Genomic DNA, 57671 nt, shown 5'->3' with positions numbered 1-57671 from the left:
AATACGATAACAGCTGAGAGCATGATAGAATTAACATTGACCATTAATAGAATAAAGGGAATAAGAGCCTCTTCCCACCTGCCCGCTCCAAGGTTCATACCTAATACGACAGCTGGGGGTACTAATGCAACTGAAACCATAACACCAACAAGAGCTCCCTCATTTCTTTTTATAAAAGAAAGCGCCCCGGCAGCACCAGAAGCTAAGGCAGCAATGACATCAATGATTTGAATTATTGTTCTGGAAATAAACTCATCACTATTTACCGGAGCATTAAAGAGAAAACTGAACACACCAGCAACTAATATGGGAACGCCCAGCCCAAACAACGATGTCATTATAGACCGTCGCAGCAGCTTAAAATCGCCTAGTACAGAAGCAAACGATACAGCAGTAACGGGACCAATAATCGGAGCAATCACCATAGCACCGATCACAACAGCAGGACTGCTTTTTATAACACCCACCGTCGCAACAAATGCCGCAAAAACGATAAACCACATGTAGCTGACACTCATATGACTTGCTTCGGTAATAGTTGTGAATAACTCATGCCGGCTTGCTCGCTGTAAATCTTTTTCTTCTTCCTTAGGCTCCTTTTTCTCCCTGGGAAGGTATGTTTGAACAGGCAGCAACATTACTTGATAAGCATCGCCTTCGCTGGGTAGCTTTTCCAAGTAATTAAGTATTTCTTCAACATCATTTGTCTCCACAAGAATCCGAGTCAGTTTCTGTTCCTCGAATTTTTCAGAAACCCAATACGATACAACAGAGAAATTATCCTCAATATCTTCAATATCCAAAAAATCCTGTGGTGCATAAATTTCAAGTAATTGTAAACTCATCGTTAATTCGTCTCCCATTTTTTAGAAAACTTGGCATTCGTTAAAGGGGATTCTTATGAAAGCGTATTTTGCTTTCTTAGAACCCCTTATACTCTGGAGTTCAAGCCTTAGTTGCACTTATGCAGTAAGAAAGTAGGAAATGCTAAAGAAGAATACTACGCCTTATTGTTACCCTGTTCGTTCTTCTTCATGACGAAAACGGTCAAAAAAATAACCCTTCCTGTTAAGAAGGGTCTTGATTTAATACTCTCCAATTATCTTTAGTACATCCTCTACTAAGGACGGGTCTACAGCCTTATCAAAGTCTACTTCCCCTTTAATTGCTCCATTTTCTTTATACATATCGTATTGTTTTTTGATATCTTCAATGAACATACGGCCATCTGGATTCAAGCCTGTAACGGCAACTTTATTCCATATAGCCGGGTCCTTAAGCGCTGTATGGTTTGTCATGATGTTAATGATCTCTTCCTTTTCACCTTCACCTTTGACAAATACATCATTGTAATCACGAACACCCTCCAAATAGCCTGCCATAAATCGTAATGCTACATCACGGCGCTCATTAAGGAAGTTTGGCGACCCTAAGACCATTGCGATTTGAGCTTTTGGAGCAAAGTCAGTAACATCACCAAATTTCACATGTAAGTTCTCCTCAATCCCCTGCGTAATCAAGGGCTCTATTTGCAGGGCTGCAGCGATTTGGTCATTACCCATCGCAGACATCATGTTACCAAAGTCGGACATTAAAGTGAACTCCACATCATCCCTTGTTAAGCCGGCATGCTCCAGCATTTTCCCGTAAATGTAATCATCAACTGCATTTTTTGTAGAAACTGCAACTCGTTTTCCTTTTAAATCTTTATAATCCTTAATTTCATCTTGCAAGTCTTTTCGGAGAACAAAGGTGAAATAAGAATTACCCATCACATTATGACCTTTATCAGCAATCATGCGGACATCAATACCTTGTGCGATAGAGTTAAAAAATGATGCCGACGATATACCACCAGCCACATCAATCTTGCCTGCAGCCAGAGCCGGAAGCATTTCATCACTATTGCCAAATTTCACGAATTCAACATTAATATTGTATTGTTCAAAATATCCTCTTTCCTTTGCGATATAAAAACCTGCACCAGAGGCAGAACCATCCTCAGCAATTGTTACCGTGACAGGCTCCTCAAGTGGTTCAAGCTCACCTTCTGAACTAGTTTCCTCATTGGCATCTTCTTGCCCCTTCGTTTGGTCTGTTGAACTTTGGTCATCTTGCGTGTCTTCTTTCGGTTTCGTCTCTGAACTAGCACAACCTGCTAAGGCAAGCGTTATAATTAGGAAAAAGACACCCATTATCTTTAACCATTTTCCCCTCATGATTAATCAACCTTTCTGTTCTTTAGTTTTACGATCATTTTGTACTTCTGTTTGCAGATGCTTCCATATATCAACGAACTGCTCTGCCATTTCCGGATTCGACCGAACATCCTCAATTGTTCTTGGACGTGGTAAATCAATTTTCTTTTCACTCAAGATTTGCCCTGGCTGCGAACTCATCAACAATACTTTGTCACCTAGCAACAGCGCTTCATCAATGCTATGTGTAATGAATAATACAGTTTTCTTTGTTTCTGCCCAGATGGCAAGCAGCTCTTCCTGGAGTATAAATTTATTTTGTTCATCCAGTGCTGCAAACGGTTCATCCATTAATAATATTTCAGGATCGTTGGCAAAAGCCCGAGCTATGCTTACTCGTTGCTTCATACCACCGGATAATTCTTTTGGAAACAGCTTCGCAAACTGCTTTAATCCAACCTTTTCCAAATAGTAGTCTGTTTTCTCTTTCACTAGTTTCTTTGGAAGGTGGCGCATCTTTAATCCAAATGCTACATTTTCTTCAACTGTCTGCCATGGAATTACGCCACGTTCCTGAAATACCATTGATTGGAGAGGTTTCGCGTCATCTGACTGATGAATTTTAAATGTTCCTGTACTAGGTTTTTCCAATCCGGCTAAAATTCTTAGCAATGTTGTTTTCCCACATCCACTTGGTCCCAGCAGACAAACAAATTCACCATCCCCAATGGTAAGTGATATATCCTTTAATGCCGTTACACTTTCATTTCGTTTATAAAATACTTTTGTTAACTGGTTAATTGTAATTTTACTCGGCTGTGCCATTGTCAGATTTACCCTCCTTATGAGTTAGTTGGCTATCTCCACGGAATCAATTTACTTTGCAATCCCCTTAATAATAAGGAGAAGAAGTAGCCAAAGAAGGAAATAAGCACAAGACCTACATACATCTCGGTTAACAGAAAGGCCTTATAATTAACCCAAATCAGATAACCAATCCCGCTGTTTGCTGCAACCATTTCAGCAGCCACAATCGTTAATAAAGCAATCGCCTGCCCCATTTGAATTCCCTCCAGCATGACTGGTAAGGAGCCGGGCAATGCAATTTTAAAGAAAAAGTCTTTCGCACTTGCACCATAATTTCTGGCAACGTCGATATAAATCCGGTCAATATTCGTTACCCCTGCAGCTGTGTTGATCACAACAGGAAAGAAAACACTTATTGCAATGATCAACATTTTAGAAAACTCACCAATCCCAAAAATAATCAAAATAATTGGTAACATCGCCAGCGTTGGAATTGGCATTAATGCCATAACTAAAGGTGAGAAGAAATGTCGAATTGGTGAATACATTCCCATCAGCAGCCCAAGCGCAATAGCTGGGGCTACCCCAAGCACAAATCCCGAAAAGATACGATATAAACTGATTTTTACGTGCATGAATAACTCGCCACTTGATCCCATTGACACTAAAGTTGTCAATATTTCAGTAGGTGGAGGGAAAAAGCGCGGATCCATAACACTCGTTCGTGATAAAACTTCCCACAGAATTAAAATAAAAATAGGAGATGAGATTGTTAATAAACTCTTCAACCTTTGATTACGCTGCCTTTTTTGCCACTCAGCACGCTCAAGCGAAACAGCTGAATGATTGTTTCCCATATCCTCACCACCTCTCATGCACTATGCTATGCATCCGCCCAGAAAGTGGTGATGAATTAGACAGACCATTTTGCTTAGAACCCTTCCTATATCACATTCTTCTACATATATTGATAATGGAAAACAGAAATGCGAGGTGACAAATTCAAATGGCAAAATATAATATTACCCAAGATTATATCGATTTCGAGGATTCTAGATCAGGAGAAAAACTTCAAAACGTGGAATATATCGTCAGTCATGATACAGGAAACCCTGGTTCGACAGCCTATAATAACCGGAATTACTTTGACCGCGTTCAACCCTTAGCTTCCGCGCATACCTTTATTGATGATAACTATATTTTAGAAATAATCCCATTAGAAGAAAAAGCGTGGCATGTTAGATATAACACAACAAAAGATAATACACTTTACGGTGAGGATGCTAATGATGCTGCCATTGGTGTTGAGTTAGCTTATGGAGGTAACATTGATTTTCAGGAGGCATATGACCGCTATGTTTGGTATCATGCCTACTTAGTAAATAAGTATGGCCTTAACCCTGACAAAGATATTGTTGCCCATAGCACGCTAGATCCCCAGCGTCGCACAGATCCGCAAAATGCTTTGCACCAACACGGAATCTCATGGGGGGAATTTATCCAAGATGTAAAAGAAGTTTATCAAACAGAGTTTTCAGGCAATGGGGGTACAGATGAACCGGCAGAACCTGAGGTGAAAGGGGCATCCGTGGAATTACCATTAGATATTGGTGATGAGGGCCAATTTGTAAAGGAAATTCAACAGGATTTAATTCAAGCAGGGTTCTCTTTACCCGTCTTCGGGGCAGACGGAATCTATGGTGTGGAAACCCAGCGTGCCGTTATGCGGTTCCAAAGGGACTACGGACTACAAGTTGATGGATTAGTAGGACCGAATACACTTGCGAAATTAAAAGAAGTCCTTGGATCCAGTTCACCAGCCATTGACTTTCCACTACCAGATAAAGTATTGTCACAAGGAGCCGAGGGGGAAGCTGTTAAACAAGTCCAGCGTGCTTTAAAAGAGATCAACTTTAATCCCGGAGTAATCGATGGGATTTACGGGCCAAACACGCAGGATGCCGTTCGCCGATTCCAGTCGATGTACGCAGCTCTCGCTAATGACGGAATCTATGGACCTAATACAAGAAAATATATTCGAATGGAGCTCAACGATTGAGCTAACTAAAACAAGGTGGTTCACAACCCGCATCTATCGCCGGCATTTGAACCACCATTTCACTTATCCTAAGATTGCACGATCACTTTCAAATTGTTCTCCTCTAATTCGCTTAAATTCATGCAATAACTTTTCGATTGTCAGTTTCTGTTTTTCTTCCCCTTTGACATCTAAAATGATTTGTCCCTTATCCATCATAATCAGACGATTCCCTAAATCTAAGGCCTGTTGCATGTTATGAGTAACCATTAATGTCGTTAAATTAAATTTGTCCACTACATCTTTTGTTAGATTTTTAATTAACTCTGCACGAGATGGATCAAGTGCAGCCGTATGCTCATCTAACATAAGAATATTTGGTTCGGTAAATGTAGCCATTAACAGTGATAACGCTTGTCGTTCTCCCCCAGATAGTAAACCAACCTTTGCTGTTAGACGATCTTCCAGGCCGAGATTCAGTGTTTTTAAATAGTCACGAAACAATGCTTTTCGCTTTTTGGTTACCCCAATGCGAAGCGTGCGTTTTTTATCACGTGCAAAGGCCATGGCCAAGTTCTCTTCAATTGTCATGGTTGGGGCTGTACCTGCCATTGGATCCTGAAAAACCCTTCCAATAAATTTTGACCGTTTATATTCCGGTAAACCTGTCACTTTTTTATTACCAATCGTAACAAATCCTACATCTGGAATAAGTGTCCCGGAAATGACATTCATCAGGGTTGACTTTCCGGCTCCATTACTACCGATAACAGTCACAAATTCACCCTTACCCATTGTTAAGTTCACCTGCTGCAGTGCCTTTTTTTCATCAGGTGTATGTTCATTAAATGTTAACGAAATATCTTGAAGATCTAACATATTAAGCCCCCTCCGCAGTGGAACTGTTTAGTTCTTTTTGTTTTTGCCGACGCCGCTTTTTTTCTTTTTGTGCCTTCATTATTTTTGGTGTAATTAACGCAGCAACAACAAGTAGTGCGGTTATTAATTTCATATCACCCGTTTCTAAAAACTCAACACGTAAAGCAAGAGTTACCACAATACGATAAATAATCGCACCACCAATCACGGCAACCGTCGTAATAGCGATTGTTCGTTTTCCAAAAAGAGCTTCCCCAATAATTACTGAAGCAAGACCTGTTATAATCATTCCAATTCCAAGACCAACATCGGCAAACCCGCCATACTGAGCAACCAACGCTCCGGACAAAGCAACAAAGGCGTTGGAAACACCAAGACCCAGGATAATTAATGTATCCGTATTAGCCGATAAACTCCGTATCATTTTTTGATTATCTCCAGTAGCTCTAATCGCCAGTCCAACCTCTGTTTTAAGAAAATAATCAGTCAATAGCTTGATTAGGATACTGACGAAAATCATAAAAATAAGAATAGCCCATGTACTGGGAACTTGTGCTAACCCTATCGTTTTCATTAGGCCATTGAGTGCTTGATCCAAACCAGCACCTTTCCAAAATCCTTCAACCTGTGTAAAAAGGGTTGTTTCATTGAGGAGGGATAAATTCGGACGACCCATTATCCGTAGATTAATAGAATAAAGTGCAATCATCATGATAATACCTGATAATAATGGGTTTATTTTTCCCTTCGTATGAAGAACACCTGTTATACTGCCTGCTACAAATCCGGCTATTGTACCCAGAATCGTAGCTGTTACAGGGTCTGTTCCATTAATAATCGAAATGGCAGCTACAGCACCACCTGTTACAAAACTTCCATCTACTGTTAAATCTGGAAAATCCAATATACGAAAAGACAGGTATACACCAAGCGCCATTATCGCGTATATTATTCCTGATTCAACTGCTCCAAACATTGATATAAACACAAGATGTCCTCCCCTCTACTTCTACTGCAAAGGATACAATTGGCCCCTCTAAGAAAGGGGCCAAATTCCTATCTCTTTATTCAGGCTCAACGAACTGAGCTTTTTCATCCCACTCTTCGTTCCACTCGATGCCTTGTTCCTCTGCTGCTTCTTTATTAATAAACAGTTGCATTTTTGCTGGGTATTCTACCGGAATATCAGCAGTTGTCTTTTCGCCTGTTAACACTTCTACCGCCATTTCACCTGCACGAGTACCAATTGTATGATAATCGATTCCGTATGTGGCAAAACCACCTTTTTTAAGTGAGTTTGGTTCACCAACAATCAATGGAATATCCTGATCATTTGCAACACCAACGACACTATCTAATGCCGAAACTACGGTATTATCTGTAATAATATACATAACATCGACTTCACCTACAAGTGTTGTCGCTGCCTGTTGAACCTCAGCAGATGTTGAAACCGTACGCTCAGCTACACTTAAGCTTGTGCCTTCAACTTCTGCCTTCACCGCCTCTATCTGGGATACAGAGTTTTGTTCACCGGCGTTGTAAATAAGCCCAACCTTTGAACCCTCAAAGTACGTATCGATAAAGTTTACCGTGTTCTTAATCGCATCCGGGTGAAGATCAAGTACCCCCGTAATATTTTCGCCCGGTTGATCCATCTCATCTACTAGGCCTGCTCCAACTGCATCGGTAACAGATGTAAATATAATCGGAATGTCTTGTGTCGCCTGCAATGCACTCTGGGCACTCGGTGTTGAATTTGCAAAAATTAAATCAACATTATCTGCCACAAAGTTTTGCGCTATAAGACTCGCATTGTTTTGATCATTCTGTGCGTTCTGCAGATCAAACTCTGCATCCAGACCCGCTTCTTCGATAGCATGTTTAAACCCTTCGTACGCTGCATCCAACGATGGATGTTCAACAATTTGAGTAGCCCCTATTGTATAGGACTGTTTTTCCTCTCCTTGATTAGCTTCTTGATCAGTTCCATCCCCTGACCCTGAAGTTTGCTCTCCCTCAGCATCTTCACTGGTCCCACAAGCTGCCAATGTAAGTAAACTAATTAAAGCTATAATAAGAAAAGCTAGCCATTTTTTCTTCATTTCTTTACCCCCTGGACTATTCGTTTTTTAGAAATATTCAAAAGATTTATGCCATATTATATCACAGAACAAATCGGATAACACTGTTTTTATGCATAATCTTTCATAAATATAAATAATTAAGGTGTTAAACTTATTAAATCAGCATTATTATGAATATTTATTCGTCAGCGCTTGTTGGTTAATAAAAAAAAGAACCCTTTTTGTATTTAGAAAGGATTCATTATATATATACGACTTATCTTCTTATTTTGTTCTTCAAGTTCACCTATTTTTTATCTAATCTACATCGATGAGGAAGACTCTATCATTAAACCCACCACGTTGTTCCGCTTTTTTCTCGCGGATTTTTTCAACATCTTCTATCGTGCTGCCATGCACATTTGTCAATGCGTGCATTAATTCCAGTAGATCAGCTAACTCTTCCAACGCATCTCGGTCATTATCAGCAGCTAAGTATTCCTGCAGTTCCTCTTTAGTCTTCTTTCTAAGTTCATTTATATAATCTTCATCAGAAAGCGTTGCAGTATTTGCCTTCTTTCCCGTTATTTCGATGATTCCCGGTATTTTGTCTCGTATTAGCTTGTTGTAAGTTGGCATTTGACACGCTCATTTCGTTTGGTTTATTTAAAGCTATTCTATATTACAGTTACTATAATTACTTCAATTATAACAATATCGCTTTTTAGATTCATTAGAAATTTAATAGGTTCCTAAAATAAACATAAAAATGCTTAGTAACAAATGTTACTAAGCATTTTACAGATAGCTCTTATCTGTTTACAACAGGAATGGTAAGCAATCAATTTAGTTAAAATTGTACGCTCCACCTACCATCCAGCCTTCCACATTACTTATAATCTTCTTCATCCTTTAAAAAATCATCGTAATGTTCCATTTCCTTATAACGTTGCTGCTGGCGATAGCCGTACATAATATTTTGTACAACTTTATCACTTTCAAGTCCTGAGCCGATTGCTCCTACTACTGTTGCAACAGAGGTAACAAGCCACGTCAAATGAAAATAGTATTTAAAACTGACTTCTCCTTCCAGTCCTACTGTTTCGGTAAATACTTCGGGTGGAACAAAGAAGGCTACTGCAATCAGAAACAGTATATATAGCATTATATAGTAAACCAGCACAGCAATTCCCAGGGTTATTACGGTAGCTGTATTATATAGCATCCTTAATTTCCTTTGACTTTTCTTAGTTGGCTTCTCCCACAAATTATGTGCAATGATAATCCAAATAATCATACCAAGTATAGCTGCCAGCATCAAAACTATGAAACGTAAAGGTCCATAAGCTACACTGAGATTCCAGAGGGAGGGAAATACCAGACCGTAAGCACCGGTAGCAAATGCTATGGCGACTACACGTTTAAAGGCAGGAATAATTGTCCAGGGTCTGTTCGCATGAGCCATCCCAAAAAGTAGTCTTTGCCGCCCATTAAATCTCGGAATGACAATAAAGCGTACATCAGCTTTTTCTATCCTATCAGGAGGATTGACTTTGCGAATTGGAGAAAAAGCGGAATCACTTCTTAATAAACGCACATTATTTATGGCAGCACTATCTATCTCCTTATTTAAAACCTTGCCATGACCGTTCACTCGAAAATATAACTCACTGACCATTTGAATAATTGCTTTTTCCACTCGTTTACCTACAGGCAAAATACCAAACGCTGGAATAGAAATTTGCGCTACCCCTTCTTTATCATTAACATCACCTAATACGACATCTTTACCCGAAAAGATAGGAAGATCTGTCAGGCATACAGCGTAATCCCATTTATGTACCTGTTTTAAATCAGCTGCTCTATTAATGATCTCGTCCACTTTTTCTGCTGCACCTGTTAGTGGATCACGAACTATTTCAACATCCCACGAGAGGTCTTCATCAATGTTGCTGGAGAATGCATCTGGCAATTTGTCCACTAACTTATAAGCAATCGTTTCTGGTAATTCCGGGGCTGGAATTATTCCTATTGTCAATTTTTTCAAATTATAGAACCTCCCCTGCTGCTATGTACATACGTTAATTTCTACTATTTTCCTTATAATACCCTTTTTTCAGTGACACAAACATTGGAAACCCGGCTTGTCATTTGAATACCTCATTAGTTCTGTTAAGCCTTTTATAGCATTTAAAAAACCATCGTACATTCGCAATTTTTTACAAATCTATTTGTACCTTTGTATGAAAATACCTCTAAAACTTGATTTTAGCGGACACAGCAGACGCTATTTCTGCATGAAAATCACTTTCTCGAAGGTATCCGGACACAGAAGCCCTTATTACACATATATCATGGTTATTTGACTGTATTTGTGTGAAATAAGGTCCTTGGTGTCCGAAAACACCACCATTTACGTGGATTTTTGCCAAATAAGGTCCCTGGTGTCCGCTAACCTTAAATTTGCTATATGAATACTAATTTTCATGATAGATGGTGGCTGTGTATTAACAGCCATGGTGGATTCTTACGTTCAAAAATTCAACTGGTACTTGTGTACTAAATTCAGTGACAGATCCCTGCCAATCTTTACTTATAATGGCAATTAAAGTACTATTTATAGTAGAAAAATTTGTTAAATTTAAATTATTTCAACTAATATAAATAGAAAAAAGAAGGTGGCTTCATGAACCTTACCTATTTCCTGTTTTTCTTATGTATTATTGTTTGTACATTAATTATTACCTATTGGGCGGCAAAACAAAGTAAGACGACAAATCAATTTTATATTGCGGCTGGAAGTTTAACAGGCGTCCAGAACGGAATGGCAATTGCAGGTGATTACATTAGTGCTGCTTCCTTTTTAGGGATTGTGGGCACGATTGCAATTAATGGCTTTGATGGATTCCTTTATGCGATTGGTTTTTTGGTCTCTTATTTAATCGTGCTGTTTTTTATAGCAGAACCTGTTCATCATTTAGGGACTTATTCGCTTGGCGATGTGGTCTGCTCGCGCTTTCCAAGTTACAAGATGCGCTGGATGATGGCAATCGGGGCGTTTATCATTTCTATTTTGTATATGATCCCGCAACTGGTTGCTGCTGGTCTTCTGATCCGCTTACTTCTTGATATTAATTACTCCACTTCGGTTCTGATAATCGGAAGTTTAATGACGGTATACGTTGTGTTTGGCGGAATGTTTGCGACGTCATGGGTTCAAATTGTGAAAACAGTTGTGCTTTTGTCCGGGACTTTTCTTCTTTCATTAATTGTATTTTCTCGCTTTGATTGGAGCATTGCGGAGCTGATTTCGCAAGTTAAACTTGGTACTCCTTTAGGTGATCAGTTTTTCATGCCTGGTAATTTGTTCAACAACCCACTGGAAACACTATCGCTTCATTTGGCTTTAGTCCTTGGAACGGCAGGCCTGCCACATATTTTAATACGCTTTTTCACCGTCCGAAATACGCTGGAAGTGCGGAGGTCACTGTTAACTGCAAGCTGGATTATCGGGATATTTTACATCATTACACTTGTTCTTGGACTTGGTACCGTTGCACTTATCGGATACGAGGAATTGACTGCACATGATCCGACTGGGAATTTGGCTGCACCATTACTTGCAGGCGAGTTGGGCGGGGACTTCCTAATGGCTTTTATTGCGGCAATATCATTTACGACTATTGTCGCGGTAGTCGCTGGTCTGGTGATTTCCGCTACAACTGCTGTTTCCCATGATATCTATTACCACATTTTCAAAAAAAGACAAACTACCGAAAAAAAACAAATACGTGCTGCCCAGTGGACTGCATTTGTCGTCGGACTCATATCCACTTTATTTGCGCTTGGACTGCGGAATATTAATGTAACTTTTCTTGTCTCTTTAACATTCATTGTTGCAGCTTCGAGTAATTTGCCTGTCCTTTTATTTACGATCTATTGGAAACGCTTTACGCAATCAGGAGCAATTATCGGGATGGTATGTGGATTAACTGCTTCACTTATCCTTTTAATATTCGGTCCGCACATTATGAATCTGGATGGGGGCTGGATTCAGAGAGAGCCTCTTGTTCCTCTTCATAATCCTGGCATCTTTGCCATTCCGATTGGATTTTTAGGTGCGTATTTCGGTTCACTAGTTACACGTGAATCGCAGCATAGCAACCATGAATTCAGACGATTTTACATAAAAGCACAGACCGGGATTGATACGAAGGGGGATATCCAGTGAAGTACTTGACGATTATTTTGTTTGAGCGCCTGGGTCTATTGCTGGTATTTGCCTTCGTGCTAACGCGTATCCCTGGTTTCAAGTCATTACTTTATCGTGAATATTCGAAGCGTATGTCGTTTGTACATGCCTGTATGTTTGGCCTTTTTGGAATTGCCGGGACGATAACCGGGATTGTTATGGAGGGGGACGTTGTTGTTAACCGTGAGTTTATCTGGTCTGTCGGCGATGACCAAATGGCGGTCAGTTCCAGTTTGGTGGCTATCGTTATCGCTGGATTGTTAGGCGGACCAATCGTAGGCCTTGGGGCAGGAATGATTGCCGGCACGCATCTTTTTTATCTTGGGGGCATCGGCTTTTTAGCAAATAGTCTGGTCAATCCACTGACAGGTTTACTTGCGGGATTAACTGCCCAATTTTTTTCAAATGAACGGGTTATCTCCCCGTGGAAGGCTTTATTTATCGGTGTATTTCCACCAGTTCTGCAAATGCAGTTGCTGCTTATTTTTGAACCGCATTCAGATACAATGATCTCTATTGTGAATACAATTGGACTGCCGCTTGTTTTATCCAACAGTATTGCCATTGCAATATTCACGGCTATGATCAGCATTGTACTGCGTGAGCAGGAAAATGAGGCAGCACTGGCAACCAAACAAGCTTTAACAATCGCTGAAGAAGCGCTTCCTTTTTTAAAAAAAGATTCTTCACATGATATGGCGTCTGGAATAGCTAATTTACTATATGATCGTTTGAAATTAGCCGCAGTCTCCGTAACGAATGAAAAGGAAGTACTCGCACACAAAGGGCTTGGTGAAGATCATCACCAGGCAGGAGATCAGATAATTACCCGATTATCCCGCCAGGCAATTTATTCTAAACAGATGCAGATTGCCCAATCACGTACAGAAATTCAGTGTAAACATAGAAATTGCCCACTGGAAGCTGCCATCATCATTCCAATTATGGATGCAAATGAGGCAACAGGCCTTATCAAATTTTACTTTCGAAGAGCACAACACATTCGTCCGGTAGAACTAATGCTTGCACAAGGATTGGGACAGTTAATATCCAACCAGCTGAATACGATTGCAACGGAAAAGATGAAAACACATATACGTGATGCAGAACTGAGAAATCTCCAAGCACAGATTAATCCGCACTTTCTATTTAATACACTTCATTTGATTGCGGCATTGTTTCGGAAGGATCCAAAGAAGGCACGGCATATTACGGTAAACCTGGCACACTATATGCGGTTTAATATCGGACTTGTTTCGTCATCACTCATACATCTGGAAAAAGAATGCCAGCATGTAAAAGCATATATTGAAATTGTTCAAACCCGTTTCTCCAGTCAGCTCCAGATTATTTTTTCAGAAACGGATGGCATCTCAGAGGTGTTCATTCCACCATCAACGATTCAGCCACTTGTTGAGAACAGTGTCCAGCATGGATTAAAAAATGTTTCAAAAGACGGAATCATTAAGGTAACAATCGAAAAGTTAGACACCTGCATCCAAGTTACGGTCCGTGACAATGGCTGTGGCTTTCCTCAGGATACTTTAAACCTGGCGGGTGATGAGTCGTTATCAGCAAATGAGGACGGGGGCGCAGGGTTATACAATGTCAACCAGCGATTAATCCGTTTACTGGGGGAATCAGCACGTTTACATATCCGTAACTTACCTTCCAGTGGAAGTGAAGTTTACTTTAAAATTCCGTATGAAAATTAATGATAAAAGGAGGTACTTTTTATGAAAAATATCCACGCTTTGATTGCTGAGGATGAACAATTTACCCGGGAGGAACTTATCGACCTTCTAAAGAAAGAGCAGGATGTTATTACATATCCAAGTGCAGAGAACGGTCAGCAATTAATAGATTTGTACGTGGAGCATGAACCTGACGTAATTTTTCTGGATGTTCAGATGCCGGGGATAGATGGTGTTGAGGCTGCAAAGCGGATCAAAGAGCTCTCCTATATTAAACCGCCATTATTCATCTTTACAACCGCATACGACGAATATGCCATTGACGCGTTTGAAATTGAAGCTGTCGATTATTTGTTAAAGCCTTATGATGACACACGCTTTCAAAAGACGATGAAGCGGGTCCGGAAACAAATAGCGAAAATGGATATGAACGAAGACAAGCCATTCCAGCTTGAAGTGAATTCCCCCGCAACAAAATTACTTGTTGATGACGGGGAAAGAATGGTTGTTTTGTCACCGGATTCCATCTATTACGCAGTTCCCTTCAAACGGTTGCTGGAAATCCATACAAATGATGAAGTGATCGAAAGCCGGATGACATTACAGGAATTGGAGGAAAAATTACACGGACTATCATTCTTTCGGACTCATCGAAGCTATTTAGTGAACTTAAATTATGTCCGGGAGATTACACCATGGTTTAATGGATCGAGTAATGTAACGCTTAATGATAAAAACGGTACGACATTACCTGTTAGTCGCTCGGCAAGAAAAGTACTTCTTGATGTATTTAAACAATAACCACTGATGAATGATATTAGACTATTCAGACTTAAAAAGATGCAATTGACACAATTTTACTCTCTGAAATACTCCATTCATTTATACTGGTTAGTAAGCGCTTTCAGATAGATGCGGAGGTGATTAAAGCCAGTTCATCAGTTGGCACGCTGTTCGTTGGAACATAATAACCAAAATCAGGAGAGGTTTCCACATGGCTGCCGAAACCTCTTTATTTACAGATGAGGAGTGTGATTATGAGTAATGTAAGCGACTATAAGGCAGATGATCAGACAGATGGCAAAATCGATTTTGTGAAAGTAGAGCAGAGTGAGAAGTTTCAACGTCTCATGAACGACAGGAAAAAGTTCATCATTCCTTTAACTATCTTTTTTCTTGTCTTTTATTTTTTACTTCCCGTTCTAACGTCCTATACAACCTTCCTGAATACACCCGCTATTGGTGATATTTCATGGGTTTGGCTATTTGCTTTTGCACAATTTGTTATGACATGGGTTCTATGTACTTTATATGTTAAAAAGGCAGCATCCTTTGACAGGCAAACAGATGAAATCATTAACGAACAGATCAACAACAAAGGAGGTAATGGCTGATGAATGCAACTGTCGTAATTCTTTTTCTTGCTATTGTCATACTAACTCTCATTATTACGTATTATGCCGCTAAACAAACCCAGTCAACTACTGACTTCTACACAGCTGGTGGCGGACTCAAAGGATGGCAAAATGGGGTTGCAATAGCAGGAGACTATTTATCGGCTGCCTCCTTCCTTGGAATTGCCGGCGCAATTGCATTATATGGCTTTGATGGATTCTTTTATAGTATCGGATTCCTTATTGCCTATTTGGTTGTTCTGTTTTTAGTGGCAGAACCGCTTCGAAATCTTGGAAAATATACACTTGCTGATATGCTAAAAGCACGGTTCGATGAGAAGAAAGTCAGGGGAGCTGCTGCACTTAATACGATAACAATCTCTATCTTCTATATGATTGCACAACTTGTCGGAGCAGGAGCCCTTATTCAGCTTTTATTTGACATCCCCTATTGGATAGCTGTTTTGATCGTTGGTGTGATGATGACCATTTATGTATTGTTTGGCGGAATGATCGCCACCAGTTGGGTTCAAATCGTAAAAGCCGTTCTTCTTATGGCTGGGATGGTCATTATTTCGTTCCTTGTTTTATTAAAGTTTAACTTTAACATTGTCGATATGTTCAATGATGTTAAAACGGTTACAAGTCATGGAGCAGATTATTTAAAGCCTGGTCTAAAGTATACTAATCCATTGGGAACCATTTCCCTAATGATTGCATTAGTACTTGGAACGGCTGGATTACCACATATACTTATGCGCTTCTTTACGGTTAAAGATGCTAAAACTGCACGAAGTTCTGTTATTACTGCAACATGGGTGATCGGTATTTTTTATGTACTGACTTTATTCCTTGGGTTTGGAGCAGCTGCATTTGTTGGTGAATCAGATATTCTTGCAGCAAACCCTGGCGGAAACATGGCAGCACCATTACTGGCAGAAGCATTGGGCGGTGAAATCCTTTTCGCTTTCATATCTGCAGTTGCCTTTGCGACAATTCTTGCAGTAGTTGCTGGTCTGGTTCTATCAGGTGCATCAGCATTTGCCCATGATTTATATGGACAAATTATCAAAAAAGGAAAAGCATCTGACCTGCAGCAAATGCGAGCAGCACGTTATGCTTCTCTGGCAGTATCTGTACTTGCAATTATCCTAGCATTGTTTGCTCAATATTTAAATGTGGCATTCCTTGTTTCGCTAGCCTTCTGTATTGCAGCAAGTGCAAACCTTCCAGTCATTCTTTATACGGTATACTGGAAGAAATTCAATACAACGGGGGCCGTCACAGCAATGTTAACCGGTTTGTTCTCAGCGCTGATCCTTGTGTCCATGAGCCCAAGTGTGTTTTCACCGGTAGAAGGTGCAGCATTATTTGTCGGGGATCCTATCTTCCCTATTTCAAATCCTGCACTTGTTTCAGTTCCACTAGGATTCCTTGGAGGCTACCTTGGTACTGTATTTTCTAAAGACGCAAGCGCGAAACGATACGCTGAAGTAAAAGTGAAAGCAAATACTGGATATCGGGAAACAGGAAGCTAAAAAGGGGTTATGAGCGACTGCCATTACGGTGGTCGCTCATTTTGTTTTATTGCGTTCCTTTTGACTTGCACTCTCATTCAAGCCAAAATTGTTAAGTTTATCGAAACAGAGAAAAGACTGAACAGTGCTCTGCACCATCCAGCCTTTAATCTAATTATTAATATACTTCTCAAAAACGTCACCAAAGTCTTTCTCATGATATTCTTCACGAACGGATTTCAACCAATCGAATCCAAACTCCGTCAACTCTTTATATTGTTCTGCAAGTTTCGTTTCAGATGTTCTTGAATTTTGAAGTACTGTTACAGCTTTATCTAAGCTTTCTCCGGCCATCTCTGTAATAATAGCATTTTCATGAGTTGTTTCAGCAATAAATAACAGGGCCTTATATAAATCTTTTAATTTATCAATTTCGTCTTTATGGACATCAATACTTAGTGGTTCTTTTCCTAACGTAAATTTGATTTCGATATCCAGATCGATTTTTCCTGCTGTCTCAAGGGATACATCTGAAATCTTGTATTGTGAGTATGGATAACGATTTAGTGTTCGTTTAGAAGAAGCAGCATTTTCACCATTTACATGAATTAGTGCCAGGTTAGTGAAGCAATACTCATCTGCTTTTGTCTTAATCAAGAAGTAAATTTTTTCATCATCTTCGTGTCGAACGTAATCATCCGCATCTGTCTTATCATAGTCCTCAGGGCCAATTATCCTGCCAATATCGGATAAGCCCAATGCATCTGATGCTAATTTTTTAAACATTCCCGTAACTCCCCTTCTTATAATTATTTTCTGAATTATTATACCATTAATAAGCTTCAATGACACGCACCCATTCCTCTTTCTGTGAATAGGCTGTTACGATATTCAAAACGAGGAGTGACCAACCAACATGAATAGCGAATTTTATTATACGATCCAGCCAGGTGATCATCTCGGACTACTGGCTGAACGATTCCGTACACCAGCAGAAAAAATTTTCAAAAATAACCCTGGAGTGGACCCGTACAATCTTCGGGTGGGTCAACGCCTGCTTATTCCTGCTTTAAGGCAGGATGATTGTATCAGTCAGGCTGAATTCGAATTTAGAAGTGATAATCGTAAGCTGTGGGAGGAGCATGTGGCTTGGACCAGAATGACAATTATCAGTTTGACCTTTAATCTGCCAGATGTGGAATTTGTTATCGCACGTCTTCTGCAAAATGCTACCGACATGGGTGATGCCATCAGACCCTACTATGGTGACCGTCTAGCTGATATATACGCTAATTTGATTAAAGAACATCTCATATTTGCCGCGGATCTTGTTAAAGCTGCAGTAGCAGGTGATCAAGAAGCAGCAATGACTGCTGAGCAAAAATGGTACGCTAATGCAGATGAGATTGCCAGGTTCTGGAGCAGTGTAAATCCTTATTTATCCGAGAAAGGTGTTAGAGATATGTTTTATCAGCACTTAGATTTAACAAAACAGGAAGCAGTATTTATGATAAATATGGATTACCAGAAAGATATTCAAATATATGATGAAATTGAAGAACAAGCTTTAGCAATGTCAGATGCCATATCAACTGCAGTAGTAAAACAATTTCCTGAACTATTTGCGTAGATTAGTTTGAGCAGGAGACATATGCCCCTACTCAGCTTATTTAACTAATGCTTGAAAAATCTCTATATGCAGCCTTACAGGACGTAAGAGTTCACACACTACTAAAAGTCATTTACTCACGGTTCCAGTCAGATTTCAGGGATTCTCTCTTCCCTTCTATACTCTCAACATTATACTCCATCAAAGGCTTAACAAATTTCTCATAACGTTCCTTTTTGAATCTCTCTAATTCCTCTGGCGTCATGTCCTTTATCACCTCTGACACATGACGCCCCGGGAGTTCATCAAACTCCTCCTTCGTCATCCATGTTACGTTGCCATTTTCGATAATGAAATGTTTCATTTTTAATTCCTCCTTTATAGAACAAAAGCGCAAGCGCCTGTTCAGCGCCGTTATGGACTGGACTGACCCGTGTGAGATAAAGGAAATACGAAGAGCGTAGCGATTCGATATTGACTTATCGATGACACGGGGAGGGAAGTCCACTAGGCGCTAGGCGCTGGCCGGTGAGAACGCCACGTCCTGTGGCGTCACCGGCACTAGTACGTCCTGTACGTCGGATCTGGACGTGGCTGATTCGGAAGTCCAATTATTCACAGGTTTTAAATTTTATAATTTCCTATATAATATTAAAAAACCCCTTCATGCGTTGGATGCATAAAGGGGTTTTCTACCGATTTATCACTCAAAGCATGGGCTTTGCTGGTGGGAGCACCTTACTTTTGCAGGTTGCTGTGACGTCATTGAGCCAGTTCTCTCGGTCACTCTTGATAGCTATTCAATTACATAAAGTATATATGCGTTTTTACGATATTTCAATGAATAATCGCCAGCACATTAATTCACCGCTGTTGGTTACACTAACATAAAGGCTGTTTTCTAAAAATTTATGCTTTAACAAGTAGTATATTATAACGTATTTGATATAAAATGCGAATTAACTTACCGTGTTTCGCTTCCATCTTTTATAAGATGACTGCTATGACACTGCTTCAGAAATACACTACGCGCACCTTAGAGAAACGCTTCAGCCTCCTCACGAGCAAAAAGCGCTCAGTACGCAGGGTCTTCAGACTGTTCCATCGACGAACAGGACGTGACCGTATTTTTAGCCGATGACCCATAGGAGTCTCGCATTTTTCCGCAGGTTGGAATAGTTTTCTAATTAAGCGAGAAGAATAGATTAGTCATACAAGGAAACGCACTCACATTTATATTAATTTTGCCATTAAGCGCAGGCAATGCACGTAGACTCCTGTGGAAAACGAGCCTAAGAGCCCCGCAGTGAGCGGTCTTGGCGAACGAGGAGGCTCGTGGGGAGTCCACGGAAAGCGAAGTGTATTGCCGAATCGATTGCCTTGCACATCTCAAATTCACTATGTCGCATTTTATATCAACTGCTAAGATTAAACAGCAACAAAACATACGAAAAAAGCCAATAGTAAAAACAGGATTGTGGTGACGTTAATGGTTTGGTTAATCATTCAAAATCTTGTCCCTCTCAACGTATTAATATTAAATGCTATTTCGCTGTCCCAATTAATTGAAGCCCACAGGGAATTCAGCGACTTACTAAAAGAATACTGGCAACAGAATGTATACTTAACACCTAAATGGTGGTTCTTGGTTATGCTTAGTATACTGCCCGCGATTATCTGGTGGATGTTAGTTAATAAGAAGAGAATTATTGAAATTACAGCATTCGGACTATTCTATGGTGTTGCTGCAATTATTCTTGATTCTATTGGAAGCAACGCCTTAGCGTGGACTTATCCTTATATCCTTTCACCATATTTACGTCCGCAGTTATACCCATATGATGTTGGTGTTGTGATCATTTCATTTATGCTTTGTTATCAGCTGTGGAGTGACAATTTTAAAAAGTTCTTTATGTTTTCAGGTCTGCTGGCTGCTTTTTTGGCCTTTGTAGCTGAACCGATTATGGTATGGTTAGGCCTTTACAAAGCAATCTACTGGAAACACATATATTCATTCCCAATTTATTGGCTATTAAGCTTAATATGCTGGGGTATTATTACGTATTTTAAAAAAATGGAACAGGAGAGTTAAATTCTTATTTCTTCTGTTTATTTTTTATGGAAAGAATGAATGTTTTAGTTTTTTATATCGTCTAATAAGTAAGGAGTAAAAAAAGCAATAGGAGAGGTTCATATGTCTAACAAAAAAGAGTTTCTAGTAATTATGATATCCTTGCTATGTCTATTTCTAACAGCCTGTAGTCAAGGGAATTCTCCTGAGTCTGCAAATGAACAGGATGAATCTAATCAGAAAGAAGTAACTGACGATAATGAAAAATCGGATAAAGACCCAAAAGATAACAAATCTGATAAGGAAAAAAAGGATAAACAAGATAAAAATAAACCATCTTCTGATCAGAAAAATAATGAATCAAAGGATAAACAGGATAATTCTTCCGATAAACAGAAAGTTGAAGATGATGGCAGCGCTGAAGAAAAAATCCTGCCTATCGGAACATTATCATATGGAGATAATGGGGAAAAAGTTAGTATGATGCAGGAGGCTCTAAACCGGTTAGGTTATTCACTGGAAGTTGATGGCGATTTAGGATGGACTACTGTTTGGGCGATAAAAGATTTTCAAGGTCAAGTATCTGCCTTGAAGATTGACGGTATATACGGAGAGCAAACACGTGAATATATACTAAAAGCAATAGATGGTAACCTAGAAGTAAATCCGGGCACTGGTCTAGAGAAGAATAACGATACGGAAGAAAATCAAAATGATAATGAAAATAATCAAAACAACAATAAAGAAAATAGTAACGTAGTATCCAACCCATCAAGTATTCTTGCTTTGGTTAATAAAAATAACAAATTACCAGCAGACTATGTTCCAAATAATCTAGTCAATCCAAATGTAAGGTTTCCATTTACAGAAGACTTACCAAAAAAACAAATGCGACAAGTTGCTGCTAATGCACTTGAAAATATGTTTAATGCTGGAGATAAGGCGGGGGTTGACCTTTTTGCACAGTCCGGTTATCGTTCATACGATAGGCAAGAAGCAATTTTCGCAGCAAATGCTCGTGAGCACGGACGAAAAGCAGCAAATCAATTCAGTGCACAAGCCGGGGAAAGCGAGCATCAAACAGGTCTGACAATGGATGTCACAAGCGCTGATATCAATTACCGCCTTAATACAAATTTCGCCAATACCGATGAAGGGCAATGGGTTAAAAAACATGCTAGTGAGTATGGTTTTATCATTCGCTATCCAAAGGGTAAAACAAGTATCACCGGCTACCAATATGAACCTTGGCACCTTCGTTACGTCGGTGAAAAAGCCGCTAAATACATTGACAGCAATAATATTACGCTGGAACAATATCTCGGTAATTAATAAAGGTAGTTTACAAAGAGCTTGGACGCGGATCCAAGCTCTTTTTTTTAGCAATTAAGGCACACTCACCTTCATACGAATGCCACGTTCCCTTATTTAATTAGTCAAGTGATAACAAAGCCCCAACAGCACCGCTGTATTCCCCGTTTTTCAGAAACACTGGCTCTTTTCCTGCCAGTCTAGTGTATTCTTTAATAATATCCCGCAAAAGTGGATTTGACCGGAGTGACGAACCGAAATAAATAATGGACCCGACGTTGTGTTGGAATGCCATTTGCGAACTGACCGTAACGATTACTTCACCGATCATGCCAATGATAGCTGCCAGGATGTCTGACTCTGAGGGGTTACGCGCCATCATTGATTCCTTTTTCCCAAAGTTGCTTGCAGTCAGCTCCCCAGAAATAGGCGGTAGCGCACCTTCGAAGATATCCTTCACTTTAAGGTCCACATTGCCCCTGTCACCGTTACTAGCTAATTGTACGATCCTTTCATAGTCCCAAAGTCCAGTTAATAAGTAGGCAAGTCCCATTAATGTTCCACCACCAATACCAGTTCCCCCAACCCGCTGTTGTTCCATATCTTTGGCATAGTGGATTGATGTACCGGTGCCAATGTTTACAAACATAAAATTGTTCTCAATTGCATCCCGTTGCTGACCAGCCAAAAAATGTACTCCACGGTTTGTTGCGTCAAATTCAACTATCGTTTTTGCAGGTGCTGTTAGTTTTTCCGCAAGCAGCTGGCTCTTCCCGCCAGTAATACAGACAATGGGATTCAAAAAACTATCATTAAGCCATGAGACAGCATCATAGATAGCTTGCGAAGGAAATGTTTGATAGACAATGCTGCTACTTTCCCGATATGCTACCTTTACAAGTGTACCACCAGCATCAATTCCTATTTTCGTTTGATTCATTTGTATCGTTCCTCCCCTAAAATTTTTTAATTGTGGTGCGAAACCATTTCGTTCACTAACTAATATTTGATAGGATTAAATAAGAACCTGTATTAGGGGGGGTTAATGTGCATTTATTTAAGAAAATGAAAGACTCAAGAATTTTTAGGATTCTTATAACCTCGGTAGCCTGGATTGCTATTATTCTGCTATTTTTATTCATTGCCTCAATGGTTTATCTGCTAATTATGGACTACTTTTATAATGAAGATAAAGATAAATTTAATCAAAATGGGGAAGAAATTTCGTTACGATCCCCCCACATGCCTAGTCAGACGTATTTTGAATCCATTCTTTAATGTTCCTTGCCACTTCTCCTGGAGCATCAAAATAAATATTATGCGTCGTATTGGTTATCGGACGAACTTGTGCATTTGGTGTGTTTTTTAAAAAGTGGTTGGCTTGCTGTTGCCGAAACCCTTCCATATCTTCTGGGAGCGTACTTCTAAGCAGTAGTACCGGACAGCTAATCTGCTGTAGAACGTCACTTGTTGGCTCTGTATAAATTCCTTTCACAATTGCTTTTGCATCAGAAACCGGTAGGGCCAAACGGATTTCCCCGTTAATTTCTGTAACCTGTGCCCTTGAAGCTGCCTCAATCTCAGTTGACCACCTTGGCATCTCACTCTTCTCTGATTCGATAAATGCTTCCCATGACGGGAAACGAATACTATTATCGAACGCTTCAATAGCTACAAACTCATCCTTCAATGAGTCGCTCTTTGTTTTCTGTATGTAACCTCCGTCAAGTAAGATCACACCCTTAACATGATCCGGATAAGTTTTTGCAAAATACAAGGCAATATGTGCACCCCATGAATGGCCGACAAGGTAGATCTCCGATTTATCTAGGTTCTTAATGACCTTCTCAACCTCTTCTGCCATACGCGATGGCATGTATGCTTCTTCCTCTGACAAAGAGTTATCGCCCCCATTTCTGGCAAGATCAAACGAAACGACATGATAGTCACCTAAATACTGTGCCAATTCTCCGAAGCTTAAACCTGTACTCCCCATCCCGTGAAGAAATACCAAAGTAGGATTACCTCTGTTTCCCCATTCAAATAAGACATTTTCCATTTACTTTCCCCCTCTTAATAGCTGTTATTCTAATCTTATCAAAAAATTATCAAATTTGTTAAAATAATTGTTGTATGTTTATTCACTTAAATGTATAATAATACATAATCTAATTATGAAACGGAAAGGATTTGATTTTAGTGGCTAACACAATTTCAAAGCCGACTTTAAGCGACAAGGATTTTTTAACATTAGGCAAGTTAAGTAAAGCAGAAATAACTTATCTGCTAGACGAGGCCGTTGCTTTAAAAAAACAGACAATTGAAGGAACGCATGAACCCTATTTAAAAGGGAAAGTTCTTGGAATGATTTTCGAAAAAGCATCTACCCGTACTAGAGTTTCATTTGAAGTCGGCATGCTTCAGCTTGGAGGTGAAGCGATCTTCCTCAGTTCGAATGACAGTCAGATTGGACGCGGAGAATCAATTTTCGATACGGCAAACGTATTATCACGTTATGTTGATGGCTTAATGATCCGAACCTTCAGCCACGACACTGTTGAATCCTATGCACAGCATGCTACTGTCCCAGTTATTAATGGATTGACCGACTCGCATCATCCAACACAGGTGCTTGCTGATCTTTTAACCATTTATGAACAGAAGGGGAAACTTTCAGGACTAAAACTTGCCTTCCTCGGTGATGGAAACAACAACATGTGTCATTCATTAATCGAAGGTGCAGTAAAAGTTGGAATGGACATCGCCATCACCTGTCCAACCGGTTATGAACCAAATCAGGAAATTCTGCAGCAAATGAAGCAAGAAGCTTATCAAAATGGTACGAAAGTAGAATACGGTGAAGATCCATATGAAGTGGTAAAAGATGCAGATATTGTTGTTACCGATGTTTGGTCGAGTATGGGGCAAGAAGATGAGATCGATAAACGAAATAAAATTTTCACACCCTATCAGGTAAACGAAAGCCTATGCGAACAAGCAAAATCGGATTTCATTTTTTTACATTGTTTACCTGCCCACCGAGGGGAAGAAGTTACATCAGGTATCATTGATGGACCGCATTCTGTTGTGTTTGATGAAGCGGAAAATCGCCTGCATGCACAGAAAGCTTTATTAAAACTATTACTAGAAGATGGAGGGGTTAAACATGACTAAAGAAAAAATCGTGTTAGCTTATTCGGGTGGTTTAGATACATCTGTATCGATTAAATGGTTACAGGAGAAATATAATTATGATGTAATTGCACTGGCAATTGATCTAGGAGAAGAAAAGGATTTAGAAACGGTTCGTCAAAAGGCATTAAATGTTGGTGCAATCAAATCAATCGTCATCGATGCTAAAGATATGCTTGCAAAGGAATATTTAATGCCAGCTTTACAAGCAAATGCACTGTACGAAGGCAAGTACCCATTATCCTCGGCATTAAGCAGACCGTTGATTTCAAAGTTACTTGTCGATGTAGCAGAACAGGAAGGCGCAGTAGCTGTTGCTCACGGCTGTACCGGAAAAGGAAATGATCAGATACGTTTTGAAGTCTCCATTAATGCACTTAATCCTGACCTTCAAGTGGTGGCACCAGTAAGAGAATGGGGAATGACCCGGGATGAAGAAATTGCTTATGCAAAAGAAAAAGGGATTCCTGTCTCAGCTAATTTAGACAATCCATTTTCGATCGATGCAAACATTTGGGGAAGAGCTTGTGAAGCAGGTGTATTGGAGAACCCATGGAATGAAGCACCAGAGGAAGCATTTGCATGGACCAATCCAATTGAGGCTACTCCGGATGAGTCTGAATATGTTGATATCACGTTTGAAGATGGCATCCCTGTGGCACTAAATGACGAACCGATGGAACTAGTTGATATTATTGAGACATTGAACGAAGCTGGTGGCAAACATGGTATTGGGCGAATTGATCATATTGAAAATCGCTTAATCGGTATTAAATCACGGGAGGTTTACGAAAATCCAGCAGCATTAATCTTAATCAATGCCCACCAGGAAATGGAATTTTTGACACATACAAGAGAAGTAAGTCAATATAAAAAAACAGTTGAACAGCAATATGCAAAGATGATTTATGAAGGTCTGTGGTACTCACCATTACGTCCCGCTATTGATGCATTTGTTTTGGAGACTCAAAAAACTGTAACCGGAAAAGTACGCGTTAAGCTGTTTAAAGGAAATCAATTCGTTGTTGCCAGAAAGTCCTACTATAGCTTATATAACGAAGAACTTGCTACCTATGAAAAAGGTGACATGTTTGATCATACAGCTGCAGTTGGGTTTATCAAACTATGGGGATTACCAACAAAGGTACATGCCGAAATCAATAAAAAAACAACAGAGCCGGTTAAACAGTAGGGAGGATTACAAATGTCAAAGCTATGGGGCGGGCGTTTCACTAAATCGACCAACGAACTAGTAGAAGAATTCACAGCATCCATCGGGTTTGATCAGCGGTTTGCAAAGGAAGATATTGAAGGAAGCATTGCCCACGTTACGATGCTTGCTGAATGTGAAATCATTAGCAGAGATGAAGCAAGCCAGCTTATTAGAGGCCTCAAAATCATTGAAGAGAAAATCTATAATGGCCAGGCAGATTACACGGTTGAAAATGAAGACATTCATATGAACATTGAGAAAATGCTCATTGATGAAATCGGACCGGTTGGCGGCAAACTTCATACTGGAAGAAGCCGTAATGACCAAATTGCGACAGATATCCATCTTTACGTTAACAATAAAACAAAAGAAATCATTAAACTTGTTGAGTCCGTCCAAGCAGCTTTTATCAAGCAAGCAAAAGCAAATATTACTGTCATTATGCCAGGATATACACACTTGCAACGTGCACAGCCGATATTATTTTCGCACCATCTGCTTGCATATTTCTGGATGTTTGAGCGAGATAAACAACGTCTGACTGATAGTTTGCAGCGGGTAAACTGGTCGCCATTAGGTGCTGGAGCATTAGCTGGGACGACATTTCCCATCAATCGCGAACGTACCGCAGAATTACTAGGATTTGACACGGTATATCCGAACAGCCTTGACGCTGTTAGCGACCGCGACTTTGTCATAGAATTCCTATCCATTGCATCAATTATGATGACGCATATTTCCCGATTATCAGAGGAGCTTGTCACATGGTCGAGTCAGGAATTTGATTTTATCGAGTTGGATGACTCTTTTTGTACCGGATCAAGTATTATGCCACAAAAGAAAAACCCTGATGTGCCTGAACTATTACGTGGGAAAACCGGACGTGTCCACGGTAATCTATTCGGTTTATTAACTGTCCTGAAGGGTCTCCCGCTTGCTTACAATAAGGATATGCAGGAAGATAAAGAAGGTCTTCTTGATACGGTAAAGACAATTGACGGATCATTACGGTTGCTTGCTCCAATGATTGAAACGATGCAGGTGAAACAGGACAACATGTACAATGCAGTTGATCAGGATTATTCGAATGCAACGGATATCGCGGATTACCTTGTCACGAAAGGCTTGCCATTTCGCCAGGCGCACGAGATAATTGGAAAAATCGTACTTTATGCAATCGAGCAAAAGAAATATTTACTTGCATTAACACTAGAAGAATACCAATCCTTTAGTAATCTATTTGAGGAAGATATTTATGTTGTACTCGAACCAAAGCATGTTGTAGATGCCAGAAATAGCACAGGTGGCACAGCAGAAAACCAGGTTCGTAAACAACTGCAACAAGCCGAGGAAGTGCTTGCTGGAAGTAGCACTTCTTAAAACCATCAAATTTCATTTAGTAAGCCTTCTAAAGATAATTTTAGGAGGCTTGATTTTTGCTATATTATTATATTAGGAGTATGACTTTAACGAACGAATAAATAAATCCCAGAACTTGTCCTGATTCAGCGTGCGAGCAAAATTCACGTTCTGCTCCCTATCTGTCATTCCGTTTGTGTACACACAGGTCATCCCATAGGTGAATTCCCCTTTTGTCTCAATGTCTACACGCACGCGCTCCATTTCAAACATTGTGGGGTCGATTAGATAAGCAACAGGACAAGGATCATGCACAGCCGCTCCGGTAAAACCAAGTTTACCCTGATATATCTGCGAATAAAAATTCATCATTTGCATAACAGCTTCTGCAACTGAATTGTTGATAGCCGACATTTCCTTCATTCTATCAGAAGTTGCCAACGCCTGGTGTGTAACATCAAGACCAAACATCTCAATTGGTACGCCACTCTCAAAAACAATTTTAGCTGCCTCAGCATCAACATATATATTGAATTCTGCCGCAGGTGTTCTATTGCCGTATGTTCCGCCGCCCATTAATACGATTTCCTTTATTTTCGGAATGATTTGCGGTGCTTTTCTGATTGCCAGTGCAATATTCGTCAATGGTCCGGTTGGCACAATTGTAATATCTCCATCCGAGTCTGTAATTTTTTCAATGATTAAGTCCACAGCATGCTGGTTAATTATTTGCTTAATCGGTTCTTCAGGAAGACTTGTGCCATCCAGTCCACTCTTACCATGTACATGTGCAGCAGCTTTCATCTTGCGAACCAGTGGCTGTGCTGCTCCTTTTGCGACAGGAACATCATCTAATCCGAGAAGATCGCATAGCCTTAAAGCATTCTTTGTATTTTTTTCCACATCAACATTGCCTGCTACAGTCGTAATCGCCTCAAGTTTCAAGTTGCTAAGCTTTGACGCAGCAAGCATCATGGCCATCGCATCATCATGCCCTGGGTCACAATCTAAAATAATTCTCCTGTTCATATGTAATTCCTCCTGCATTTTAATCACTTACATTAATCTCCCAATACTGCATATCAAGTCCTGGGATTCACTATAGCTTTATAACGTTTTCTCTATTTTTTCAATTTCTTCTTTTCCAATATGAGTGACATCAGCAACGACTTCAATTGAGAATCCTTTCTTTAACATCTCAATAGCAACTTCTTGTTTGCCTTCTTTCTTGCCTTCTTGCCTGCCTATTTGCTTGCCTTTTTCCTCATATGAAATTGTAAGCTCCATAACTTTTCCGCCATCGTCCATTTTTTCAATTTCCTCTCTCAATTTTTCTTCCTCCTTTTCATTGAGTTTTAAATAACTATCAAAAAATCCATATATCAAACGCTCTTTTGCTGGATTCAATTGCATTTTCGTTATCATCCGCAGAAACTCTTTTTTGACTTCAACTCGTTCATCAAGGGAATATCCCATTTTACTAAGTAACGCTGCGGCAACAGGATTATCCGATTCGATATAGTCATGCCAGTTCTTTTTTTGTAATAAGCTTGCTTTAAAATACTGCTGGTTTATATATACCAATAGTCTCTTTTATTTAACCTCCCCATCACTCGTCAATTCTTGAGGCGCAATTAGAACAGTATCTTTCAATTCTTTTTGCTTTGATGTTTGAAACCGATACGATCGACTTGTTTCACCCTCCATTCCCGCTACTGCGACCGGATACGTAAGCGTTTGTATATTTATACTTCCTTTTTCAGGCTCTGTCACGTTGTAGCTAACAGTGTTAAACCCATCTGATTGCGATGAATTGGTTTTTACCTTCTGTATTTGTTCAATTTCTACATTATAGCCGCCAGTTGGTTTTTGGCCAAGCAGGATAATTGCATATGTCATCCCGTCGACATTGAACACCTTTTCCGCTTTTTTTGATCTGTTTTTCTGAATCCATTGTTGAACCCTATCCGGGGCATTTTCAACTTTAATTGTTTTAAAAGAAAGATTAGTGGTCTCGTTTTCTCCACCCATTGATTCATCCTCCGTAGTCCCTGACCCGCAGCCAGTTATTATTAAAATTAATAAAGCCATTACTATACTATTCCGCTTCATTTCTAATGTTTCCCCTTTCGGCAGTATCACGAATGCCTAATACTAATAATCCCCTATATTATCCTTTTTTAAAAGATCATTTCTAATAGATTATTGTCTTCCAGACTACAAACTTTGTCGTAATATACCGCACTATATACACTGCGCTTTTTGCGGGCTCACGAATAGCCCCGCAGCGTTCTTTGCTATAAACAGCGAAGTTGCCGCATTCCTGATTGGAAAATGCGGCAACAACATTATACATTATTTAGTAATTCGATTACGCAACATCTGCCTTTATTATCGTACCCGTTGCTCAATTACTAGATTGGGGAACAGCTTTAACTTGCAATTTGGTCTCTGTAACTTCACCTGCTTGAATGTCCAGTGGCTTTGCAGCGCCTTCACCGGTTTCACCATCTATCTTGGCGACATAATGACCGTCAGGCAAGTCTGTTAGCCCAAAGAAACCATTCCCATCCGTTTTGAACTGATATGTTTTTCCTTCTGACCCGCGTAGCATCACTTTGCCATTATCAACCGGTTCCCCATCCTTATCCGTGAGATAGCCCATTAAATGACCTTTTGTAGGGTTTGTTTTCCAAGGCATATCTGGTATCGCTGCTGGTTCAGAAAAGACAGGTTCTCCGTATTCACTATCCTGCGATAATGCTTGATAAAACCTATCATTATCGATTCCGCTATTATTAGTGGAAGCATAGCTGTAAAGCGAAACACCTGCTAGCTGATTCCCTTCAGCAGATGGCTGTAACGCACGATCAATTTGCGCCAGAGTCCCTTCGATCGTATTGATGAAACTTCCCGGTCCTGCAGCAATTTGCCGGTCGTACTGATGATCTTTCTCCCATTCAATCCATAAATCGTACCATGCTTTCTGAAGCGGAACATGTTCCCTGTCATAGTTCATTGGAATAGCCAAATCAACAATACCTTCTTCTAACCATCGATTCCAATCCTGCAGAACGGTACTGTAAGGTGCGGATTGTTTATACTCTTCCATCGTTTCCGGACCTTTTCCCCAGGCTATGACAGCTGCGGACACCTTAACATCGGGATCTTCAGCAATGGACCGTAAATATACTTGCCGTACTAAGTTGTTTACCTGTTGACGACGCCAGTCTTTCCATTGCGGGTCCTCCGGTTCGGGTATATGTTCTGTACCAGATTGAGCTAAATAACGATCTACACTCGTCGGATTATAACCCCAAGTTGGATCAGAATATCGAACAAGATCCAAATGGACACCATCAACATCATACTGCTTTACGACATTGACGTATTGATCTGCTGTATAATCTGCCGCATCAGGATGTCCCGGATCGAGAATATAATCGGCTCCAGAACGATTATCACCTGTGATGCTTTCTGTCAGCCAGTAATCCTCACCACTTGCAGAAGGACCATGCTGATTAAATACATGTTCTTCAGACTTCGGTGGATATAAAGAGTTCCATATTGGTAAAGTTGTTAGCCATGCATGCACCTCTATATCCTCCTGATGAGCTTTTTCTATCAGGTATTCCAGTGCATCAAAACCTGGCTGCAATGCAGGATCCTGTGACCGCGGTTCCAGCGTCTTATTAAAATATGAATCCCCCCTGCGTCTAACCTGAACAATAACTGCATTCGCATTAGCCTCTTTAACATCTTGAACAAGTTTGTCTACCTGTTCAGGCGTTTTAATCCCATCATGAAAAGCATCTACCCATATGGCTCGAAACTCTTCCGGCTGTTCTTTGGCCTGTCCTACTGCCGGCACTAAGGAGATGACCATCAATATGACCATCGGTAACACTAACCGTTTCTTCACATCTATCTCTCCTTATTTCAAATTTATTCCATTATACTAAAATTTCTGTAAATTTTAATGAGAAGAAAGATAGATTTATAGAAACAATAATCCTTTGGCACAGTAGTTTTTAACTAGTACAATCCCCATATATGCATTAAACTATCAGAATTCATTCAAAGTAATAGAACAATCTGACTGTAAAGAGACAATTCTGTTTTTAAAAAAGCCCCCTATAAGCTTCTTAAGCTATAGCGGGGGCTATACTATCTGTTCTACTAATACAATCGAACATCACCTGAAAAAAGTGGCATTACCTTTTTAAAATAAATTTGCCACTTTTCTGGCTTGGCGTTCGATTATACGTAAAAGAAGGATGATTACACGTTTTTCAGTGCTTCTGAAATAGCGGTATCACCTGACATAAGATCAAATGACCGCTTATAGGTATTTTCCTCTGTCAGAGATTCCATTACGGCACGTGCTACATCTTCGCGTGGAATAGATCCTCTTTCCAAGTTCTCAGAAGCAGCAATTTTCCCTGTGCCTGGCTCATTCAATAGTCCACCAGGTCGAACAATCGTATAATTCAGGTTACTATCTTCAAGCATTCTATCAGCGTAATGCTTAGCAACATAGTATGGCTTAATTTTTTCGTTCCATTTTTCACGATTATTTGCTTGGAATGCGCTAACCATTACATAACGTTCAACTCCTGCCTTTTCTGCAGCTTCAAACGTTTTAACCGCACCATCAAGGTCGATCAATAATGTTTTGTCATAGCCTGTACTTCCGCCAGATCCAGCTGTAAAAATAACGGCGTCACATCCTCTTGCTGCCTTCACAATCGTATCAGCACCGCCTTCAAGGTTAGCAAGAACAGCGTCAATGCCCTTTTTCTTCAGTTCTTCCGCTTGTTCTTCTTTTCGTACCATTGCTCTTACTGTATGTTCATTACTCTTGTCTAATAAGTCAACAAGATGCTGTCCAATTTGACCATTTGCACCTATTAATAAAACTTTCATGACGTACATCTCCTTCATTTGGGATTTGCCTCACCCTATTATTATTCCAAATTGATTGATTCATGACAACTTTGCTGTTTGAGTTGAATGGCCCAGGTGTTAGAATAACGCAATATGTTAAGAAAGATTGATGCGGATGAAAAGCTTACACGTAAGGTTTAAACCATATCATTATATACCATGTTTACATTTTGCCTTTAGGGTACAATATTCATACAAAAACCCCATTATGCAATGATGTGCATGCATAATGGGGTTTATCATATCGTTCATGATTCTGTTTAAAACTTATTTCGCACTTGGCTCACTTTCAAAACCAATCTTCTTATGAGTTCCGTCACAAAAGGGCTTGTTGGATGACTGCCCGCAGCGACACAAGGAAAATGCCTTTTTCGTCTCAAACACATTCCCATCAGCATCAACCATTTCTACATCACCGGTCACAAGCAGTGGCCCGTTATTGTTTACTTTAATCTTGCCATCACTCATATAATCTTCCTCCCTTACATTTCTGTCTCTACTTAATTACTATTCGGTACATTTGCTGGAAAATCCTTTTATAATAGTGGAATTTTTTACTTTGGCATTCGCTTTTGCACTAATTCAGTCTTCCCGGCAATTATTCAGTCTTTATCCAGTCACGTGTACCATTATTCAGTTTTCATCCAAGCTTATTCAGTTTTCGTATGGGGTTATTCAGTATTCAATGGGTATTTTTCAGTTTTCAGCGTTTTTTAACCACTTCAAAAAATGAATCCCCGATATATTATCGAGGATAGTTGCGGTAATTTATTTCTTGTGGTGACCCCAGAATAATCTTCCATTTCTTTCTTCAAACGGGAACAATCCTAGTTGTTTTGCTTTCTCAGCATGCTTTTGCATAATTTCATCCATTATCTCTTGGGTATCTTTGTTTTTCGTTTTGATTCCTAATGCCTCAGCCGTCTGGAAAACCTTCTTGTTATAAATTTCTTTATTTAGCTTACGCGGATCCTTGCCTTCTGTTTCAATCCCTAACTCCTCGGCCGTTCGCTTAATTGATGCTTCAAAAACTTCCTTTTTAAGTTTTTTGGCATTTTTACCCTCAGTTGAAATACCTAATTCTTCAGCCTTTTGCTTCAGCATCGCCTGATAGACTTCTTCTGCAAGCTCTTTAGGTTCTTTACCCTCTGTGTTAATTCCTAACTCATTTGCCTTTTGCTTAACCTTTGCATGGTGCACTTCCTTGGAAAGTTCTTTCATGTTCTTTCCTTCTGTATTTATTCCCAATTCATTTGCAGCTTGTTTCATTTTAGCTTCCATTACTTCTTTTTCCAGCTGGTCAATTTCTTTATCTTTTGTTTCTATTCCAAGTTCTTTAGCCTCTAACGTTATAAAGATATCTTTATTCGAATTCTCTTTATCACGTTTTTGACTGTGGATATCCTCTGCAATCCCCTTGTAAAACGGTAACCCTGAAGGCGCGCTCATAGAGAAGCCCATTGACAGCACCAATGCTATTAAAAAACCTTTCAACATCTAGTATTCATCCTTCCTGTTGTTCATTTCAATTTTAGTATTTCCAGAAAGAGAGAATACATGAAGATTTTATAATTATTTTGTTAATGAATCCGCAACTGAAATAAGGTTAGGGTAAAAAAAGTCAGCATCAGCATCCTCATCTTTTCTATCTCCAATGAGGATCGTTTGCGTACCTGCTTCCTTTCCTGCCTCTATATCTGGCACCCTATCACCGACCATATAGCTATTGGCTAAATCAATTTGATGTTTTTCCGCTAGATCCAGTATCATCTGGGGGTTTGGCTTGCGACAGGCACAGTTTGCGTGTGGCTTATGCGGACAATAAGCAATGTCGTCAACATGTGCACCAAATTTCGCTAAGTCACTTTTCATCTTTTTATGTACATCATCTAAAGCGGACTCCTTCATGTAACCAAGACCAATGCCACCTTGGTTTGTCACTACAAATACCTTAAACCCTTTGTCGTTAAAACGCTTAATCGCTTCTCCAGCTCCATCAAGCAAATAAAAATCCTTTGGCTTGTTCACAAATTTCACACGGTGACTAAGCACTTCATTTATTACGCCATCCCGATCAAGAAACATTCCAATGTGCATCGTGTCACCCGCCTTCTTGAAAGGCATCATATTCGGACTTCAACAATGAAAAGACAACTGTATCGTGATATCTTTTCCCGTCAAAGTCCGTTTGTCTCATGGTGCCCTCTTCTTTAAATCCGTATTTTCTTAGAAGCTTTTCTGATCCTTCATTCTCGGCAAAAATGTCGCCGACAACCCGATTTAATTCAAGCGTTTCAAAGGCATAATGGAGAACTTGTTCCAAAACCTCCGTCACGACACCGTTGTTTTGATACGCCTTACGAATAATTACACCTAATTCGGCTTTTTTATGCCACATGCTCAATTTATGTAAACTGAATTTTCCGATGACCTCTCCATTTTCTCTACTTTCAATCACCCAGGGCAGTTCTGTTCGCTTTGCAAAGTTCTCAAGCTGTCCTTGAATTTCCTGCCACATATCAGTTTCTGACTTTACCGGATCAGGTGTAATAAATTTCATCGTGTTCCTGTCTCGCATGAACACAAATAGTTCACTAGCATCATCTTCTCTTAATCCTCTTAATCGATAGTTTTCCGTTTCCAAAACTGGGACCGTTGTCATTATAGCTTCATGGCTCACTTCATACCCTCCAGTAAAAAAGCAGTGTGATTCCATACTATCACACTGCTTTGATTCCTATATCAATCTTTCTTTTGATCAATGAATTCGTTTGGCTCATCGCCGCCATGGATACTGTTATTCTTATACTGACTCTTACGGCCGTTTCGATGTTCGCCATGTTGTTTGTTTTCTTTAAATTGATTATTCTTGTTCGACATAATAACGCCCCTTTCCAACCTTAGCTTTAGGATTGGGCGCTATCTTTATACATTTGCTTTAACCCTATTTCATCCAACCTTTTTCTTTCACTTTTGAAATGGCCTCTATCCGGTTGCCGACTTCAAGCTTATCCAAAATCACCGAAACATAATTACGGACAGTTCCATTGGTCAGAAATAGCTCATTAGCAATTTCTTTTGTATTTTTCCCGTCAGCAATCAGTTTAACAACCTGTTCTTCACGCTCAGTCAGTGGATTTTCCTCTTCATATGCCATATCAACAAGCTCAGGAGCATAAATACGCCTGCCTTCCATTATCGTACGAATAGAAGTAGCTAAATCTTCGCTTGGGCTGTCTTTTAGCAAATAACCACTTACTTCAGCTTTTCGGGCACGTTCAAAATATCCTGTTCGAGCAAATGTAGTTAAAACAATAACTTTGCAAGGATCATCCTTTAATTCCTCAGCAGCATCAAGTCCGCTTTTTATTGGCATCTCGATATCCATAATACAGATATCCGGTTTTTGCTCCTTCACAATCGTTATCGCTTCTTCCCCATTCTTTGCCTTGCCGACAACTTCCATATCTGTCTCCAACTCAAGCAAAGAACCGAGAGCCCCAAGCAACATCCCCTGATCTTCAGCAATCACAATTCGAATCACAGCATTTCCTCCTGTTCCGTTTGCTGGACGACCTTTGGCACTTGAATTTTAAGTGTTGTACCATTTGTTGACTCTATTTCTAAGCTGCCATTTACAAATTCCAAGCGCTCTTTCATCCCCTGCAAGCCATTTTCTGTATAGGAGTCCCTCTTAATGGGTATCCCAATTCCATTATCTTCTACTTTTATAAGTACTTCATTTGGAGATTGTGTAATCGTAACATTGCAGGAAGTAGCCTGACTATGTTTAACAATGTTAGTTACAGCCTCTTTCAAACACATACTAAGAACATTCTCAACCAGTAAAGGTGTATTGGCTAACTCCGAATTTCCTTCCAAATGAAAATCGATTTGTGCAGCTTTCAACACTTGTTCGATACGTATTACTTCATCATTCAATTTGGCACCCTTCATGTCTGAGACCATCTCACGCACTTCTTTTAGTGCCGTACGTGCCGTCTGGTGTATATCATTGATCTCATTTTTAGCTAAATCGGCTTCAACATTTATTAATTTCCCAGCGAGATCGCTTTTCAAGCCAATCAAGGATAATTTTTGCCCCAGCGTATCATGCAAGTCACGCGCGATTCGCTGACGTTCCTCCAAGACAACCAACTGTGATAGCTTTTGGTTAGCATCTTCCAGCTGGCTTTCCAGTCGCTCCCGCTTATTTTTAGAGTATATGGTAATTGGAAGCAAAATCACCCCAATGACACTAAACATAATAAACGGCAATTGTGTAAGGAATATTTCGTTTTGGGTAAAAAAACCAATGCTTACCGCAGCAATAGTAGTGGTTAAATGTATCACATATAACGTAATAAACCTCGTCCTATGCTGTAAATTACCGATATAAAATGCTAAAAACAGGGCGAAATATACATATCCCAAAAATAACGTCATGACGATGCTTATTAACATTTCTATACTCACTGAAAGATAAACGGTCCAGCCCTTTGAAAGGAAAGAAACCCTGTATGCAGTAAAAAACAGCAGAATCATGAAGATACCGAAAATTATTTCCCAGGTTCCGGACGTTCGAAAAATAAAATAAAAAGGCAAAATACAAAAAATAATCCATGCGTAGATACTAAGCCCGGTGTTTTTCGGGATAATGTGATACCACTTCTGCATGACAGTCCCTCCTTTCCGCTTTCATTCAGTATATTAGAAAAACTGACTTATCGCCAAGCTTTAACGGCAAAAGCCCCTCAATAAACTATTGAAGGGCCATATTGTCTAAATTATTATTTTTCCTGGAAACTTGATCTTCCAGGGGGCATTTGTATACCTAATTTTCTTTTTCGCAAGAGTTCTTTAACTTCCTTAAAGCTAACGAATCGCTTATTATCTTCATCATAAAGTCTAAAGCGAATTGATTCCAGACTTGAAGCAAGCGTTATTGTAGTTGCCTGTTGTAATGGCGGTGTCGACTCATGTGCTTTTTCCAAGTTGTAGTTAGGAACTCTTGGACTTAGATGATGCACATGATGGAATCCAATACTTCCTGTCATCCATTCCATTACTTTCGGAAGCTTGTAATAAGAACTTCCATCTACAGCAGCCTTAACGAAATCCCACTCATCTTCGTTTTCAAAATAGGAATCCTCAAACTGGTGCTGTACGTAAAACAGCCAAATACCTGACGCGCCTGCAATGAACAGGATTGGAGCCTGAATAATTACAAATGCCTGCCAGCCGATTGCCCAAATCAATAATGCATAAATAGCAGCAACAGATCCATTGATCAGGTAAGTATTCATGCGTTCTTTGCGTTTCGCGCCTTTTCGATTAAAGCGGTTTGATACTAAGAAAAGATAGATTGGACCTAAGCCAAACATAACGATTGGATTGCGGTAAAGACGATAAGCCATTCTACCCCAAAAAGAGGCTTTAACATACTCATCGACAGTCATCACCCAAACATCACCAGTTCCCCGCTTGTCCAGGTTACTGCTTGTCGCATGGTGTATCGCATGATCCCGTTTCCACTTATCAAAAGCAAACAGCGTTATAACACCGGTAATTGTACCGACAATCCGGTTTGCTTTACTACTTTTAAAGAATGACCCGTGTGTGCAATCATGGAAAATAATAAAGGTCCGAATTACAAATCCCGCTGCAACTACCGTTAAAGCAAGAGTTAACCATATAGAAATCGCCAAGCTTTGATATGCAAGAAACCAAGTCAGGAAAAACGGTATTAATGTATTAATTAGTTGCATAATGCTCGCTTTCTTATCTGAACCAGCAAAAGGTGTAACACTTTTTCGTAATTGTGCTTGTTTTTGTTTACTCATATTGCTTCCTCCTAGGGTAGGATTATCTATATTTATTTGCTATTTTCGATATTCTTACCCACTATATTAAAGAAATTATACAAGCTATTATAGTCATAAACGTCAAATATAACATGTGACATATGTCATTTATTTACGTTTGCCAGGCAAGGTCATAATTGGCTGTCGGAATACATAAATATAAATAATTCAATACAAATGGGGGACGAGTATTGTGAAAGAACCTACTGAAGGATCACTGTTAACTACTGATATGTTAAAACGGTATTTTGAACTGAACAACCAAAAGAAAAAAATTGATAATGAATTAAAACTTCTAAAGAATAACCTCCATGAAATACTCGATAAATCAATAGGTAAAGAGCAAAAAGGCGAACTGCAGCGCGGAGAATACAAAATCCAACGACAGATACGCTCATCAATAAGTTATATCGATGAAAAAACAGTTGCGAAACTGGAAGAACTGAACTTAAACGATTGTATCGTACATGTGAAACGTCCTGATACGAACAAATTGGAAGCTGCCATTAAATTAGGCTTAGTTGAAGAAAGTGAATTTGAAGGATGTAAAAAAACAAAAGTAACACAGGCTTTAGTTGTTAAGGAAATACTATAAGGATTGTCTAAAAATGACAACTAAATTGAACAGCCCGAAGCTAATTTATAAAAGAAGTTAGGTTGTAGAATTTTAATTGGATGGGGAATGGTTCACATCACAAGAAAGTCTCACAATTTCCCATCCAACCAACGATCTGTTGATTCAGCGTGCTCTTCTGTTGATTCCGCGTGTCCTTCTGTTGATTCCGCATGTCCTTCTGGCGATTCCGCGTGTTCTTCTGTCGATTCAGCGTGCCCTTCTCGCGATTCAGCATGTCCTTCTGTTGATTCAGCGTTCCCTTCTGGCGATTCCGCGTGTTCTTCTGTCGATTCAGCATGCCCTTCTCGCGATTCAGCGTGTCCTTCTGTTGATTCCTCGTGTCCTTCTGTTGATTCCTCGTGTCCTTCTGTTGATTCCCCGTGCTCTTCTGTTGATTCCGCGCACTCTTCTGGCGATTCCGCATGTCCTTCTGTTGATTCCACGTGCGCTTCTGTTGATTCCGCATGCTCTTCTGGCGATTCCTCGTACTCTTCTGTCAAATTCCGCATGATATCCTACAGCATATCTAACATATAAATAATTAACGGACCTAACAATACAATAAACATCGCCGGAAAGATAAACAGCATCATTGGGAAAACCATTTTAATGGGGGCTTTCATTGCCTGTTCACGTGCTAATTGAGTCCGCTGTTCCCGGATTCTTTCTGTTAAAGATCGAATAACTTTTGCCATTCCTATCCCAAGCATATCGGCTTGAATTAGTGATGTGATGATGCTCTGGAACTGGTGAACAGGTACACGCTTTCTTAAATCAGCGAATGCCTCCCGCCTTGACTTTCCGAGTTTCATATCGTCTAACGCTTGCATAAATTCTTCTGAAAGAGGTCCCTTTGTTTGTTTGCAGACCTTTAACAAAGACGCATCCAGACCCATACCCGCCTCAATTGAAAGATTTACCATATCAAAAAAGTCCGGCATCTTTTTCTGGATCTCCAGCCGTCGTTTTTTAGTAATCTTACTTATATAAAAGGAAGGATAGTACATACCAAGAAGTGCAACAATTCCTGCCAGTACCATAACGGAGAAAAAACTTGTATCTGTTTTCCCCAGCAATAGACAGATGAAAAAAATCAGAAATGCGCCGATAAGAAACTGCAGGAACCGAAAATCAATCGATGAAAGCTTAAGCGGATAACCCGCCTCACGTAAACGTTGCTCCAATTCCCTCTTCCTCGTCTTGGATGTTCTTTCATCAATTACTGACTTAGCTCTGTCTGTATACTTTTTCATAATAACCATGGTTTTCCCACGGTCACGATTCTTTTTCACCTTTTTCTCATGCTTTATTTTAGCTTTGTCTATGTCAAAGTAATATTCGGTTCGGCTGTTGATGACAATTTGTTTCTCAAACAGCTTCGTTAAAACCGCCCCAATTATAATCATGAAAAAAAGCGCGGAAAACAGGAAAAAATATAGAGATATCATATGTTACACCTCAATGTGTACGATTTTTTTAATGAAAAGCCATCCTAGTATGATGTTAATACTCCCGACAATGACCATTGTCCAACCTAATGGATGCGAGAATAACATTTGAAAATATTCCGGGTTCACGAGCCTAATATAAATCGCTAAGGCTATTGGTAAAAGGGTGATGATAACTGACGACATCTTCCCTTGAGCCGTTAACGTTTTCACTTCATCTTTCACTCTTGATCTATCGATAATCGTCTCCTGCATTGTTTCCAATAGAAATGCCAGATTCCCACCACTTGATCGTTGAATGAGCAATGTATTTAGGACAATTTCAAGCTCTTTATCAGGTAGGCGGTCCAATAAACTTTTAAAAGCATCCTCCACTGATACCCCGTAATTAATATCCTGGATCGCCTTTAAAAATTCAGGCCCTAATGGATCATCGATTTCTTCAGCGACCATTTTCATTGCCTGCATAAAGCTGAATCCAGCCCTTAGTGCATTCGCCATCGTGCCAAGTGCTTCCCCAAGCTGTACCGAACAAGCTGCTAATCGTTTTTTCCTCTTTTTCTTTACGTACATAATAGGAATGTGAAATCCAACTGCACCACACACCATAAGCAACAAAAAGTGAAAGTCATATATATATCCGACCATTACTAAAATAAGCCCAACCATGACACGACCAATGAATAATTCTCCAAGTGATAGTTTTACTCCAGACTGTGTTAGCAGTTTTTCATTTTTGGATAGATTAATAAAAGCTTCTAATGATTTCCCAGCTTTTTTTATAATGGACTCCTTTTCTTTCTGATTAACATCCTTGTTCTTTTTAATAGTTTCGAAAAAAACATATTTTCTTAAACGTTTTTCGTATTTGCCCTTTTCAATAATTAGTAAAAGAATGATCCTCGAAAGAACCGTAACTATTACAAACACGGCTGCAAGAATATAAACGAGAGCGGTGGACATTACCATTCCTCCTTGAACATTGATTGTAAATTATATCCCGCTTCTTCAAGTTTCTCTATACAATGCGGGCGAATTCCTGTCGATTTAAATTCTCCTTCCATCTTTCCGGAGGTTATATTTTTGCGCTCATTGTAGACGAAGATATCCTGAAGGACGACTGTATCGCCTTCCAACCCTAGAACCTCTGTAATTTTAACAACCTTTCGCGAGCCATCCTTCATCCGCTCCTGATGGACAATAATATCGAGTGCACTTGTAACTTGTTCGCGAATCGCTCTAACTGGCAAGTCAAACCCGGCCATCAACACCATTGTTTCAAGTCTAGCAAGCAAATCTCTTGGTGAATTGGCGTGGCCAGTACCTAAACTCCCGTCATGACCAGTATTCATTGCCTGAAGCATATCAAGCGCTTCAGCACTTCGAACCTCACCAACAATAATCCGGTCTGGCCGCATTCGCAGGGAATTTCGCACAAGGTCACGAATGGTAACTTCACCTTGCCCCTCTACATTCCTGGGGCGAGATTCCAGCGAAACAATATGACCCTGGGACAGCTTGAGCTCAGCAGCATCCTCAATTGTCACAATTCGTTCATGCCTTGGAATAAACGACGATACCACATTTAATGTACTTGTTTTACCTGAACCAGTACCTCCACTAATAAAAACATTAAGCTTAGATTCTACTGCCGCTTTTAAAAAATCAGCTATATCTTGGTTAAGAGTACCCATTCGTAACAAGTCATATATCGTAAACGGGGTCTCCGAAAATTTACGGATCGTAATCGTTGGACCATTTAATGAAAGTGGCGGTATAATCGCATTAACACGCGACCCATCAGGTAATCTTGCATCAACCATAGGAGAGCTTTCGTCAATTCTTCTCCCCAGTGGTGCTACAATTTTTTCAATGACACGCAATACATGAAAATCATCGCGAAAATAGGTTGTCGTCTTTTCAATACGACCATTTAATTCGATATAAACATCATTTGGACCATTGACCATGACTTCGGTTACATTTGGATCGGCGAGCAGCGGTGAAATCGGTCCATAGCCTGTTAATTCATGGGTCATGTCTTTAATCATTTGTTTCTTTTCTTCGAATGTTAGTGTTTTTCCTTCTTCATCAAAAAAATGCTCCGTAAGCTGTTCAATTAATACATCAATTTCTCTTCCTTGGTTTGTGGGCTTTTTTAATTCATCAACAAGGAAATTATGAAGACGGACCTCAATGTCTGATGATTTTTTAATCGTACTTGATGGTTTTATTAACTTATCTATTTTTTCTAACGGCTGTTCTCCATTCAAACGTGTTAATAAGGACATTACAAATGCCCCCCTGCTGATACTTCCATACGTTTAGCTTTTTTCTTCTTCTTAGAAAATCGACTCTCCGGATTATACAAGGCTTCCGCCATCTGAAATACACGCTTAGCTACTTGCGATCTTGGATTTGTATAATTTAAAGGATTGCCCTCATTTACCGCGGTTACCATTGCCTTATCCATTGCAGGAAGCGCAGAGAACACTTTCCTTCCAAGCACTTTCTCCAACGTATCAACTGTTATTCCTTTTACTTTCATTTGCCTATTCGAAATAACTTTAGCCCGATCGCCTATCTGTAAGGAACCCAATGTATCGAGCAGCATCTTACTATTCTTTAACGTTGGTAAATCAAGATACGTCATTACCAAAATATCGTCAGAATTCTCCAGCGCAACAATAACATTCTCGTCCATACTGCACGCTGTATCGATTATTACCACGTCATAAAGTTTTTTTAGCGAATGAATTGCCTTTTGCACATAGTCACCAGTGATAACCTCGGCAAATTCAGGCCTTGGCGGAGCCGCCATTATTGAAATACCGTTTTTATACTCTGTCATAAAGTTTTCAATTTGCGTTCCCTCCCGATCCTCTTTCACCCAGTCATATATCGTACGTTTAGGCTTCACATCCATAAACATCGCAACGTCACCAAACTGCAGATCTAAGTCAATCACAGCTACTTTTGCTATTTTTTTGCCATAGGATGCTGCAAGATTAACTGCTACCGTCGTCTTACCAACGCCACCCTTAGTACTGGCAACCGTTATTACCTTGGCATTTTTGACTGGCTTTGACTTTGCCTGAAAGTACGACTTGCTCTCACTATTTGAAATCGCCACCTGGATATCTTCTCTTATTTTAGGTAAGGAAGAGGAGAGGAAAATAACATCTGCAGCACCTGCCCGTAATGCCCTTTTCATATCCAGTTCTTCCTCAGTTTGAAAAATTAGCAAAGGGGTTGTGAGCGGAAACTGCATAGATATCTTTTCACATAAGCGATACACATCATAAGCAGCAGTATTTGGCAAAATTACGACACTTTTTTCCTCGGATTGTAATTGTTCATATAACTTTGTCTCATTAGTAACCCAATACAACTTATTTTCAGTTTCGTTTATTAGCCTGGTCAATCCTGATGTTAATTCATCATTTCCGGCAATCGAAAAAATTTTAGCCATTATTTAAACACCCCTTCATGTAAGTCATCCTCATGGATATGGGTATCCTTCGGAGCTAACTTATTATCGCCCTCTTGTCTCAGCATTAGATACAGCTCATACCTTGTGGCGAAACCTAGCGCCAGACCCTGTTTTGGTGATACTTCAACCGTCACCATCTGATAACGTTTCATCGTCTCTTCATCATCTGCAGCATGCCCGATTGCCAGCACTTTTACATTTTCTAAAAGAAGCGTTGCGGAGTCATGCTGTGTATCCCTATGCTCCTCAGGCACAGTCATAACCCCTACTACGTCAACATACGATCCAGCTTCAATAAAACCCGCCACCCCAGTGACGTCAGATACTTTCATTGTCATTGCACGATTGCCTTTCTTATATGGAAGCATATTATTACCCGTAAATTCGTCCGTTTCTTCAGCCTGTGATTCTTTCTCACCATCAGAGGCTTTAGCTTTCTTTGCCTCATCTTCTTTGACTTCTTCATCTTTTTTCTCATCTTCTGCCGCAGGACTTGCCGATTCAACTGTCTGATTTGTGCTTTCCGTAACCAAAAAATACATCATCCCAGCAGCAATTAATCCAAACACCATTGCAACTAGCCATATTTTTTTTGAATTCATATACTCACCTGCTCACTTAAAATTTTGTTATTCTACTAGCTTTACTCCGGAGATGCCGTAGTCCTCACCTTCATCACTGAATTCGCCAGACCTTACGTAATCGATGAAACGTCCATTTAGTTCAAATTGATCTACTGATTCAATCCAAAACGCAGCAAACCCAACAATCTTTACTTCTGATGAACCTGATTCCGTATACTCCTCTACTATTGGAACTGTTACGACACGACTGCATGTATTATCAGCTGTTTCATATGATTGACAATGGTCTCTATCTGCATCCTGTTCAATTAGCGTTTCAAAGGCATTATTTACCGGACCTACCATTGCTCCTGTTTCGGTTTCCACATATTCGTAGCTTTCAGGATCATCTGGATCATAAACTTCAAAATCAGCACCATTTATAATCGCATCTGCGAGTGCCTGTGCCCCGTTTCCGTCTATCCCAAGAAAACCAAAGTTCCCACCAACAGACGAATTATTACCATTTCCAGGCTGAAAATTCATAACATATGATGAACCATCTGCAAACTCCCATTCGTCTCCAAGTTCTACCCCAACAGGTGTTATTCCATCACCACCTATTAACGTATTCATTATTTCCGCTCGAGCTTTGGCAGCTACATCTGCCTGGTCGAAGCCTAGTACTCTAGCAAATGTTAAATCATTGTTAACCGTCTTATGTATTTCAATATAGTTCTCACCGGTTGATACTTCACTTTCAGTAACGGTGAATCCATTATCTGCTGCAATGTCTATTGCTACTGCTTGGGCATTAGCCTGTGATGTGGTTAAAACCTGTGCACCACCAAGTACTGCAGCATCCAAGGATTTTTGCAGACGACTTTTCTCAAGGTACAAGCCCCCAGCGTCCACGACAATTGCGCTAAATCCTATTAGGACAAACATTAAGAATGCAACCAAAATCATCGCTATTCCTCTTTGTTCTTTGAAAAGTATTTTAAATTTTTGCATCATTATTCCACCCTCATTACTGTTGTGTCTTTTAAATCAAACTCTTCAATAATTTGACCGATAACTGGCGTCAAAAAATCAACTGGATATGTAAGTGTAATTGTCACTTCACTTCCACTTGTTCGGTTTGCTTCGCCTCCTGGAGTAATTGTTATCCCTAAATTGTCTTCGTCAAGGCTACTAGTTGCATCGGTAATTTTTGCTCTGATAACACTGTCTGAAGAACCGATTGTTGCAGTTCGTGCAGCCTCTCTCCCTGCATGATCAAGTGTTAAATAGGCATGAAATATCCTCCCGAAGTCAGTTATCCCAAACACCAGGAGCAACAAGATTGGTAGTATTAATGCTGTTTCTACTAATGATTGACCTTTTTGTGATTTCATAGATAACTCTCCATTATAAATGTCATAAGTGCGCCCAATGCGATTGGAATTGCGTATGGGATCGATACATTGTTTTCTGTATCATTGGAAATTTCCAGTGACCCTTTCGTGCTTTTTAAAAATAATAGCGAGAAAAGCATGTTCTTCATTGTAAATACGAACTGCTTTCGTTTGATTAAAATAAATAAAGCAATGAGTCCTCCAAAAATTCCAGCGTATATTCCGGTATAAAGAACAAATAATGTACCTTTCCATGCACCAATAGCAGCAAGCAGCTTAACATCACCAGCACCAATGCCTCCCATAATAAATGGAATGAGTAATAACCCGACTCCCACTAAAAATCCTTGACCGCTGAAAAGAAGTCCTTCTAAGCCAGATGTAATGAGGTGAAAAATAAGCGCAAGGATAATGGCTGGCATCGTTACTATATTAAGAATTTTCCTGCTGCGAAGATCTGTTATGGTGGAGATGATTAGGATGAGGATGATTGCTAGATTTGTCATTTTTGGTTCTCCTTTCTAGAATAAAATATAGCCCTGATAAAGCTGGGCTATATTTTTCCATCTAATTAAAGTGCAGCCTTAAGTTCATCCTTTACTTGTTCAAATACATTTACTAATGTACTACCAAAAAAACCTAACATGGCAACTACTGCTAGTGCTACCAGTCCTATTAATAATCCATACTCCGTTAATGCTTGCCCTTCTTCTTCCTTGAAAAGTCTGATAAAATGATTCATATAAAATTCCTCCTAAGTATTTTTGTTCTCTTTAAAGAACTTAAATGAATTATATACAGAACGTTTTTATTTGCAAACCTTCAAATTAGTTCATTTGAACTATATAAAGGACGATTTGCTTTGTTTTTCGTTCTTTATCTCGTTTATTCTTACATTTTTGTTTTTTATTAAGAACATTAAATTCATTATAATGAACAAAAGAAGATAAGAGGAGTGGAAGCTTTGGAAATTAGTTTACCCTTTGAGATAAAGATAGCTGACCGTTTCTGGCCAAGAATAAAGGGTCTGCTCTTTTACAAGCAGCCTTTTACGAATAAAGGTCTTTTAATTACACGGTGCAACTCAGTTCACATGTTTTTCATGCGGTTTCCGATCGATGTGGTATTTCTAGATCATTCAAACAAAGTAGTGAGAGCAATCCCGAATTTAAAACCATGGAAAGTAGTCCCGCCAATATCTAATGCTCATTCAGCCCTTGAGCTGCCTACTGGCACGATAGTGAAGAATCATATTACAGAAGGGGATACCATAAAATTGTAACCACACTATCCTGAAGTCGGCTTCCCACAGTCGGCTCTTTTTTATGCCTTTTTCCAATCATCTCATGGTAATTTTCATGATTTTGGTAAAAATGAATGATATGAAAAAAGTGTTCGATGAAGGAGGAACAGCATAGTGGAGGAATTGGATTTACATCATATATTTTCGCTTGCTCTTATACTGGTCATGATTGCAGCGGGTATTACCGCTATTGCCATGAAGTTTAATAAACCATATCCGATTGCACTTGTTATTGTCGGTGCAATTATCGGTTTGATAAATATCCCTGTCCTTGAGCCTTTGAAGGGATTTATAACGGAAGGTGAGGTTTTTAATTTTGCCGTTATTACGCTGTTCTTACCTGCTTTACTGGGAGAAGCAGCATTAAAGATTCCGTTTTCCCATCTATACGATAATAAAAGACCGATTATTATGCTCGCATTTGGCGGTACTTTTTTATCTTATATTGTGATCGGCTTCTCTTCCATGTGGCTGCTGCAGTTTTCCATCCCTGCTGCCTTCGTGTTTGCAGCTGTTATGAGTGCTACGGACCCCGTCAGTGTCTTGTCGATATTCAAAAACCTCGGTGTTAATAAACGGCTTTCTACTATTATTGAAGGAGAAAGCTTATTTAATGATGGTCTAGCTGTTGTGCTATTTAACATTTCCGCTTTTTCGCTAATAACCTACGCTGGAATGGGTATTGAAGGTGCCGGTTTAGGTGCTTGGGAATTTGTAAAAGTTGTTGCACTTGGCGTACTCATTGGTGGAGCATCAGGCTACATTGTATCAAGGATTACGAGGTATTTTGACGATTATCCATTGGAAATCATTTTCAGTATTGTTCTCTTTTACGGAGTCTTTTTACTGGCGGAGACCATTCATGCATCAGGAGTAATTGCTGTTGTTGTTGCTGCACTCATCCTAGGAAATTACGGAGCAAAAATAGGGATGAGCCCTACAACAAAATTGAATATCAGCAACTTCTGGGATGTTGTAACATTGCTTGCTAACTCACTTGTATTCTTAATGGTTGGACTCGAAATCACCAGAATTGATGTAACAGATATGTGGGGACTAATCTTCCTCGCTATTATAATTGTTCTAGTTGGAAGAACCGTCGCTGTTTATATAGGCTTATTTTTCACAAAAACTGTGCCTCTATCCTGGAAACACACACTGACTTGGGGAGGATTAAAAGGTTCCTTATCAATTGCGCTTGTACTCAGCCTACCAAGAGACTTTGAAGGGCGTGAGGAAATTTTAATATTAGCGTTTAGTGTGGTGTTATTTTCACTAGTCCTTCAGGGGCTTACGATACAGCCACTTTTAACATGGCTGGACGTTGACAAAAAAGATGATGGCTACGATGAGTATGAAGAATTACTGGCACAGGCTTACCGGTATGAAAAAGGAATCGAGGAAGTTAAAAGAGTTAAAAAGAACCTGCGGATAACGGATACCGTAACAGATGAAATTATCAATGAGTACCGGGAAAAGCTTGATTCTGTACAAAGCAAAATTGAACAACTGATCCAGAATCACCCTGAGTTGCGAGAGAAACAGATCAATACACTGGAACGCCATTCCTTATACGCACAGCACGAAGCTGTGGAACGGCTGGCAAAAGAAGATATCATTTCCCCTGAGGTTGCTGATCAAGTAGTTGAGCAAATTATGAATCAACTGGCAGAATTGGAAAGTGAACACTAATAGCGCATTTGTGAGGAGTACAATCAATAACGGAATAAGAATCCAGCAAATCTCCGGGGCGGATCCTCATTCCGTTATTTGAAGGAAAAGCCCTCCAAAAGAGGCTTTGATGAATCCTCGTTCCGTTATTTACTCAAAAACAATGAAATATAAGGGGCTAATGTACAAATAGCGGAATGACGATTACATAACGTGCTCCAAACAGCCGATTTGCAGGAAATAGCGGAATGAGGATCCGGCAAATCTCCGGTGCGGATCCTCGTTCCGTTATTTACTCAAAAACAATGGAATATGAGGGGCTAAAGTACAAATAGCGGAACGACGATTACATAACGTGCTCCAAACAGCCGATTTGCAGGAAATAGCGGAATGAGGATCCGGCAAATCAGCAAAACGGATTCCGATCCGCAATTCTATACGATTAGGGTATCTAGATCAACAATAAAGTGGTATTTTGCTTTATAGCTTTTATCAGGAAAAAGAGGAGTATTCAAAGGTAATAAAGAATAATATATAGAGTTACCATATAAGGATGTGAGTTTATTTATGAAAAGCTTGCCTGTACTCATCCTATTAATGAGTGTACTCTATATATTTTTCATTTCTGATCAAATTGTCTTCAAGTTAATCCCAATGTGGCTGATTATTTGGTATGCTTATCTGCAATTCCCATCCAATAGATCAGTCACGCATTGGCTAGTTTTAATAGGTTTATTTTTCTGTATGCTTGGAGACGGATTGTTAGGGAAATGGTTTGTTATCGGACTGACTGCTTTTCTTATCGGTCACCTCTTTTATATGGCAGCTTTCTTCAGTTGCTGGAGGTTCTCTAAATTCAGGTTTGGAACAATTATACTGATAATTTTGTATGGCCTATTAATTGGCACAAAGTTAATGGACGGGCTTGTTACACAGGGGAACGACACCTTAATGGTACCTGTTCTGTGTTACTTGATTGTAATTTCGTTAATGGCTTGGTCTGCCATAATGACCAATAACAAATGGGCCATTACAGGCAGTATATTATTTGTTATATCTGACTCGACTCTTGCTTGGAACATGTTTATATCGGATATCACTTTTTCGGGATTGGTTATTATGACGACGTATTACGGAGCACAATTCCTGATTGCTCAAAGTATAGGCAGTCTAAAAACTGACTTATAGCGGACGTCCAGTAACAACGCCATATAAGTCAGCCCCTTTTTATTTCAATTCTTTTGCGATGGCACGGCCAGCCTCACGTCCAGTAAATAAACACCCTCCTAAGAACGTACCTTCAAGTGCACGATATCCATGTAGTCCGCCACCACCAAATCCAGCAACCTCGCCTGCAGCATATAGGCCGGGAATTGCTTGACCTGTTTCGCTCAAAACCTGGCCAGACAAATTAGTCTGCAGACCACCTAACGTTTTACGGCTGAGGATATTCAACCGAACAGCAATCAGTGGACCGCTTTTTTTATCCAACAACTTGTGTGGAGAAGCAACCCGGATTAATTTGTCTCCCAGGTATTTACGTGCCCCTCGAATAGCTGTTATCTGTAAATCCTTCGTGAATTTATTATTCATTTCACGGTCACGTGCTTCGACCTTCCGTTTAATTTCTTCGATATCCAAAAGCTTATCACCTGTCAGCTTATTCATGCCGACTACTAAATTATCGATAGTATCAGCAACAACGAAGTCCTCACCCTTGTCCATAAATGCCTTCACCGGAGAGGTTGGACCAGGTAACACCCTGCTTAATACTTTTTTAATACTTTTCCCCGTTAAATCAGGATTTTGTTCGGATCCAGATAGGGCGAATTCACTTTCAATTATTTTTTGTGTCAAAATAAACCAGGAATAGCTGTATCCTGTCTTTTGAATCGTGTCCAGGGTTCCAAGTGTATCAAATCCGGGAAAGTTTGGTGCTGGAAGTCTTTTGCCAGTTGCATCCAGCCATAGTGATGATGGCCCAGGCAGAATACGTATCCCGTGTTTGTTCCATACCGGATTCCAATTTTTTATCCCTTCCGTGTAGTGCCACATGCGATCACGGTTAACAACTCTACCACCGGCATCTTCTGTAATAGAAAGCATACGTCCATCTACATGTGCCGGTACACCGGAAATCATATTTTCAGGTGGGTTGCCTAATCGATCAGGCCAATTTTTCCGGACCAAATCAAAATTGGCACCTATTCCACCACTGGTCACCATCACAGCCTTGGCGTTATATTCAAAATCATCTATGACATCACGATTACTTTCCTCACCTCTCCCAGCCGAACTTGGAGCAAGAACAGACCCTCCTGCACCAATTACTAACCCATTACTTGTAACAAGACTATCCACTCGATGGCGTGGCATGTACGCTACCAGACCATTTTTCATGTGCTCGCGAACGCGTCTTTCAAAAGGAGCAACAATGCCAGGACCTGTTCCCCATACAATATGAAAGCGTGGCACCGAATTACCATGCCCTTCAGCATCATATCCACCACGTTCAGCCCAGCCAACTACCGGAAAGAACTTTACACCCATTTCACGAAGCCATGCACGTTTCTCGCCAGCAGCGAAATCCATGTAAGCTTCTGCCCACTTTCTGCCCCAATAGTCTTCATCATCTTCTCTATCAAACCCTGCAGTTCCAAGCCAGTCCTGCCAGGCAAGTTCTTTGGAATCTTTTACTCCCATTCGGCGCTGTTCTGGTGAATCTACTAAAAATAATCCGCCAAACGACCACCAGGCCTGCCCGCCAAATGAAGCTTCAGGTTCCTGATCTAGCAACAGCACTTTTTTGCCAGCGTCTGCTATCTCTGCCGTTGCTACTAAACCAGCGAGACCTGCTCCAACTACTATTACATCATATTCCACTACTATATCTTCCTCTCAACATCATATTATCTCTAAGATTATTTTAATTCTTTTGAAAAGTCAATGTTCTAAAGCGCGACTTTTAACCCATCGAAATAAGCGTAATTAATTCTTATTACCCATAGTTAATTTAGGCCTTATCACCCCTTATTTGTCATAATCTGTTTATAATATTTACAATATTCTATTATGAATATATTATTAAATTGGTGTTACAATTTTTTTACTATTTAAAAGATTTGGAGGGAGGTCTTGATTAATATATTCATAGAAAATTACTAATATACTTAGGAGGCAATTCATCATATGAAGAAGAAGGGACTAATTCTCTCAACAACATTAGCACTTTCACTAGGTTTTAGTGCCGTCAGTGCTGACACAATAGCTACAAACGAAACCGGATCTAATCTATCTACTAAAATTCAAGCACAACAAGGATCATCCTTTGATCCCGGGATGGCTAATGATGAGAAGTTAATCGAGATGCTGAAAGAAAATGGAACCATTGCTAAAGATGCATCAGCAGCGGAAGCTCAGAAGGCATTACAAAAATACTTAGAGAATAAAGCAAAAAGTGCTAATAACACGAAAGATGAACTACCAGCTGGTCTGGATGGCAAAGTGAAAGATTCAGAGAATAATAACAGCAATCCTCTTAAAAATGGAAAAGGCAACAAACTAGGACAAGCTAAACAGGGTGAAGTTGATTCTGTTAAAGAGGAAAGCTATAACGGGGAAGTTCGTAAAGACAAGGTTCTAGTACTTGCAATTGAATTTCCTGATTATAAAAAAAGCTCGATTACACCAGAGGAAACGGATATGTGGTATGAGAATTACCCAACCCAGCATTTCCAGGACATGATCTTTGGTGAAAACGGATATGAAGGCCCTAACGGGGAGAACTTCACTTCTATGAAACAGTATTATGAACAACAATCAGGCGGAAGCTACACTGTAGAAGGTAATGTAGCTGGCTGGTATACAGCTGAAAATCCTGCTGCCTACTATGGCGGAAACGTTCCTGCTCCTGATGGCAGTGATGCTCGTCCTCGTGAATTGGTTTATGAGGCGCTTACAAAAGCTGCTCAAGATGAAAGCATTGATTTAAGTGAATACGATGTTTGGGATCGCGCTGATTATGATGGTGATGGTGTAAAAGCCGAACCAGACGGAATTATTGACCATCTGATGGTTATCCATGCTGGTGTTGGTGAAGAAGCTGGTGGCGGTTCACTTGGTGGCGACGCAATCTGGTCTCACCGCTGGAACCTTGGGCAGTTAACTGCCATACCTGGTGCCTCATCTGATAGTGATCGTTTCGGCGGTCTATTAGGTGCTTATGATTATACAATCGAACCGGAAGATGGCGCTGCAGGGGTATTTGCCCACGAATATGGACATGACTTAGGTTTACCTGATGAGTATGACACTGTATACAGTGGAGCTGGGGAAGCTGTCGCATATTGGTCACTTATGGCAAGCGGCAGCTGGGCAGGAGATGTACCTGGAACAGAACCTCCCGGAATGAGCCCATTCGCGAAAGAAATGCTGCAAGCTAATCATGGTGGCAACTGGTTAAGCGGATCTACAATTCATTCGGATGAAGTCACATCAGACGGTACTACTGCCCTTCTAGATGAGGCGGTAACAAAAGGTACCAACAATGATGTGGTTCGTGTAGACCTGCCAAAAAAATTGAACGTATTGAATACACCTGCAGAAGGTGCGTTTGAATATTATGGTGGCAAAGGTAATGAAGTTGACCACAAGATGACAACAACAGTTGACTTAACAGGGGCAACAAATGCAACACTGGACTTCGACGCATGGTATAACATTGAGCAGGATTGGGATTATGCAATGGTTCAGGTTTCAACTGATGGCGGCGAAACATGGGAATCACTATCAAGTGAACGAACTAGTTCAACACTAGCTGAAGGTGGATACCCTGCAATTGAAGCAAACCTTCCTGGTTACACTGGTTCAAGTGACGGCTGGGTCCATGAAACAATCGATATAAGCCAGTATGCTGGACAGGAAATTCAGCTTCAATTCCGTTCCATGTCAGACTGGGCTACAAATCTTGATGGGTTCTTTGCTGACAATGTAACTGTTACAGCAGACGGAAGCGAGGTATTCTCTGACGGTGCTGAATCAGAACCTAAATTTGATTTAAACGGATTCGTTAAGCATGATGGCCAGTATAAAACAGATCATTATTACCTGCTTGAATGGAGATCACACAACGGTGTGGATGAAGGACTTGCACACATTCGACGCGGAGCTAGTTTAATGAGCTATGATCAAGGACTACTAGTATGGTATGTCGATGAATCATACGATAACAACTGGACTGGTGTTCACCCTGGTGATGGCTTCCTTGGTGTTGTTGATGCGGACCAGCATGCTACTTACTGGAGTGATGGGGCAGTTGGTGCTACCCGTTATCAATTAAACGATGCGGCATTCAGCCTTGATAAAAGCAGTAAAATGTTCTTAGACTACTCTGACCTATTAGGCGTTACGATGAAAGACAACTACACAAAACGCACACCATTATTCGATGACAGTGCAGACTGGAGCAATCCTGGTCTTGTAGACGCTGGACGTAATGTTCCGGAATACGGCTTGAAATTCCGTGTAACGGGTCAAAGCGATGATGGTACTGTAGGTAAAGTACTAATCTCTAAATAAACACTACTTAGTCCTACCTTTAGTCATACTAAAGGTAGGATTTTTTATGAAGTTAAGAAACCAGATTGCTGTCAAATGCGCAGCCACTATCAATTTTAAATTTTCATATAGCAAATTTGAGTTTCGCGGACACAAGGGACCTTATTTGTTAGAAATCTACGAAAGTGGTGGTCTTTGCGGACACCAAAGACCTTATATGGCACTAATGCCCTCAAACAATCATGATATATGTGAAATAAGGGCTTCTGTGTCCGAATAACTTCGAGAAGGTCACTTTCCTATTAAAATAGCGTCCCCTGTGTCCGCTAAAATCAAGTTAGAGAGGTTTTTCATACAAAAGCATAAATCCTTTCTTACTGCATAAGCGTAACAAAGGCTCGCCATCTATTCATAAAAAAATCTATTCAACCAGTTCCTACCTTGTCGATTTACAGTGCAATAAATCAAATCCTTGGGGTGAATCTTCATATATTATTACTTCTTTTGTCGTAACGTGTTTTTAATATTTACAATTTTCAATTACCACTATATCATTAAAATGTTCTAGGATTTTTTTACTATTTTTTACAGTAAGGGAGGGCTTCATTATAAGTCATAATAGATTAGCAGAGAATCAAAAAACTATTTAGGAGGCGTTTTATGGTTAGGAAAGGATTAATACTTACAACAACATTAGCACTATCGCTGGGTTTTGGAACAGTAAGTGCTGGAACAGTATCAACAGTAAATTATGGCTCTGATTTATCTGCGAAACTGACATCACAAGGATCAACTTTTGATGCAGGAATAGCTAATGATGAAAAATTAATAGAAATGCTTAAGAAGAACGGTACTCTTGCGAATGATGCTTCACCTGCAGAAGCGCAACAGGCTTTGAAAAAATATTTACAAGCGAAAGCTAACAGTGCCGGTAAAGCACAAAATAATCTTCCGAATAAAATTGATGCTAATATGAAGGACTCACAAAGCAAAAACAACAATTCGCTTACAAACGGGAAGGGAAATAAATTAGGACAAGCTAAGAAAAACAAAGTAGACTCAGTTGAGGAAGAAGGCTATAACGGTGAAGTTCGTGAGGATAAGGTTTTAGTACTTGCTATCGACTTCCCTGACTACGAGAAAAGCTCCATTACACCAGAGGAAACAGATATGTGGTATGAAAATTATCCAAATGAACATTTTCAAGACATGATCTTTGGTGAAAACGGATATGAAGGACCAAACGGGGAAAATCTAGTATCCATGAAACAATACTATGAAGCACAATCTGGTGGAAGTTACACCGTAGACGGTACGGTTGCAGGCTGGTATACAGCTGAACATCCAGCAGCCTACTATGGTAAAAATGTCCCGGCACCGGACGGTAATGATGCTGCCGCTGCCTCTCTAGTCTATGAGGCACTAGCTAAAGCTGGAGCAGACGACAGTATCGATTTAAGCGAATATGATGTTTGGGATCGTGATGATTATGATGGTGATGGTGTAAAAGCTGAGCCTGATGGAATCATTGACCACTTAATGGTCATCCATGCTGGTGTTGGTGAAGAAGCTGGTGGTGGTTCACTTGGTGGCGACGCAATCTGGTCACACCGTTCATCGCTTGGCTTAGTCGCAGTCCCTGGTGCATCATCTGACAGCGATCGATTTGGCGGCCTATTAGGTGCCGATGATTACACCATTGAACCAGAAGACGGAGCAGCTGGTGTTTTCGCTCATGAATACGGCCATGACTTAGGACTTCCTGATGAATATGACACCATTTACAGTGGTGCAGGTGAAGCTGTTTCTTACTGGTCACTTATGGCTGGTGGAAGCTGGGCAGGCGATATTCCTGGAACTGAACCTCCTGGAATCAGTCCATTTTCCAGACAAATGCTGCAAACCTTACATGGTGGCAATTGGTTAAGTGGAACAACACTTGACGAATCAGAAGTAACAAACGAAGGTACATCAGTCCTTCTTGATGAGGCAGTAACAAAAGGAACAAACAATGACGCAGTACGTGTTGATTTACCAGACAAATTAAATGAATTAAACACACCTAAAACTGGTGACTTTGAGTACTATGGTGGCCGAGGTGATGAAGTTGACTACAAAATGGTTAGAACTGTGGACTTAACTGGAGCAACAGATGCTACACTTGATTTTGATGCTTGGTATGATATAGAGACAGATTGGGATTATGCAATGGTTCAGGTTTCAACGGATGATGGCAATACATGGAGCTCACTATCAAGTGATCGCACAAGTTCTACACTAGCTGCAGGCGGATATCCAGCAATAGCAGAAAACTTGCCAGGTTACACTGGTTCAAGTGATGGATGGGTCCATGAATCAATTGACTTAAGCCAATATGCTGGTCAGGAAATTCAATTACAGTTCCGTTCTATGACTGACTGGGCTACTAACATGACTGGGTTCTTTACAGACAATGTAACGGTGACTGCAGATGGAAATGAAGTCTTCTTTGACGGTGCAGAAGCAGATCCTTCATTTACGTTAGACGGCTTTGAGAAGCATGATGGTACGTATACAACGAATCAATATTACTTGTTGGAGTGGAGATCACATAACGGGGTGGATGAAGGCCTTGCACACATTCGACGCGGAGCTAGTTTAATGAGCTTTGATCAAGGGTTAGTTGTATGGTATGTAGATGAGTCATACAACAATAACTGGACTGGCGCGCATCCTGGTGAAGGATTCCTAGGTGTAGTTGATGCGGATCAACACGCCTTGAGTTGGAGTGATAAAGCTATTGCCTCAACCCGTTATCAGGTTCATGATGCAGCATTCAGTTTAGACAAGACTGATAAGATGTTCCTTGACTATCCTGGGCAATTCACGCTAAAAGACAATTACACAAAACGCACACCATTATTCGATGACAGTGCAGACTGGAGCAATCCTGGTCTTGTAGATGCTGGACGTAATGTTCCGGAATTCGGATTGAAATTCCGTGTAACTGGTCAAAGTGATGATGGTACTGTTGGTAAAGTAATGATCTTTAAGTAACATATGTTAAGCCTGCCTTTTGAAAACGAAAGGCAGGCTTTTTATTTTTTGGCTCTAAAATATTTGTTGGGGTATTGGCAAAATTCCAACCAATAAAAAAAGCACGCAAGCTCCTTATTTGATAAACTTTGTTTATACCACTAAACAAAACAAAAAGGAGTTGCGTGTAATTGAATT

Annotated in this window: 57 protein-coding genes, 1 pseudogene and 1 riboswitch (1 of these 59 running past the window's edge); of the genes and pseudogenes, 20 read left to right on the top strand and 38 right to left on the bottom strand. The window is 40.0% G+C overall.

Translation table 11 applies throughout. The features are described from left to right. The 4 genes from ACE1TG_RS17405 to ACE1TG_RS17390 form a co-directional block, all read right to left on the bottom strand. A protein-coding gene (locus tag ACE1TG_RS17405) for a TIGR00341 family protein (RefSeq protein WP_375053678.1) crosses the window boundary here: on the bottom strand, window positions 1–845 show its 5' portion. The gene continues 136 nt to the left of window position 1, outside the view; the window shows 845 of its 981 coding nt (coding positions 1–845); the start codon lies at window positions 843–845; its stop codon lies beyond the left edge, outside the window. A 240-nt stretch (window positions 846–1085) separates the two neighbouring features. Further along, window positions 1086–2219 carry an ABC transporter substrate-binding protein gene (locus tag ACE1TG_RS17400; RefSeq protein ID WP_375053677.1) on the bottom strand — a complete coding sequence of 378 codons (1134 nt, stop codon included), beginning with the start codon at window positions 2217–2219 and terminating at the stop codon, window positions 1086–1088. Between the two features lie 6 nt (window positions 2220–2225). Beyond that, window positions 2226–3023: an ABC transporter ATP-binding protein gene (locus ACE1TG_RS17395; protein ID WP_375053676.1), complete on the bottom strand. Its 798-nt coding sequence runs from the start codon at window positions 3021–3023 to the stop codon at window positions 2226–2228. A gap of 32 nt (window positions 3024–3055) precedes the next feature. Beyond that, window positions 3056–3862, bottom strand: coding sequence for an ABC transporter permease (locus ACE1TG_RS17390; protein ID WP_375053675.1), 807 nt, complete (start codon window positions 3860–3862; stop codon window positions 3056–3058). 149 nt (window positions 3863–4011) lie between these two features. Between ACE1TG_RS17390 and ACE1TG_RS17385 the strand changes: the two are divergent. Both ACE1TG_RS17385 and ACE1TG_RS17380 read left to right on the top strand, forming a co-directional pair. Further along, a pseudogene (locus ACE1TG_RS17385) lies at window positions 4012–4527 on the top strand (peptidoglycan recognition protein family protein); the annotation flags it as partial. Window positions 4528–4578: 51 nt separating this feature from the next. Then, window positions 4579–5064, top strand: a complete 486-nt coding sequence (locus ACE1TG_RS17380; protein WP_375053682.1) for a peptidoglycan-binding domain-containing protein — start codon at window positions 4579–4581, stop codon at window positions 5062–5064. A 63-nt stretch (window positions 5065–5127) separates the two neighbouring features. Here the strand turns inward: ACE1TG_RS17380 and ACE1TG_RS17375 are convergent, their stop codons facing one another. From ACE1TG_RS17375 to ACE1TG_RS17355, 5 genes are all read right to left on the bottom strand, one after another. Continuing rightward, window positions 5128–5922: an ABC transporter ATP-binding protein gene (locus ACE1TG_RS17375; RefSeq protein WP_375053674.1), complete on the bottom strand. Its 795-nt coding sequence runs from the start codon at window positions 5920–5922 to the stop codon at window positions 5128–5130. A 1-nt stretch (window position 5923) separates the two neighbouring features. Continuing rightward, window positions 5924–6910, bottom strand: coding sequence for an ABC transporter permease (locus tag ACE1TG_RS17370; RefSeq protein WP_375053673.1), 987 nt, complete (start codon window positions 6908–6910; stop codon window positions 5924–5926). A 76-nt stretch (window positions 6911–6986) separates the two neighbouring features. Next, window positions 6987–8027 (bottom strand): ABC transporter substrate-binding protein, encoded by a 1041-nt coding sequence (locus ACE1TG_RS17365; RefSeq protein WP_375053672.1) that lies wholly within the window; start codon window positions 8025–8027, stop codon window positions 6987–6989. A 279-nt stretch (window positions 8028–8306) separates the two neighbouring features. Further along, a complete protein-coding gene (locus tag ACE1TG_RS17360; protein ID WP_375053671.1) occupies window positions 8307–8627 on the bottom strand; it encodes a phosphoribosyl-ATP pyrophosphohydrolase in 321 nt (106 codons plus the stop codon). Window positions 8628–8877: 250 nt separating this feature from the next. Then, window positions 8878–10035, bottom strand: coding sequence for a hypothetical protein (locus tag ACE1TG_RS17355; RefSeq protein WP_375053670.1), 1158 nt, complete (start codon window positions 10033–10035; stop codon window positions 8878–8880). 639 nt (window positions 10036–10674) lie between these two features. Between ACE1TG_RS17355 and ACE1TG_RS17350 the strand changes: the two genes are divergently transcribed. The 5 genes from ACE1TG_RS17350 (at window position 10675) to ACE1TG_RS17330 (ending at window position 16866) form a co-directional block, all read left to right on the top strand. After that, a complete protein-coding gene (locus ACE1TG_RS17350) occupies window positions 10675–12219 on the top strand; it encodes a solute symporter family protein (protein ID WP_375053669.1) in 1545 nt (514 codons plus the stop codon). After that, window positions 12216–13955, top strand: a complete 1740-nt coding sequence (locus ACE1TG_RS17345; RefSeq protein WP_375053668.1) for a LytS/YhcK type 5TM receptor domain-containing protein — start codon at window positions 12216–12218, stop codon at window positions 13953–13955. Before ACE1TG_RS17350 ends, ACE1TG_RS17345 begins: the two co-directional genes overlap by 4 nt. A 21-nt stretch (window positions 13956–13976) precedes the next feature. Continuing rightward, on the top strand, window positions 13977–14735 hold the full coding sequence (locus ACE1TG_RS17340; protein ID WP_375053667.1) for a LytR/AlgR family response regulator transcription factor: 759 nt from the start codon (window positions 13977–13979) through the stop codon (window positions 14733–14735). A gap of 236 nt (window positions 14736–14971) precedes the next feature. Beyond that, complete coding sequence (locus ACE1TG_RS17335) at window positions 14972–15328, top strand: DUF485 domain-containing protein (protein WP_375053666.1); 357 nt, start codon at window positions 14972–14974, stop codon at window positions 15326–15328. Next, window positions 15328–16866: a solute symporter family protein gene (locus ACE1TG_RS17330; RefSeq protein ID WP_375053665.1), complete on the top strand. Its 1539-nt coding sequence runs from the start codon at window positions 15328–15330 to the stop codon at window positions 16864–16866. The genes ACE1TG_RS17335 and ACE1TG_RS17330 overlap by 1 nt, the downstream gene beginning before the upstream one ends. Before the next feature lie 150 nt (window positions 16867–17016). On the opposite strand, the gene ACE1TG_RS17325 is transcribed toward ACE1TG_RS17330, so the two are convergent. After that, a complete protein-coding gene (locus ACE1TG_RS17325; RefSeq protein ID WP_092491217.1) occupies window positions 17017–17631 on the bottom strand; it encodes a PH domain-containing protein in 615 nt (204 codons plus the stop codon). Window positions 17632–17761: 130 nt separating this feature from the next. On the opposite strand from ACE1TG_RS17325, the gene ACE1TG_RS17320 reads away from it, so the two are divergent. Continuing rightward, on the top strand, window positions 17762–18475 hold the full coding sequence (locus tag ACE1TG_RS17320; RefSeq protein WP_375053664.1) for a LysM peptidoglycan-binding domain-containing protein: 714 nt from the start codon (window positions 17762–17764) through the stop codon (window positions 18473–18475). Between the two features lie 112 nt (window positions 18476–18587). Here the strand turns inward: ACE1TG_RS17320 and ACE1TG_RS17315 are convergent, their stop codons facing one another. Further along, a complete protein-coding gene (locus ACE1TG_RS17315) occupies window positions 18588–18818 on the bottom strand; it encodes a hypothetical protein (RefSeq protein WP_375053663.1) in 231 nt (76 codons plus the stop codon). A 333-nt stretch (window positions 18819–19151) separates the two neighbouring features. Further along, a riboswitch (SAM riboswitch) is annotated at window positions 19152–19253 on the bottom strand. 690 nt (window positions 19254–19943) lie between these two features. On the opposite strand from ACE1TG_RS17315, the gene ACE1TG_RS17310 reads away from it, so the two are divergent. Further along, window positions 19944–20546 (top strand): CBO0543 family protein, encoded by a 603-nt coding sequence (locus ACE1TG_RS17310; RefSeq protein WP_375053662.1) that lies wholly within the window; start codon window positions 19944–19946, stop codon window positions 20544–20546. 102 nt (window positions 20547–20648) lie between these two features. After that, the gene (locus tag ACE1TG_RS17305) at window positions 20649–21857 is read left to right on the top strand and encodes a D-alanyl-D-alanine carboxypeptidase family protein (protein WP_375053661.1); all 1209 of its coding nucleotides are present in this window, start codon (window positions 20649–20651) and stop codon (window positions 21855–21857) included. 100 nt (window positions 21858–21957) lie between these two features. On the opposite strand, the gene coaW is transcribed toward ACE1TG_RS17305, so the two are convergent. Beyond that, window positions 21958–22776, bottom strand: a complete 819-nt coding sequence (coaW, locus tag ACE1TG_RS17300; RefSeq protein WP_375053660.1) for a type II pantothenate kinase — start codon at window positions 22774–22776, stop codon at window positions 21958–21960. Window positions 22777–22883: 107 nt separating this feature from the next. On the opposite strand from coaW, the gene ACE1TG_RS17295 reads away from it, so the two are divergent. Beyond that, on the top strand, window positions 22884–23114 hold the full coding sequence (locus ACE1TG_RS17295) for a hypothetical protein (RefSeq protein WP_375053659.1): 231 nt from the start codon (window positions 22884–22886) through the stop codon (window positions 23112–23114). Here ACE1TG_RS17295 and ACE1TG_RS17290 read toward each other — a convergent pair. Next, entirely contained in the window at window positions 23083–23895 is an 813-nt protein-coding gene (locus ACE1TG_RS17290; protein ID WP_375053658.1) for an alpha/beta fold hydrolase, read from the bottom strand. The two genes, ACE1TG_RS17295 and ACE1TG_RS17290, sit on opposite strands and share 32 nt — an antisense overlap. Before the next feature lie 134 nt (window positions 23896–24029). Here ACE1TG_RS17290 and argF point away from each other — a divergent pair, with 134 nt between their 5' ends. Genes argF through argH form a run of 3 tightly spaced genes read left to right on the top strand, consistent with a single transcriptional unit; the run spans window position 24030 to window position 27621 of the window. Beyond that, the gene (argF, locus tag ACE1TG_RS17285; RefSeq protein WP_375053681.1) at window positions 24030–25010 is read left to right on the top strand and encodes an ornithine carbamoyltransferase; all 981 of its coding nucleotides are present in this window, start codon (window positions 24030–24032) and stop codon (window positions 25008–25010) included. Further along, window positions 25003–26220, top strand: a complete 1218-nt coding sequence (locus ACE1TG_RS17280) for an argininosuccinate synthase (RefSeq protein ID WP_375053657.1) — start codon at window positions 25003–25005, stop codon at window positions 26218–26220. The genes argF and ACE1TG_RS17280 overlap by 8 nt, the downstream gene beginning before the upstream one ends. Before the next feature lie 12 nt (window positions 26221–26232). Then, window positions 26233–27621, top strand: coding sequence for an argininosuccinate lyase (argH, locus tag ACE1TG_RS17275; RefSeq protein WP_375053656.1), 1389 nt, complete (start codon window positions 26233–26235; stop codon window positions 27619–27621). 72 nt (window positions 27622–27693) lie between these two features. Here argH and ACE1TG_RS17270 read toward each other — a convergent pair whose 3' ends face one another. From ACE1TG_RS17270 to desA, 13 genes are all read right to left on the bottom strand, one after another. Next, window positions 27694–28629 (bottom strand): nucleoside hydrolase, encoded by a 936-nt coding sequence (locus tag ACE1TG_RS17270; RefSeq protein WP_375053655.1) that lies wholly within the window; start codon window positions 28627–28629, stop codon window positions 27694–27696. Window positions 28630–28707: 78 nt separating this feature from the next. Then, entirely contained in the window at window positions 28708–29184 is a 477-nt protein-coding gene (locus ACE1TG_RS17265; RefSeq protein ID WP_375053654.1) for a hypothetical protein, read from the bottom strand. Between the two features lie 9 nt (window positions 29185–29193). Beyond that, window positions 29194–29712, bottom strand: a complete 519-nt coding sequence (locus tag ACE1TG_RS17260) for a protease complex subunit PrcB family protein (protein WP_375053653.1) — start codon at window positions 29710–29712, stop codon at window positions 29194–29196. A 295-nt stretch (window positions 29713–30007) separates the two neighbouring features. Then, on the bottom strand, window positions 30008–31522 hold the full coding sequence (locus ACE1TG_RS17255; protein WP_375053652.1) for a family 10 glycosylhydrolase: 1515 nt from the start codon (window positions 31520–31522) through the stop codon (window positions 30008–30010). A gap of 359 nt (window positions 31523–31881) precedes the next feature. Beyond that, on the bottom strand, window positions 31882–32526 hold the full coding sequence (locus ACE1TG_RS17250) for an SDR family oxidoreductase (RefSeq protein WP_375053651.1): 645 nt from the start codon (window positions 32524–32526) through the stop codon (window positions 31882–31884). A 288-nt stretch (window positions 32527–32814) separates the two neighbouring features. After that, complete coding sequence (locus ACE1TG_RS17245; RefSeq protein WP_375053650.1) at window positions 32815–33015, bottom strand: CDGSH iron-sulfur domain-containing protein; 201 nt, start codon at window positions 33013–33015, stop codon at window positions 32815–32817. A gap of 300 nt (window positions 33016–33315) precedes the next feature. Next, on the bottom strand, window positions 33316–34044 hold the full coding sequence (locus ACE1TG_RS17240) for a hypothetical protein (RefSeq protein WP_375053649.1): 729 nt from the start codon (window positions 34042–34044) through the stop codon (window positions 33316–33318). A gap of 75 nt (window positions 34045–34119) precedes the next feature. After that, complete coding sequence (locus ACE1TG_RS17235; protein ID WP_375053648.1) at window positions 34120–34644, bottom strand: D-glycero-alpha-D-manno-heptose-1,7-bisphosphate 7-phosphatase; 525 nt, start codon at window positions 34642–34644, stop codon at window positions 34120–34122. Window positions 34645–34648: 4 nt separating this feature from the next. Further along, on the bottom strand, window positions 34649–35227 hold the full coding sequence (locus tag ACE1TG_RS17230) for a GNAT family N-acetyltransferase (RefSeq protein ID WP_375053647.1): 579 nt from the start codon (window positions 35225–35227) through the stop codon (window positions 34649–34651). A gap of 62 nt (window positions 35228–35289) precedes the next feature. Then, complete coding sequence (locus ACE1TG_RS17225) at window positions 35290–35427, bottom strand: hypothetical protein (protein WP_175476684.1); 138 nt, start codon at window positions 35425–35427, stop codon at window positions 35290–35292. A gap of 64 nt (window positions 35428–35491) precedes the next feature. Continuing rightward, window positions 35492–36091, bottom strand: a complete 600-nt coding sequence (locus tag ACE1TG_RS17220) for a response regulator (RefSeq protein ID WP_375053646.1) — start codon at window positions 36089–36091, stop codon at window positions 35492–35494. Continuing rightward, window positions 36088–37224 carry a sensor histidine kinase gene (locus tag ACE1TG_RS17215; protein ID WP_375053645.1) on the bottom strand — a complete coding sequence of 379 codons (1137 nt, stop codon included), beginning with the start codon at window positions 37222–37224 and terminating at the stop codon, window positions 36088–36090. The genes ACE1TG_RS17220 and ACE1TG_RS17215 overlap by 4 nt, the downstream gene beginning before the upstream one ends. Window positions 37225–37337: 113 nt before the next feature. After that, a complete protein-coding gene (gene desA / locus ACE1TG_RS17210) occupies window positions 37338–38390 on the bottom strand; it encodes a Delta(5) desaturase DesA (protein ID WP_375053644.1) in 1053 nt (350 codons plus the stop codon). A 214-nt stretch (window positions 38391–38604) separates the two neighbouring features. On the opposite strand from desA, the gene ACE1TG_RS17205 reads away from it, so the two are divergent. After that, window positions 38605–39006, top strand: coding sequence for a hypothetical protein (locus ACE1TG_RS17205; RefSeq protein ID WP_375053643.1), 402 nt, complete (start codon window positions 38605–38607; stop codon window positions 39004–39006). Window positions 39007–39116: 110 nt separating this feature from the next. Here ACE1TG_RS17205 and ACE1TG_RS17200 read toward each other — a convergent pair whose 3' ends face one another. From ACE1TG_RS17200 to ACE1TG_RS17155, 10 genes are all read right to left on the bottom strand, one after another. Beyond that, window positions 39117–39536 carry a prolipoprotein diacylglyceryl transferase gene (locus ACE1TG_RS17200; RefSeq protein ID WP_375053642.1) on the bottom strand — a complete coding sequence of 140 codons (420 nt, stop codon included), beginning with the start codon at window positions 39534–39536 and terminating at the stop codon, window positions 39117–39119. Between the two features lie 6 nt (window positions 39537–39542). Further along, window positions 39543–40433 (bottom strand): type II secretion system F family protein, encoded by an 891-nt coding sequence (locus ACE1TG_RS17195; RefSeq protein WP_375053641.1) that lies wholly within the window; start codon window positions 40431–40433, stop codon window positions 39543–39545. A 45-nt stretch (window positions 40434–40478) separates the two neighbouring features. Continuing rightward, window positions 40479–41438 (bottom strand): type II secretion system F family protein, encoded by a 960-nt coding sequence (locus tag ACE1TG_RS17190; RefSeq protein ID WP_375053640.1) that lies wholly within the window; start codon window positions 41436–41438, stop codon window positions 40479–40481. Beyond that, complete coding sequence (locus ACE1TG_RS17185) at window positions 41438–42766, bottom strand: TadA family conjugal transfer-associated ATPase (protein WP_375053639.1); 1329 nt, start codon at window positions 42764–42766, stop codon at window positions 41438–41440. The genes ACE1TG_RS17190 and ACE1TG_RS17185 overlap by 1 nt, the downstream gene beginning before the upstream one ends. Continuing rightward, window positions 42766–43947: a CpaE/TadZ family protein gene (locus ACE1TG_RS17180; protein WP_375053638.1), complete on the bottom strand. Its 1182-nt coding sequence runs from the start codon at window positions 43945–43947 to the stop codon at window positions 42766–42768. Before ACE1TG_RS17180 ends, ACE1TG_RS17185 begins: the two co-directional genes overlap by 1 nt. Beyond that, a complete protein-coding gene (gene cpaB / locus ACE1TG_RS17175) occupies window positions 43947–44570 on the bottom strand; it encodes a Flp pilus assembly protein CpaB (protein WP_375053637.1) in 624 nt (207 codons plus the stop codon). The genes ACE1TG_RS17180 and cpaB overlap by 1 nt, the downstream gene beginning before the upstream one ends. 27 nt (window positions 44571–44597) lie before the next feature. Beyond that, a complete protein-coding gene (locus ACE1TG_RS17170) occupies window positions 44598–45548 on the bottom strand; it encodes a pilus assembly protein TadG-related protein (protein WP_375053636.1) in 951 nt (316 codons plus the stop codon). Continuing rightward, window positions 45548–45928, bottom strand: a complete 381-nt coding sequence (locus ACE1TG_RS17165; RefSeq protein WP_375053635.1) for a TadE/TadG family type IV pilus assembly protein — start codon at window positions 45926–45928, stop codon at window positions 45548–45550. Before ACE1TG_RS17165 ends, ACE1TG_RS17170 begins: the two co-directional genes overlap by 1 nt. After that, window positions 45925–46434 carry an A24 family peptidase gene (locus ACE1TG_RS17160; protein ID WP_375053634.1) on the bottom strand — a complete coding sequence of 170 codons (510 nt, stop codon included), beginning with the start codon at window positions 46432–46434 and terminating at the stop codon, window positions 45925–45927. The genes ACE1TG_RS17165 and ACE1TG_RS17160 overlap by 4 nt, the downstream gene beginning before the upstream one ends. Window positions 46435–46499: 65 nt before the next feature. Beyond that, window positions 46500–46670: a Flp family type IVb pilin gene (locus tag ACE1TG_RS17155; RefSeq protein ID WP_375053633.1), complete on the bottom strand. Its 171-nt coding sequence runs from the start codon at window positions 46668–46670 to the stop codon at window positions 46500–46502. Between the two features lie 213 nt (window positions 46671–46883). Between ACE1TG_RS17155 and ACE1TG_RS17150 the strand changes: the two genes are divergently transcribed. The 3 genes from ACE1TG_RS17150 (at window position 46884) to ACE1TG_RS17140 (ending at window position 50090) form a co-directional block, all read left to right on the top strand. Continuing rightward, a complete protein-coding gene (locus ACE1TG_RS17150; protein ID WP_375053632.1) occupies window positions 46884–47210 on the top strand; it encodes a DUF192 domain-containing protein in 327 nt (108 codons plus the stop codon). A gap of 135 nt (window positions 47211–47345) precedes the next feature. Then, window positions 47346–48923, top strand: a complete 1578-nt coding sequence (locus ACE1TG_RS17145; RefSeq protein WP_375053631.1) for a cation:proton antiporter — start codon at window positions 47346–47348, stop codon at window positions 48921–48923. A 576-nt stretch (window positions 48924–49499) separates the two neighbouring features. Further along, on the top strand, window positions 49500–50090 hold the full coding sequence (locus ACE1TG_RS17140; RefSeq protein WP_375053630.1) for a lysoplasmalogenase: 591 nt from the start codon (window positions 49500–49502) through the stop codon (window positions 50088–50090). 39 nt (window positions 50091–50129) lie between these two features. Here the strand turns inward: ACE1TG_RS17140 and ACE1TG_RS17135 are convergent, their stop codons facing one another. Then, window positions 50130–51785: an FAD-binding dehydrogenase gene (locus ACE1TG_RS17135; RefSeq protein WP_375053629.1), complete on the bottom strand. Its 1656-nt coding sequence runs from the start codon at window positions 51783–51785 to the stop codon at window positions 50130–50132. Between the two features lie 306 nt (window positions 51786–52091). Between ACE1TG_RS17135 and ACE1TG_RS17130 the strand changes: the two genes are divergently transcribed. Continuing rightward, the gene (locus ACE1TG_RS17130; protein ID WP_375053628.1) at window positions 52092–54479 is read left to right on the top strand and encodes an immune inhibitor A domain-containing protein; all 2388 of its coding nucleotides are present in this window, start codon (window positions 52092–52094) and stop codon (window positions 54477–54479) included. A 639-nt stretch (window positions 54480–55118) separates the two neighbouring features. After that, a complete protein-coding gene (locus ACE1TG_RS17125) occupies window positions 55119–57494 on the top strand; it encodes an immune inhibitor A domain-containing protein (RefSeq protein ID WP_375053627.1) in 2376 nt (791 codons plus the stop codon). Here the strand turns inward: ACE1TG_RS17125 and ACE1TG_RS17120 are convergent. Then, window positions 57487–57671 (bottom strand): hypothetical protein (locus ACE1TG_RS17120; protein WP_375053626.1); only part of this gene is annotated, 185 nt, incomplete at its 5' end. The genes ACE1TG_RS17125 and ACE1TG_RS17120 overlap by 8 nt on opposite strands.

The organism is Virgibacillus sp. JSM 102003, from assembly GCF_041949995.1.
Classification (GTDB): domain Bacteria; phylum Bacillota; class Bacilli; order Bacillales; family Amphibacillaceae; genus Lentibacillus.
Note: the sequence above shows the minus strand (reverse complement) of the source record. Positions and strands in the feature narration are given on the sequence as shown.

Excerpts from the sequence above, each read along its gene's own strand:
- ACE1TG_RS17190 (WP_375053640.1), bottom strand. The coding sequence starts at position 41,438 with ATGTCCACCGCTCTCGTTTATATTCTTGCAGCCGTGTTTGTAATAGTT.
- ACE1TG_RS17400 (WP_375053677.1), bottom strand. The coding sequence starts at position 2,219 with ATGAGGGGAAAATGGTTAAAGATAATGGGTGTCTTTTTCCTAATTATA.
- ACE1TG_RS17185 (WP_375053639.1), bottom strand. The coding sequence starts at position 42,766 with ATGTCCTTATTAACACGTTTGAATGGAGAACAGCCGTTAGAAAAAATA.
- ACE1TG_RS17320 (WP_375053664.1), top strand. The coding sequence starts at position 17,762 with ATGAATAGCGAATTTTATTATACGATCCAGCCAGGTGATCATCTCGGA.
- ACE1TG_RS17170 (WP_375053636.1), bottom strand. The coding sequence starts at position 45,548 with ATGATGCAAAAATTTAAAATACTTTTCAAAGAACAAAGAGGAATAGCG.
- ACE1TG_RS17335 (WP_375053666.1), top strand. The coding sequence starts at position 14,972 with ATGAGTAATGTAAGCGACTATAAGGCAGATGATCAGACAGATGGCAAA.
- ACE1TG_RS17315 (WP_375053663.1), bottom strand. The coding sequence starts at position 18,818 with ATGAAACATTTCATTATCGAAAATGGCAACGTAACATGGATGACGAAG.
- ACE1TG_RS17160 (WP_375053634.1), bottom strand. The coding sequence starts at position 46,434 with ATGACAAATCTAGCAATCATCCTCATCCTAATCATCTCCACCATAACA.
- ACE1TG_RS17215 (WP_375053645.1), bottom strand. The coding sequence starts at position 37,224 with ATGCAGAAGTGGTATCACATTATCCCGAAAAACACCGGGCTTAGTATC.
- ACE1TG_RS17180 (WP_375053638.1), bottom strand. The coding sequence starts at position 43,947 with ATGGCTAAAATTTTTTCGATTGCCGGAAATGATGAATTAACATCAGGA.
- ACE1TG_RS17360 (WP_375053671.1), bottom strand. The coding sequence starts at position 8,627 with ATGCCAACTTACAACAAGCTAATACGAGACAAAATACCGGGAATCATC.
- ACE1TG_RS17310 (WP_375053662.1), top strand. The coding sequence starts at position 19,944 with ATGGTTTGGTTAATCATTCAAAATCTTGTCCCTCTCAACGTATTAATA.
- coaW (WP_375053660.1), bottom strand. The coding sequence starts at position 22,776 with ATGAATCAAACGAAAATAGGAATTGATGCTGGTGGTACACTTGTAAAG.
- ACE1TG_RS17165 (WP_375053635.1), bottom strand. The coding sequence starts at position 45,928 with ATGAAATCACAAAAAGGTCAATCATTAGTAGAAACAGCATTAATACTA.
- ACE1TG_RS17330 (WP_375053665.1), top strand. The coding sequence starts at position 15,328 with ATGAATGCAACTGTCGTAATTCTTTTTCTTGCTATTGTCATACTAACT.
- ACE1TG_RS17245 (WP_375053650.1), bottom strand. The coding sequence starts at position 33,015 with ATGAGTGATGGCAAGATTAAAGTAAACAATAACGGGCCACTGCTTGTG.
- ACE1TG_RS17270 (WP_375053655.1), bottom strand. The coding sequence starts at position 28,629 with ATGAACAGGAGAATTATTTTAGATTGTGACCCAGGGCATGATGATGCG.
- ACE1TG_RS17375 (WP_375053674.1), bottom strand. The coding sequence starts at position 5,922 with ATGTTAGATCTTCAAGATATTTCGTTAACATTTAATGAACATACACCT.
- ACE1TG_RS17235 (WP_375053648.1), bottom strand. The coding sequence starts at position 34,644 with ATGCACATTGGAATGTTTCTTGATCGGGATGGCGTAATAAATGAAGTG.
- ACE1TG_RS17260 (WP_375053653.1), bottom strand. The coding sequence starts at position 29,712 with ATGAAGCGGAATAGTATAGTAATGGCTTTATTAATTTTAATAATAACT.
- argH (WP_375053656.1), top strand. The coding sequence starts at position 26,233 with ATGTCAAAGCTATGGGGCGGGCGTTTCACTAAATCGACCAACGAACTA.
- ACE1TG_RS17140 (WP_375053630.1), top strand. The coding sequence starts at position 49,500 with ATGAGTGTACTCTATATATTTTTCATTTCTGATCAAATTGTCTTCAAG.
- ACE1TG_RS17395 (WP_375053676.1), bottom strand. The coding sequence starts at position 3,023 with ATGGCACAGCCGAGTAAAATTACAATTAACCAGTTAACAAAAGTATTT.
- ACE1TG_RS17340 (WP_375053667.1), top strand. The coding sequence starts at position 13,977 with ATGAAAAATATCCACGCTTTGATTGCTGAGGATGAACAATTTACCCGG.
- ACE1TG_RS17130 (WP_375053628.1), top strand. The coding sequence starts at position 52,092 with ATGAAGAAGAAGGGACTAATTCTCTCAACAACATTAGCACTTTCACTA.
- ACE1TG_RS17325 (WP_092491217.1), bottom strand. The coding sequence starts at position 17,631 with ATGTTTAAAAAATTAGCATCAGATGCATTGGGCTTATCCGATATTGGC.
- ACE1TG_RS17305 (WP_375053661.1), top strand. The coding sequence starts at position 20,649 with ATGTCTAACAAAAAAGAGTTTCTAGTAATTATGATATCCTTGCTATGT.
- ACE1TG_RS17240 (WP_375053649.1), bottom strand. The coding sequence starts at position 34,044 with ATGTTGAAAGGTTTTTTAATAGCATTGGTGCTGTCAATGGGCTTCTCT.
- ACE1TG_RS17365 (WP_375053672.1), bottom strand. The coding sequence starts at position 8,027 with ATGAAGAAAAAATGGCTAGCTTTTCTTATTATAGCTTTAATTAGTTTA.
- ACE1TG_RS17125 (WP_375053627.1), top strand. The coding sequence starts at position 55,119 with ATGGTTAGGAAAGGATTAATACTTACAACAACATTAGCACTATCGCTG.
- ACE1TG_RS17350 (WP_375053669.1), top strand. The coding sequence starts at position 10,675 with ATGAACCTTACCTATTTCCTGTTTTTCTTATGTATTATTGTTTGTACA.
- ACE1TG_RS17280 (WP_375053657.1), top strand. The coding sequence starts at position 25,003 with ATGACTAAAGAAAAAATCGTGTTAGCTTATTCGGGTGGTTTAGATACA.
- ACE1TG_RS17290 (WP_375053658.1), bottom strand. The coding sequence starts at position 23,895 with ATGGAAAATGTCTTATTTGAATGGGGAAACAGAGGTAATCCTACTTTG.
- ACE1TG_RS17250 (WP_375053651.1), bottom strand. The coding sequence starts at position 32,526 with ATGAAAGTTTTATTAATAGGTGCAAATGGTCAAATTGGACAGCATCTT.
- ACE1TG_RS17195 (WP_375053641.1), bottom strand. The coding sequence starts at position 40,433 with ATGATTATAATTGGGGCGGTTTTAACGAAGCTGTTTGAGAAACAAATT.
- ACE1TG_RS17155 (WP_375053633.1), bottom strand. The coding sequence starts at position 46,670 with ATGAATCATTTTATCAGACTTTTCAAGGAAGAAGAAGGGCAAGCATTA.
- ACE1TG_RS17390 (WP_375053675.1), bottom strand. The coding sequence starts at position 3,862 with ATGGGAAACAATCATTCAGCTGTTTCGCTTGAGCGTGCTGAGTGGCAA.
- desA (WP_375053644.1), bottom strand. The coding sequence starts at position 38,390 with ATGAGTAAACAAAAACAAGCACAATTACGAAAAAGTGTTACACCTTTT.
- ACE1TG_RS17200 (WP_375053642.1), bottom strand. The coding sequence starts at position 39,536 with ATGCGGAATTTGACAGAAGAGTACGAGGAATCGCCAGAAGAGCATGCG.
- cpaB (WP_375053637.1), bottom strand. The coding sequence starts at position 44,570 with ATGAATTCAAAAAAAATATGGCTAGTTGCAATGGTGTTTGGATTAATT.
- ACE1TG_RS17225 (WP_175476684.1), bottom strand. The coding sequence starts at position 35,427 with ATGTCGAACAAGAATAATCAATTTAAAGAAAACAAACAACATGGCGAA.